53 protein-coding genes and 4 pseudogenes (2 of these 57 running past the window's edge) are annotated in these 57,671 nt (G+C 38.7%); 35 read left to right on the forward strand and 22 right to left on the reverse strand.

Annotated elements, in window-relative coordinates:
• Positions 1 to 95 carry the start of a hypothetical protein gene (locus NST97_RS14410; RefSeq protein WP_341343377.1) on the reverse strand. Its footprint begins 181 nt before the window's first position, so the window shows 95 of its 276 coding nt (coding positions 1-95); its start codon is at positions 93 to 95; its stop codon lies beyond the left edge, outside the window.
• A 163-nt stretch (positions 96 to 258) separates the two neighbouring features.
• Between NST97_RS14410 and NST97_RS14415 the strand changes: the two genes are divergently transcribed.
• Both NST97_RS14415 and NST97_RS14420 read left to right on the forward strand, forming a co-directional pair.
• Complete coding sequence (locus NST97_RS14415) at positions 259 to 756, forward strand: 2,4'-dihydroxyacetophenone dioxygenase family protein (protein WP_201108562.1); 498 nt, start codon at positions 259 to 261, stop codon at positions 754 to 756.
• A gap of 177 nt (positions 757 to 933) precedes the next feature.
• Positions 934 to 1,362: an SRPBCC family protein gene (locus tag NST97_RS14420; RefSeq protein ID WP_341343378.1), complete on the forward strand. Its 429-nt coding sequence runs from the start codon at positions 934 to 936 to the stop codon at positions 1,360 to 1,362.
• Between the two features lie 172 nt (positions 1,363 to 1,534).
• Here NST97_RS14420 and NST97_RS14425 read toward each other — a convergent pair whose 3' ends face one another.
• The 3 genes from NST97_RS14425 to NST97_RS14435 are packed head-to-tail and all read right to left on the reverse strand — an operon-like array spanning position 1,535 to position 4,864.
• Positions 1,535 to 2,626 (reverse strand): glycosyl transferase, encoded by a 1,092-nt coding sequence (locus NST97_RS14425; RefSeq protein ID WP_094244956.1) that lies wholly within the window; start codon positions 2,624 to 2,626, stop codon positions 1,535 to 1,537.
• Entirely contained in the window at positions 2,607 to 3,824 is a 1,218-nt protein-coding gene (locus NST97_RS14430; protein ID WP_339210828.1) for a glycosyltransferase family 4 protein, read from the reverse strand. The genes NST97_RS14425 and NST97_RS14430 overlap by 20 nt, the downstream gene beginning before the upstream one ends.
• Positions 3,821 to 4,864, reverse strand: coding sequence for an NDP-sugar synthase (locus NST97_RS14435; RefSeq protein ID WP_341343379.1), 1,044 nt, complete (start codon positions 4,862 to 4,864; stop codon positions 3,821 to 3,823). Before NST97_RS14435 ends, NST97_RS14430 begins: the two co-directional genes overlap by 4 nt.
• A 372-nt stretch (positions 4,865 to 5,236) precedes the next feature.
• Between NST97_RS14435 and NST97_RS14440 the strand changes: the two genes are divergently transcribed.
• The 24 genes and pseudogenes from NST97_RS14440 (at position 5,237) to NST97_RS14555 (ending at position 33,890) form a co-directional block, all read left to right on the forward strand.
• A complete protein-coding gene (locus tag NST97_RS14440; protein WP_341343380.1) occupies positions 5,237 to 6,637 on the forward strand; it encodes a zinc ribbon domain-containing protein in 1,401 nt (466 codons plus the stop codon).
• Positions 6,634 to 7,947: a beta-N-acetylhexosaminidase gene (nagZ, locus tag NST97_RS14445; RefSeq protein ID WP_117017021.1), complete on the forward strand. Its 1,314-nt coding sequence runs from the start codon at positions 6,634 to 6,636 to the stop codon at positions 7,945 to 7,947. Before NST97_RS14440 ends, nagZ begins: the two co-directional genes overlap by 4 nt.
• A 103-nt stretch (positions 7,948 to 8,050) precedes the next feature.
• Positions 8,051 to 8,890: a zinc ribbon domain-containing protein gene (locus NST97_RS14450; RefSeq protein ID WP_341343381.1), complete on the forward strand. Its 840-nt coding sequence runs from the start codon at positions 8,051 to 8,053 to the stop codon at positions 8,888 to 8,890.
• Between the two features lie 362 nt (positions 8,891 to 9,252).
• A complete protein-coding gene (locus NST97_RS14455; protein ID WP_341343382.1) occupies positions 9,253 to 9,729 on the forward strand; it encodes a flavin reductase family protein in 477 nt (158 codons plus the stop codon).
• A 321-nt stretch (positions 9,730 to 10,050) separates the two neighbouring features.
• Positions 10,051 to 11,406, forward strand: a complete 1,356-nt coding sequence (brnQ, locus tag NST97_RS14460; RefSeq protein ID WP_341343383.1) for a branched-chain amino acid transport system II carrier protein — start codon at positions 10,051 to 10,053, stop codon at positions 11,404 to 11,406.
• Positions 11,407 to 11,879: 473 nt separating this feature from the next.
• Positions 11,880 to 12,353 (forward strand): PCYCGC motif-containing (lipo)protein, encoded by a 474-nt coding sequence (locus NST97_RS14465; RefSeq protein WP_063386536.1) that lies wholly within the window; start codon positions 11,880 to 11,882, stop codon positions 12,351 to 12,353.
• Positions 12,354 to 12,852: 499 nt separating this feature from the next.
• Entirely contained in the window at positions 12,853 to 13,929 is a 1,077-nt protein-coding gene (sfnG, locus tag NST97_RS14470) for a dimethylsulfone monooxygenase SfnG (RefSeq protein ID WP_341343384.1), read from the forward strand.
• Positions 13,930 to 14,197: 268 nt separating this feature from the next.
• Positions 14,198 to 14,530, forward strand: coding sequence for a hypothetical protein (locus tag NST97_RS14475; RefSeq protein WP_341343385.1), 333 nt, complete (start codon positions 14,198 to 14,200; stop codon positions 14,528 to 14,530).
• A 70-nt stretch (positions 14,531 to 14,600) separates the two neighbouring features.
• Positions 14,601 to 15,782 (forward strand): acyl-CoA dehydrogenase family protein, encoded by a 1,182-nt coding sequence (locus tag NST97_RS14480; protein ID WP_117017026.1) that lies wholly within the window; start codon positions 14,601 to 14,603, stop codon positions 15,780 to 15,782.
• A gap of 42 nt (positions 15,783 to 15,824) precedes the next feature.
• Complete coding sequence (locus NST97_RS14485; RefSeq protein WP_341343386.1) at positions 15,825 to 16,076, forward strand: NAD(P)H-dependent oxidoreductase; 252 nt, start codon at positions 15,825 to 15,827, stop codon at positions 16,074 to 16,076.
• Positions 16,077 to 16,191: 115 nt separating this feature from the next.
• Positions 16,192 to 17,442: an IS4 family transposase gene (locus NST97_RS14490; RefSeq protein ID WP_339192832.1), complete on the forward strand. Its 1,251-nt coding sequence runs from the start codon at positions 16,192 to 16,194 to the stop codon at positions 17,440 to 17,442.
• Positions 17,443 to 17,612: 170 nt separating this feature from the next.
• Positions 17,613 to 17,921, forward strand: a pseudogene (locus NST97_RS14495) (NAD(P)H-dependent oxidoreductase); the annotation flags it as partial.
• A gap of 443 nt (positions 17,922 to 18,364) precedes the next feature.
• Entirely contained in the window at positions 18,365 to 19,753 is a 1,389-nt protein-coding gene (locus NST97_RS14500) for an LLM class flavin-dependent oxidoreductase (RefSeq protein WP_063386540.1), read from the forward strand.
• A gap of 214 nt (positions 19,754 to 19,967) precedes the next feature.
• Entirely contained in the window at positions 19,968 to 21,344 is a 1,377-nt protein-coding gene (locus tag NST97_RS14505; protein ID WP_063386541.1) for an LLM class flavin-dependent oxidoreductase, read from the forward strand.
• 106 nt (positions 21,345 to 21,450) lie between these two features.
• Positions 21,451 to 22,683, forward strand: coding sequence for an acyl-CoA dehydrogenase family protein (locus NST97_RS14510; protein WP_063386542.1), 1,233 nt, complete (start codon positions 21,451 to 21,453; stop codon positions 22,681 to 22,683).
• 22 nt (positions 22,684 to 22,705) lie between these two features.
• On the forward strand, positions 22,706 to 23,914 hold the full coding sequence (locus tag NST97_RS14515) for an acyl-CoA dehydrogenase family protein (RefSeq protein WP_063386543.1): 1,209 nt from the start codon (positions 22,706 to 22,708) through the stop codon (positions 23,912 to 23,914).
• A 342-nt stretch (positions 23,915 to 24,256) separates the two neighbouring features.
• A complete protein-coding gene (locus tag NST97_RS14520; protein ID WP_117017027.1) occupies positions 24,257 to 25,282 on the forward strand; it encodes a methionine ABC transporter ATP-binding protein in 1,026 nt (341 codons plus the stop codon).
• On the forward strand, positions 25,272 to 25,934 hold the full coding sequence (locus NST97_RS14525; RefSeq protein WP_063386545.1) for a methionine ABC transporter permease: 663 nt from the start codon (positions 25,272 to 25,274) through the stop codon (positions 25,932 to 25,934). Before NST97_RS14520 ends, NST97_RS14525 begins: the two co-directional genes overlap by 11 nt.
• Positions 25,935 to 25,965: 31 nt before the next feature.
• Positions 25,966 to 26,856 (forward strand): MetQ/NlpA family ABC transporter substrate-binding protein, encoded by an 891-nt coding sequence (locus NST97_RS14530; protein WP_117017028.1) that lies wholly within the window; start codon positions 25,966 to 25,968, stop codon positions 26,854 to 26,856.
• 108 nt (positions 26,857 to 26,964) lie between these two features.
• Positions 26,965 to 28,335: an LLM class flavin-dependent oxidoreductase gene (locus tag NST97_RS14535; protein ID WP_341343387.1), complete on the forward strand. Its 1,371-nt coding sequence runs from the start codon at positions 26,965 to 26,967 to the stop codon at positions 28,333 to 28,335.
• 48 nt (positions 28,336 to 28,383) lie between these two features.
• On the forward strand, positions 28,384 to 29,376 hold the full coding sequence (locus tag NST97_RS14540; protein WP_117017030.1) for an aldo/keto reductase: 993 nt from the start codon (positions 28,384 to 28,386) through the stop codon (positions 29,374 to 29,376).
• A gap of 359 nt (positions 29,377 to 29,735) precedes the next feature.
• Entirely contained in the window at positions 29,736 to 30,995 is a 1,260-nt protein-coding gene (locus NST97_RS14545) for an acyl-CoA dehydrogenase family protein (RefSeq protein ID WP_082830215.1), read from the forward strand.
• A gap of 42 nt (positions 30,996 to 31,037) precedes the next feature.
• Positions 31,038 to 32,252, forward strand: a complete 1,215-nt coding sequence (locus tag NST97_RS14550; RefSeq protein ID WP_063388388.1) for an acyl-CoA dehydrogenase family protein — start codon at positions 31,038 to 31,040, stop codon at positions 32,250 to 32,252.
• Positions 32,253 to 32,867: 615 nt separating this feature from the next.
• Positions 32,868 to 33,890: an LLM class flavin-dependent oxidoreductase gene (locus tag NST97_RS14555; protein ID WP_063388387.1), complete on the forward strand. Its 1,023-nt coding sequence runs from the start codon at positions 32,868 to 32,870 to the stop codon at positions 33,888 to 33,890.
• 718 nt (positions 33,891 to 34,608) lie between these two features.
• Here NST97_RS14555 and NST97_RS14560 read toward each other — a convergent pair.
• The 9 genes and pseudogenes from NST97_RS14560 to NST97_RS14600 all read right to left on the reverse strand — a co-directional run bounded on the left by NST97_RS14560 (position 34,609) and on the right by NST97_RS14600 (position 42,470).
• On the reverse strand, positions 34,609 to 35,442 hold the full coding sequence (locus tag NST97_RS14560; RefSeq protein ID WP_094244966.1) for a DODA-type extradiol aromatic ring-opening family dioxygenase: 834 nt from the start codon (positions 35,440 to 35,442) through the stop codon (positions 34,609 to 34,611).
• Positions 35,443 to 35,464: 22 nt separating this feature from the next.
• Complete coding sequence (locus NST97_RS14565; protein ID WP_257790172.1) at positions 35,465 to 35,698, reverse strand: 4-oxalocrotonate tautomerase; 234 nt, start codon at positions 35,696 to 35,698, stop codon at positions 35,465 to 35,467.
• Positions 35,699 to 36,484, reverse strand: coding sequence for a 2-keto-4-pentenoate hydratase (locus NST97_RS14570; RefSeq protein ID WP_130157905.1), 786 nt, complete (start codon positions 36,482 to 36,484; stop codon positions 35,699 to 35,701).
• 14 nt (positions 36,485 to 36,498) lie between these two features.
• Positions 36,499 to 37,545: a 4-hydroxy-2-oxovalerate aldolase gene (gene dmpG, locus NST97_RS14575; protein WP_445684601.1), complete on the reverse strand. Its 1,047-nt coding sequence runs from the start codon at positions 37,543 to 37,545 to the stop codon at positions 36,499 to 36,501.
• Positions 37,538 to 38,422 (reverse strand): acetaldehyde dehydrogenase (acetylating), encoded by an 885-nt coding sequence (locus NST97_RS14580; RefSeq protein WP_339210850.1) that lies wholly within the window; start codon positions 38,420 to 38,422, stop codon positions 37,538 to 37,540. The genes dmpG and NST97_RS14580 overlap by 8 nt, the downstream gene beginning before the upstream one ends.
• 20 nt (positions 38,423 to 38,442) lie before the next feature.
• Positions 38,443 to 38,694: pseudogene (locus NST97_RS14585) on the reverse strand (fumarylacetoacetate hydrolase family protein); the annotation flags it as partial.
• Between the two features lie 215 nt (positions 38,695 to 38,909).
• Positions 38,910 to 40,268 carry a transposase family protein gene (locus tag NST97_RS14590; RefSeq protein ID WP_341343141.1) on the reverse strand — a complete coding sequence of 453 codons (1,359 nt, stop codon included), beginning with the start codon at positions 40,266 to 40,268 and terminating at the stop codon, positions 38,910 to 38,912.
• An 80-nt stretch (positions 40,269 to 40,348) separates the two neighbouring features.
• Positions 40,349 to 40,924 (reverse strand): 2-keto-4-pentenoate hydratase, encoded by a 576-nt coding sequence (locus NST97_RS14595; protein ID WP_445684602.1) that lies wholly within the window; start codon positions 40,922 to 40,924, stop codon positions 40,349 to 40,351.
• Between the two features lie 85 nt (positions 40,925 to 41,009).
• A complete protein-coding gene (locus NST97_RS14600) occupies positions 41,010 to 42,470 on the reverse strand; it encodes an aldehyde dehydrogenase (RefSeq protein WP_063388380.1) in 1,461 nt (486 codons plus the stop codon).
• Between the two features lie 211 nt (positions 42,471 to 42,681).
• On the opposite strand from NST97_RS14600, the gene NST97_RS14605 reads away from it, so the two are divergent.
• Both NST97_RS14605 and NST97_RS14610 read left to right on the forward strand, forming a co-directional pair.
• On the forward strand, positions 42,682 to 43,461 hold the full coding sequence (locus NST97_RS14605; RefSeq protein WP_311066782.1) for an IclR family transcriptional regulator: 780 nt from the start codon (positions 42,682 to 42,684) through the stop codon (positions 43,459 to 43,461).
• A gap of 20 nt (positions 43,462 to 43,481) precedes the next feature.
• On the forward strand, positions 43,482 to 44,420 hold the full coding sequence (locus NST97_RS14610) for an amidohydrolase family protein (protein ID WP_117017460.1): 939 nt from the start codon (positions 43,482 to 43,484) through the stop codon (positions 44,418 to 44,420).
• A gap of 190 nt (positions 44,421 to 44,610) precedes the next feature.
• Here the strand turns inward: NST97_RS14610 and NST97_RS14615 are convergent, their stop codons facing one another.
• Positions 44,611 to 45,378 carry an inositol monophosphatase family protein gene (locus tag NST97_RS14615; protein ID WP_066247136.1) on the reverse strand — a complete coding sequence of 256 codons (768 nt, stop codon included), beginning with the start codon at positions 45,376 to 45,378 and terminating at the stop codon, positions 44,611 to 44,613.
• 316 nt (positions 45,379 to 45,694) lie between these two features.
• Here NST97_RS14615 and NST97_RS14620 point away from each other — a divergent pair, with 316 nt between their 5' ends.
• From NST97_RS14620 to NST97_RS14635, 4 genes are all read left to right on the forward strand, one after another.
• Complete coding sequence (locus tag NST97_RS14620; protein ID WP_063388391.1) at positions 45,695 to 46,411, forward strand: FadR/GntR family transcriptional regulator; 717 nt, start codon at positions 45,695 to 45,697, stop codon at positions 46,409 to 46,411.
• A 19-nt stretch (positions 46,412 to 46,430) separates the two neighbouring features.
• The gene (locus tag NST97_RS14625) at positions 46,431 to 47,639 is read left to right on the forward strand and encodes a CaiB/BaiF CoA transferase family protein (RefSeq protein ID WP_066247132.1); all 1,209 of its coding nucleotides are present in this window, start codon (positions 46,431 to 46,433) and stop codon (positions 47,637 to 47,639) included.
• Positions 47,640 to 48,590, forward strand: a complete 951-nt coding sequence (locus tag NST97_RS14630) for a hydroxymethylglutaryl-CoA lyase (RefSeq protein WP_339198425.1) — start codon at positions 47,640 to 47,642, stop codon at positions 48,588 to 48,590. It begins immediately after the preceding gene.
• Positions 48,591 to 48,747: 157 nt separating this feature from the next.
• Positions 48,748 to 49,134, forward strand: a complete 387-nt coding sequence (locus NST97_RS14635) for a hypothetical protein (protein WP_339198428.1) — start codon at positions 48,748 to 48,750, stop codon at positions 49,132 to 49,134.
• Between the two features lie 182 nt (positions 49,135 to 49,316).
• On the opposite strand, the gene NST97_RS14640 is transcribed toward NST97_RS14635, so the two are convergent.
• The 7 genes and pseudogenes from NST97_RS14640 to NST97_RS19325 form a co-directional block, all read right to left on the reverse strand.
• Positions 49,317 to 50,252, reverse strand: coding sequence for a response regulator (locus NST97_RS14640; protein ID WP_066247125.1), 936 nt, complete (start codon positions 50,250 to 50,252; stop codon positions 49,317 to 49,319).
• A 31-nt stretch (positions 50,253 to 50,283) separates the two neighbouring features.
• A complete protein-coding gene (locus NST97_RS14645) occupies positions 50,284 to 51,549 on the reverse strand; it encodes a sensor histidine kinase (RefSeq protein ID WP_339198430.1) in 1,266 nt (421 codons plus the stop codon).
• A 61-nt stretch (positions 51,550 to 51,610) separates the two neighbouring features.
• Entirely contained in the window at positions 51,611 to 52,261 is a 651-nt protein-coding gene (locus NST97_RS14650) for an amino acid ABC transporter permease (RefSeq protein WP_339198432.1), read from the reverse strand.
• Positions 52,262 to 52,383: 122 nt separating this feature from the next.
• Positions 52,384 to 53,037 (reverse strand): amino acid ABC transporter permease, encoded by a 654-nt coding sequence (locus NST97_RS14655; RefSeq protein WP_339198434.1) that lies wholly within the window; start codon positions 53,035 to 53,037, stop codon positions 52,384 to 52,386.
• A gap of 63 nt (positions 53,038 to 53,100) precedes the next feature.
• Positions 53,101 to 53,967: a glutamate ABC transporter substrate-binding protein gene (locus NST97_RS14660; protein WP_066247116.1), complete on the reverse strand. Its 867-nt coding sequence runs from the start codon at positions 53,965 to 53,967 to the stop codon at positions 53,101 to 53,103.
• Positions 53,968 to 53,988: 21 nt separating this feature from the next.
• Positions 53,989 to 54,717 (reverse strand): amino acid ABC transporter ATP-binding protein, encoded by a 729-nt coding sequence (locus NST97_RS14665; protein ID WP_066247113.1) that lies wholly within the window; start codon positions 54,715 to 54,717, stop codon positions 53,989 to 53,991.
• A gap of 349 nt (positions 54,718 to 55,066) precedes the next feature.
• Positions 55,067 to 55,302, reverse strand: a pseudogene (locus NST97_RS19325) (IS256 family transposase); the annotation flags it as partial.
• 120 nt (positions 55,303 to 55,422) lie between these two features.
• Here NST97_RS19325 and NST97_RS19330 point away from each other — a divergent pair.
• Positions 55,423 to 55,864, forward strand: a pseudogene (locus NST97_RS19330) (transposase); the annotation flags it as partial.
• Between the two features lie 657 nt (positions 55,865 to 56,521).
• Here NST97_RS19330 and NST97_RS14670 read toward each other — a convergent pair.
• On the reverse strand, positions 56,522 to 56,701 hold the full coding sequence (locus tag NST97_RS14670; protein WP_063388738.1) for an SE1832 family protein: 180 nt from the start codon (positions 56,699 to 56,701) through the stop codon (positions 56,522 to 56,524).
• Between the two features lie 222 nt (positions 56,702 to 56,923).
• On the opposite strand from NST97_RS14670, the gene NST97_RS14675 reads away from it, so the two are divergent.
• Positions 56,924 to 57,127 carry a hypothetical protein gene (locus NST97_RS14675; protein WP_063388739.1) on the forward strand — a complete coding sequence of 68 codons (204 nt, stop codon included), beginning with the start codon at positions 56,924 to 56,926 and terminating at the stop codon, positions 57,125 to 57,127.
• 93 nt (positions 57,128 to 57,220) lie between these two features.
• Positions 57,221 to 57,671, forward strand: partial view of a fructosamine kinase family protein gene (locus tag NST97_RS14680; RefSeq protein WP_339194019.1) — the 5' portion only. 410 nt of this gene lie beyond the right edge of the window; the window shows 451 of its 861 coding nt (coding positions 1-451); the start codon lies at positions 57,221 to 57,223; its stop codon lies off the right edge, out of view.

Here is a 57,671-nt window from a genome sequence, read left to right on the forward strand (position 1 = left end):
TCACCTCTGTTTTGATCTTTATTTTTGCATATGCCCATAAAGCAGGGGAGAAAATGAACTAAATGAAATGATAAAGATGAATAATTTTTATTCATATTAGATTATAACCAAATATGTTAATTATTGTAAATTTTAGCAGTACCTTTCCTTCTTCTAGACTAAAAAGAATTTGTCATATTTGGATGAAGAAATCATATACATTTAGTGAATTTTTTCACCTTGTTTTAAAAGAAAAATAAAAAGGTGCGGGGGGATATTGTGGATCATTATGTACAGGTGGAAAAAAGAATAGATGTGAGACGAGACCAATTTGCGCTTTCTGAAGGTTATATCCATTCTTCTTTAGAAACTTCGCCATGGGTCCCGTTTGTAGAAAACGTCTGGATACGCCATTTGTCTTTTGATATTCGCAGCAATACTTCCGTCAATGTTCTTCGGGTTGGATCTGGCGGCACGCTTGGCAGGCATCGCCACCGCGGTCCTGTCACTGGTTATGTGATTAAAGGAAGCTGGTATTACAAAGAATACGACTGGATCGCAAAACCGGGAGATTTTATTCGCGAAAGTCCGGGCAGGACACATACACTCGTTTCCGACGAAGGGATGGAAACTGTGTTTCATTTAAACGGACCGCTTGAATTTCTCGATGATCAAGACCGTATCATTGAAACGGTAGATGTATTTTGGTTTATCGATCATTACTTAACTTATTGCGAGAAAAATAATTTGCCCATTAATAAAGATTTGTTTTTATGATCCTTTGAAACTGATGTAAAAAATGACAGCGTTTACAAAGGTACAGAACCGTTCTAGTTCGGAACGGTTTTTTTCATTTATATCTAAGAATTTCTATTTCATGAGTCAGTGCATTTGACATAATACCTTGTGGTTTCATATAATTTGAAACTAAATGATGTAAAAAGGAGCAAGACTATGGAAAAAAATCATCAAAATCCATTACAAGACATTCATCAATCAATTGTATTAGAAGCCTTAATTGAAAAAGTTTGGGAGACGGCGGCTACGTCAGAGGGGATTGCGTCATGGTTCATGCCAAATGATTTTCAGCCAAAGCTGGGACATGAATTCCATCTGCAATCTCCTTTCGGGCCGTCTCCATGTAAAGTGGTAGAACTTGAACCGCCTTACCGCCTCTCTTTCACATGGGATACAGAAGGCTGGGTTGTTTCTTTTATTTTGAAGGATTTAGGGGATAAAACTGAATTTACTCTTATTCACAGCGGATGGAAGCATCCTGACGATGTGCTGCCTAAAGTAAATGAAAAAAGCTCTGTTGTTCGTGAACGGATGAATCATGGCTGGATGAACATTTTAAAAAAATTGCAAAAGGTTGTGGAATAACAAAAAATTCATTTACGTTTTCAGATCCAGCTCGAGGAAATAACTTGGAGGAAAAGAAAACAGCAAAAAAATTAGGGAGATGATGATCTCCCCAATGCAATCGCCATATCGTCCGAAGAATAGAGGAAAAGGCGGATGCACTTTTTTGAACAACTGAAAAAAAGATTTTTTATTAAATCTTTTCGAATACTTCCAATTTTAGCGGATGTGCTAAAGCTTCAGTCATTAAATAGGAAAGTGTTGATTCCGCGCCCCGATTTTGGTTAGGACCATCGGAGTTCAAACCGTCACAGCAGCTGCCATCGCTAGGATCGACTAAAGGAATGTGATGGTCATTCCCACCATAAAACCAGTCTCGGCAGCGCAGTACAACTTGTAAGTAAGCAGAATCATCCAAAATATGATAAGCTTCGTTTGCAGCTAAAGCTAGTTTCATAACATCGATGGGCTGCTGATCCCAGTCGGCGCGATTGTGGCGGCTGCACCAACCCCGGTTGCCGATTGGACGAATGGAGGAGCTGTTGAATCCGCCCATCTTTTCGATGAGAAAATCAAGACTCTCTTTGGCAATTCGCAATGTTTCATTGCGACGGTTGTATCGATAGGATAAAAATAATCCCCAAGGCAAAATTCCATTGGCATATGTCATTTGTTTTTCGAACCAATGCCAATCTTCCGTTCGGTGCTCTTTGTATGCTGTTAATAAACTATGTTCGCATGTCTCTGCCAATTGTTTAAGTTCATCTTCTGCTATTCCAAGAGAGGAAATGCTGTTTTTCTTTTCCATGAGCAGTTTGCTGCAACTGGCCAGCACCCATGCTTGGCTGCGGGCAAAACGAAGCTTGCGGCATGCAGAAAGGGCATTGCGCAAAATTTCTGCTGCCACATAGCGGCGGGCATTGTCATTAAGTTTTAAATAGGCCATTGTCACTGCCCAAACTGATCGACCAAGACAATCTTCAGAACGAGTTTCCGATTCAGGTGTTCGGTCATAATAAAAGTTATTATGAAACCATCCATCATCCCTTTGAGCCCAAAGCAAAAAGGCTAAATACCGATCAAGCATTCCGTAGAGTCTCTTCAATTCAGACGGTTCATCTTGAAGAAGCTCTATCCATTCAATACATAGCCAAAGGGCGCGCGCATTGTCGTCTGTTGAATATCCTTCTTTACGGCGCGGAATCCGGCCGAGGCAATGCTCGATCAACCCTGTATCGTCAGTTAAACGTTCCAAATGATCAAAATTAATATTTGGTTGGTGCAACGTGTTTCACCACGCTTTCGTTCGGCTCTTTCACACCCTTCTCATCCAAGTCCATTTCGCCGATTTTGGCAAACAGCTTCAAATATTGCATCCCGACAGTTGGCCAATGGGTTGCCTTTCCAATCTGCCGAATTCGATTTTCCCATTGGTGCAATGCATTGTCATCCATTAATAGCTCTTTTAATCGCTGTTCCCATGCTTTGATGTCGCCATACGGAAGAAGCAGTTCTTCACAGCCTTTTAATAAATCTTGTGCATGTTCGTATGGCGTGGAGAGAATTGGACGGCCTATTCCGACGGCATAAGCCAGCGTTCCGCTTGTGATTTGCTGCATGCCCGGATAAGGAGTTACATATAGATCACACGCTGTTAAGTAGGAGACGAGCTCCTCTTCATTAAAGTAACGGTCAATCATTCGGACATTCTCTTCTAATCCGAGCTGACGAATCATGTTTTGCAGCTCTTCACGGTATGATTCTCCTTCCCGCTTTTTCACTTCAGGATGCGTTTGTCCCGCGATAATATATAACGTTTCCGGTACTTCATGGACAACTTCTGGGAGGGCTGAAATTAGAGACTCGATTCCTTTGCCGCGATTCAGTAATCCAAATGTAAGCAATACTTTTCTGCCTTCAAATCCCAGCTGGCGGCGAAGCTGAACCCGCTCGTTATCTCGAGGTTTAGGCGATCCATGTGGAATGTAGACAATTTTATTTTCGGGCAAATTATACGCTCGGACTAAATAAGAGACAGCCTTGCGATTCATGACGACTATAGCGTCGCTTAAATCGGCAATTTCCTGCTGGACTTGCCGATATGGCGGCTTAGGATCAGAGAAAATCGTGTGAAACGTCGTGACGAGCGGTTTATTTAATGCGCGTACAAAGTCGACTATGTACTCTCCCGCTTCACCGCCGAAAATGCCGAATTCATGTTGCAAAACTACAACAGAAATATCGCTTCGATTGACCCTTTTGGCCATCTTCACATAAGCTGAACGATCTTGCATTGGCAAAGGCCAAAATCTCGGATTATTTTCATATACATTTCTGTCATCATTTTCATTATAAAGTACAATGATTGGGTCACGATTACCGCGTTTGCCAGCAGCGCTTACGTTTGTAAATACATGTTCAGTGAAGGTAGCAATACCGCAACGGCGCGGAGGATATGTGCTGACATATGCAATTCGACTCATGCTTGCATCACCCTCTCATATTGGTTCAAGATCAAGTTATCGTACACTTTACCTTCATTTAAGAATGTCTTGTAAGCCATAATACTGTTGTTGACACGAATATTATCGCTTATGCTTGATTGATCCCAAAGAATAGAGTTTGAAAAATGCACTTTGGAGCCAATGCGGCAATGATCACCAATCACTGCAAACGGACCAATTACTGACTGATCGCCTACCTCGACATTATCCCCGATTAAAACAGGAGGGATAAAGCGGACGGCAGATCCGATTTTGGTGTCTTTTCCTAACCAAACGCTCGGTTGAACTTGATTTCCGCGAGTAGGCAACGGGTTCCGATTTTCAAGAACGTCCCAATGAATTTTCCGGTAACGTTCTGGTGTTCCCATATCAAACCAGTAACCGCTGCTTATTTTTCCGTATACACTTTTGCTTTTTTGAATAAGGGTGGGAAATGTTTCACGTTCGATAGAAACTTCACGTCCTGCTGGAATGTAGCGCATTACTTCTGGTTCAAGAATGTACAAACCAGCATTGATCAAATTTGATGGTGCTTCTTCACGACGAGGCTTTTCAACAAAACGCAAAATCCGGCTGGAATCGTCCAGTTGAACGACACCGTAAGAAGAAGGGTCATCTACTTCCGTCAGTGCAATTGTGGCGATCCCGCCGCTTTGTTCATGAAATTCAAGAAGAGGAATCAAGTTTGGCAAGTGAACAATGTCGGCATTTACAACAAGAAATCTTTCCTTCAAAAATCTTTCAGCATTTTTGATAGCTCCTGCTGTTCCCATTTGATGTGTTTCATCAGAGTACTCAATGTCTACACCGAAACGTTTGCCGTCTCCGAAGTAATTTTTTATGACATCTGAACAGTGATGTGAGGCTATTACGAATTGGTTGATTCCTTGATCGCGAAGATAAGTGATGAGGTGTTCGAGCCATGGCCGGTTAGCAATGGGTGCCATCGGTTTCGGCAAATTTTCAGTTAATGGGCGTAAACGTGTTCCTAAACCACCAGCTAACAGTAATGTTTTCATTTGTCATCCCTCCATTAGTCTATGATTATGAAGTTCACAACAGATGGATGAATGAAAAATGAAAGTGGCGTATATTGTTAGCACTCAAACCTACTGGTTGCTAATAAATATTATAACAAAATTTCTTATATAAGTAAAATGTATGAATTTCAACTCAGTCGGGGGTTTTCCTATACTTAATGAAAAAAGGGACAAATATAACACCCTTTTGTTTAAAGTCTCTACTCCGATTGATAGAAGCTTAAAAAATGTTTGAAAAACCTCTAAGAAGAGTGCTGTTTGTTTTAATGTCTAATTATTCAGAAAATCTATCAAAAGCCTTATGAAATGATATAATCTCCTTGAAATCTATGAAGAAAGCAGGTGATATGATTGAACTATTGTCAACAATGCGGACACCAATTAGAAGAAAATCAAACATTTTGTACGAATTGCGGCGCGAAAGTCGTAGAATCACAAAACGCCGTACAATCACAAAATGTAATGACGGCAGGGGAGGGATCAAGATCAAGAAGACCGGTGCTGGCAACGAAAAAATCTAAGATTTTTGCAAGTATTGGAGTTCTATTAATTTTAGTAATTGCAAGTTCATTTTTTATTGTAAAATCGGTCTATAAACCGACAAAACTGGCGGAAAATTTTATTCTAGCTGTCAACAATCATGATGCAAAAAAAGTGGCTCATTTACTAAACTCGAAGCAATCGGATATAAAAATAGATGAAAAAGTGGCCAAACAATTAATTGACTATTATCAAATGAACCCATCGGAATTTTCTGAACTGAAAAATAGCTTGCATGAAGAAGCCGTTATTTATGAAAAAGGGGCATTTCCTGAGCATACTGATGCAGATATTTCGATCAATAAATTAGGGAAAAAATGGTTATTTTTTGACTATTATGCACTCATACCTAAAAATTTATATATTGTCGTAACGGCAAATCATGATAGCCATATTTACATAGATGGGAAAAAATATGAACCTATAAAAAAAGACGAAGAACGGACTTACGGGCCGTTTTTGCCAATCAATCATAAAGTGCAAGCAGTATACAAAGGAGAATACGCAGACGTAAAGCAAGTGGAAGAAGTTTCACCAAGTGATGCAGAAGATAATAAAGTGTACATAAATTTTGATTTAACTGGAGATTATGTATATTTATATTCAAATATTGAAGATGCCACTTTATTCGTCAATGGAAAGAGCACAGGTTTAAAAATTTCGGATGTAGAAGAGTTTGGACCAGTTGCAACAGACGGTTCGATGACGCTTCATGCCGAAATAAAAACTGCTGATGGTACGTTGAAAAGCAATAAAAAGACAATTAAAGAAGCCGGGGAAACGATTGATCTATTATTTGAACAAGAAATTCCAATGGAAGATTTCGAAGATGTTGGAGATTCATTAAAAGACTATCATGATGAACAATCGGAGATCGAAAATGTGATTATGAGCCATTATACTAGTATCTCAAGCGGTGACTACGAAACTGCATATGCAATGTTTTCCTCAAGCCGTCGCAGTAAAATTAGCTATGAAAAATGGTCTAAAGGGCTAAAAAACAATTTTAAAAATGAAGTTACGAATGTAAGTGTGGAAAGTATAGAAAATGATCAAGCGACAGTGAGTTTTCAATTAACTTCTTATGACAAACAGGACGACGGCTCCACATTAGTACAAGAATGGGGAGGGAAATGGTATTTAGTGAAGGAATCAGACGGCTGGAAATTAGCAACGCCTGAAATTAAAAAGCTAAATACTAGAACGGAATGAAATGGAAATCTTTGCTTCTCATTTTCGCCATATTTATTTTGAGTATTTTTGCCATTATATCAATCCCGAAATTGCCGCTCTTTCAGGAAAATCAAAAAACAAAGATTCAAGACCAGCATGAAGAACCGGAAGTAAAAGAAGCGGGTAATGTTGCAGCTTTGCAAGAAGAAAAAAACGATAAGAAAGAAGAAACGGTCGAAGAAAAAGCAGCTAGAATAGTGGATGATATGTCTTTGGGCGAGAAGGTCGGCCAGCTTTTGATGGTGGGCTTTAAAAGCACGGAAAAAGACGAGGAAATAACCGATTTAATCGTAAACAAACATATCGGTTCTGTCATTTTGTTTGACCGCAACATGGAGACTCCGGAACAAGTTGCGCAATTAAATAATTCTTTGCAAAGGCTCGCGCTGAAAAAGCGGTTTGGAGTGCCGCTTATGATCGGAGTGGACCAAGAAGGGGGAGACATTTTGCGGATGAGAGAAAAAGTGTCTCCCATCCCATCCCAACAGAAGCTAGGGCAAGCTGCAAATGAAAAAGCGGTGTACGATATTGCTCTTCTGAACGGAAGGGAATTGGCTGCCATGGGATTTCATCTAAATTTTGCACCCGTTTTGGATTTGTCAGAGACTGACAGCCGATCTTTTGGTACAAATCCGGAAGCGGTCTATACGTATGGTGCAAAAGTGGTTCAAGGATTGCATGAAGCGAAGATTACAGCAACGCTCAAGCATTTTCCCGGCAACGGAAGAAGCAGCGTTGATCCGCATATTGACACTTCTTCTGTAAAAGCGGACAAATTGGATTTGGAGAATTCCGATATTTATCCATTTAAAAAGCTCATTGAAAATACAGATCACAATCAATTTTTCATTATGATGACTCACATTAAATATCCAAGTTATGATCCTAGCAAACCAGCAAGTTTATCTTCTGTTATGATTCAAAAGCTGCTTCGGGAAAAGCTGGGGTATAAAGGAATTGTTGTCACGGATGATCTTGAAATGGGCGCAGTAAATAAATATTATTCATATGAAGATATGGCAATCGAAGCGATTAATGCCGGAGCGGATTTGCTGCTCGTTTGCCATGAATATGAGCATCAAGTGGAGGTTTATAATGGCTTAGTGAAAGCAGTGAAAGACGGAAAAATTCAAGAAAAGCGCATCAACGAAGCGGTGACAAGAGTGCTAATGCATAAATTATCCACTATTCAAAATCCAATCGTTGATCCGCAATATGCGAAAGAAACAGTTGGAAGCAAGGAGCATAAAACACTGATCGAAAATTGGATGAATACAAAGGAACAGTGATTCAATTAAATTCGTAGAAGACCTTCATTCAATGTTTGGGCAAGCCGATTGTAGGCGGCTGCCCATGTTATACCAATCAATAGAGGAGGAACAATAGAGGAAAATGATTTGTCATCAATGTGGAAATGAACAAGAAAAAGGAAATTTTTGTGGGAAATGCGGGGCAAAATTGAATAATGATCCAAATCTACAAGAAACAGCGGGAGGCGGCGGGGATCAGGTTTCAATTAACAGAAATCCCCAACCGTCTTATGGCCAAGCAGCTTCCACACAAATGAATGAACATGTAGAAAAGGTTAAAAAGCAGTCGAAAGTGTATGGAAGTTATTTTGTTCATTTTTTGAAACATCCGTCATCCATTTTTGGCAAAGAAAAAAATGAATGGGTGAATGGCTTTATCAGCATTATTTTATTTGTGTTCATTGTCACACTAACGGTTAGCGTTTTTGTCCGCAATCTATTTAAATCGGCAATTCATGGTACTCAAGGACTGATAAATGAGTTTTATGATGGACCTTCGTATATTTCGGTATTTTTTCATGTTTTTATATTTGTTTTTCTTATTGTTACGCTCGTGTTATTGTGTATGTTCATTGTTAATAAATTGTTTGGATCAAGTGCATCTTTTCAAGAGGTAACAGCTATATATGGAGCACATCTTACCACCGCGATCACTGTTTCGCTTATCGCGTTATTACTAGTTTTGTTAAAATCCCATATTTATGGAAACATTGTGCTGATCATTTCACTTTTGCTTGCGATCGTTTTAATTCCATATTATTTGATAAGTGTACTGCTAACGAAATATTCAAAAGGAATAGATCCTTTATACTCATTTTTTATCTATGTTGCTATATTTTCCCTCCTGTTTGCGGTTTTTATCGGTATATTGGCTGATTCGGCAATGGGAAGAATTGTTGATCAATGGAGATATTTTTGGTGATGGAGTGACATTAAACATTTTGAACGAATCTAAGTATTAGCTGCTTTAATTTTCATACAATATAGACTTACACAATGAGTACCGTTAAGCCTTAAAAGCATCAGATCACCTTCTGCGCTGGTATGCCCGCCGCATACCAGCGTTTCATATGTTAATAGGCTGATTTTCATTCTATTGTATGATATGACGTTTTAAGTTGAGGTCATTATGAGAGAATTGGAAGCAGTATGGAACAATTGGCCGATATTCTAGGCAAACGACAAGCAAAAACTGGACATATTTTAATCGTTTGCCTAAAATGAAGCTAAAGGGAATACCAAAACAATCCAAAAAATTGTTTTCAAAGGAAGGTGATGCTCAACATGGATGCAAAGGCGAAAAAAACGGCTTTACGTGGAATTACATATGGCTTGTACATTGTCGGAACGAAAGATGAAAACGGTGCCAATGGATTTGCTGGAAATTGGTTGACTCAAACCTCTTTTGAACCGCCTTTAGTTGCAGTTGCCGCAAAAGCGGGTACACGTTCACAACAACAAATTGCCAAAAGCGGGGTATTTAGCGTCAATATTTTGGAGACGGGGCAGAAGGAAATGGTTACTGCTTTTTTCCGATCCATTGAACCGGAAGGAAACAAGCTGGCTGGATACGAATTTTATACGGAAGAAACAGGATGCCCGATTTTTAAAGATGCGTTGAGCTTTTTTGAGTGTAAAGTGGTGGAAAAAATAGAAAAAGGTGACCACTATATTTACGTCGGTGAAGTGATCAATGCCGGCGTGCATCGGGAAGGCGATCCGCTAACATTGAAAGAAACCGGTTTTTATTATGGAGGCTAAACTTTTTATAAGAAAAATGTTCCGGTTAAAAAGACCTGCAAATTTTATTATTTGAGACAAAAAATAAGAAAATAGTTTTGTTCGGCAAAAGGTTGAAGCAAGATTTTAAAGAATAAGCGATGATGACTTACGATTATTTGAAGCAGGCGTTCATTTCCGTCTGCTTCTAGCATATTTATCCAAATGAATGTTCATAATATAAGTATGAATTCGTTGAAATTTTTGTAAAAAAATAGTATAATATAATTTATTGTATGAATCGTGTGAATTGTTTTCATAAATCGATTTAAAAAAATTACATCATGGTGGGATCGGAAAATTATGGATCAAAAGCTATCATTTTCTTCGCTTGCTGTCATTGGAGTTATGTTGTTTGCTCTATTTTTTGGGGCAGGGAATCTAATATTTCCGGCTCAGCTTGGACAAAATGCCGGGGAAAATCTTTGGTTTGCTGTGACTGGATTTATCATTACTGGAGTTGGATTGCCGTTTCTCGGGATTATAGCGATGAGTTTTTCCGGAAGCAGTGATTTGCAAGAGCTTTCTAGTAGAGTTCATCCGACTTATGCCGTCTTTCTTACATCATTGCTCTATTTAACAATTGGTCCTTTTTTTGCAGCACCGCGGACTGGAACTGTTGCGTATGAAGTCGGTATTACGCCGTTTGTTGCTGAGGAATTTCATCAAGTTGGATTGTTTATTTATACGCTGCTATTTTTTGCTGTGACTTTTTGGTTTTCTTTATACCCGTCTAAGATTGTCGATAATGTTGGAAAACTTTTAGCACCTGGAATTGTGATTCTTCTTGCCATACTTTTATTTATGGTAGTTGTGAATCCTATTGGGGATATTGGTTCAGCGCAAGGCGTGTATAAAATTCATGCGTTTTCCCAAGGTTTTATAGATGGCTATAGTACAATGGACGCCCTTGCATCACTTGTATTTGGCATTATTGTGATCAATGCCATACGCAAATTAGGTGTAACATCAAAAAAAGACATTCTGAAAGCTACAGCAAAATCAGGAACTGTTGCCATTTCACTGCTTGCACTGATTTATATTGGAATTGCTTATTTAGGAGCAACAAGTATAGAAGCTTTCGGAATTTTTAAAACAGGCGGACCAGTTCTCAGCAATGCGGCTTCACATTATTTTGGCACATTCGGTTTAATTATGCTGGCTATTATTATCATCCTTGCATGTTTAACGACTGCCATTGGTTTAATAACGGCGAATGCTGAATATTTTCATAAATTGATTCCGAAAATCGGCTATAAAACGTGGGTTGTCTTCTTTAGCTTACTTACTTTTGTAATAGCAAACTTTGGATTAACAAACATTATTTCATTTTCTATCCCTGTCTTAATGTTCATCTATCCTCTAGCGATTGTTTTGATTTTGTTAACGTTCTTGTCGCCGCTTTTCCATCACGCACGCATTGTATATGTTTCAGCGACTGGAGTTACATTTTTAATCAGTATTTTTGACGGTTTGAAATCATTATGTGATTCACTTGGAATTGATTATTTCGGATGGATGGTACCAATTGTTTCGTTTTATGAACAGATATTACCATTTTATAAACAAGGACTCGGCTGGTTTATTCCAGCGATCATTGTCATTATTATTACAGGTATTGTCGGAAGGGTTCAGGCCAAATCAACTGTTAGAGCGTAAAATGTTCTATTATAATAATAGAAAGAATAGTTTGAATTTTTGTAAGCTATAAAAAAGGAACTTTCTTAAGGAAGGTTCCTTTTTTTGATCAAACTTGACCATTGACAATTTTTTAAAACTAAAGGAAGATTCTTTTTATTATTTAGTGATTATGGTATTTTTCTTGTAGAGGTTAAAGTCTATCCACCCTTCGCAAGTTCGGATTTAAAAATAAAGGATATTTAGCAGCTGCTAGAAGTACCCCCTTTACAATATAATGGAATGATATCAGAAGCTTTGAAGATGTATGCCGTTCATTAGACTTTATTAATTGAGAGAAAAACTTTAAGGAAGGGAAATAGGAATATATATTGTAAGGGTAACATCGGCCGCCAGATGGTTCTATGTTCGGCAGCTGAATGCAATTTGTGAATTTTCGTTGATGAACAGAAAAGAAGGATTTCATTACACTTTATAAAAGGAAGTGTGACGTTGTGAAAGCCAAACAATTATTGGTATTACTATTTATTACAATAATCATTTCTGCTTGCAGTTCAAATAAAGAACAATCAACCATGGAGCACGCGCCGAATGGCGACTTGTGGGAAACAACTGCTTCAAGGGATGAACTGCCGACCTTTTTAAATGAATATAGCGAAAACATTCAAATCATCTATCAAGCAGCCGGAAAATCAATGGAGCTGCTGCAATGGATTCCTTGTTATTGTGGCTGCGGCGACCATGCCGGACATCGGAGCAGTCTAAATTGTTTTGTTAAGCAAGTAAATCAAAATGGTTCTGTTGTATGGGATGACCATGGAACACGCTGCAACGTCTGCTTAGAAATTGCAGCAGAAGCAATCAAAATGAAGCAAGATGGAAAAACGGTAAAAGAAATTCGCCAATATATAGATGAAAAATACAAAGAAGGCTATGCGAACCCGACAGACACACCAATGCCGTTATAAAGAAAAGGATGAGACCAATTATTGGTTTCATCTTTTCTATGTTTTATGCTTTGTCGAAACTGTTTTTGTCCTCAGGACTTGATCATGATGGAAAAAGGCTTGTGATTAGACATTTAATCTTGAATATCCATCAATACTGTTTTTTGTTATTTTTACATAATAAAATTGTCGGAGAAAGCTCCTTCGGCTTTTTTTTGACCGATCCTCCACGCTTTCCAACAAAGAATTATTTATAATCATATTCCCTTTCGCTCCATGACCCATTTTCCATTCTGCCTTTCCCTCATGTCTAATTCTAAGGACTGATCTAATAAAACTAGCAAGAAAAGTCGAAATTTTTAAAAACATACTTGACAAATAGGAATAATGGAATTAATATCATACTTAAATCTTTTACTTTTATCCGGTTGCCCACTGGACCGCCAGAGGCTCATATCAGTTCCTAATATTAGGGATCTGATATGAGCCTTTTTTATTAAAATTTAAGGAGGGAAAATCAATGGGTTTACAATTTGCTTATTGGGCGCCAAACGTTAGTGGAGGGCTTGTGATCTCTAATCTGCCACAGAAAACAGGCTGGTCATTTGAGGATAACAAACGTTATGCACAAATAGCTGAAGAAAATGGTTTTGATTACGTCCTGCTGCAAACAAGATTTTTCGCCAGCTACGGAGCTGAAAAACAATTAGAAGCCGCTGCGCTTGCTTCTGCACTTGCCGCTAGTACCAAAAAATTAAACATTATTACAGCTGTGCTGCCCGGTCTTTGGCATCCAGGTGTCATAGCAAAAATTATTTCAACGATTGATCATATCAGTAATGGTCGTGCTTCAATTAATATTGTCAGCGGATGGTTTAAAAATGAATTTATCGGTTATGGGGAACCGTGGTTAGACCATGATGAACGTTATCGACGGTCTGAAGAATTTATACAGGTTCTACGAGATTTGTGGACAAAGGAAACCACTACTTTTAAAGGAGATTTTTATCGTATAAATGAAGCGCCATTAAAGCCTAAACCTATTAATATCCCAAAAATTTTCCAAGGCGGAAACTCGAAAGCAGCAAGAGAAATGGCTGGACGAGTTTCAGATGTTTATTTCATGAATGGAAACTCGCTGGAAAATCTGAAAAAGCAAATTGATCATGTGAAATCATTGGCTAAATCGAACGGAAGAAACATCCAATTCGGTGTTAATGGCTTCGTGATTGTTCGTGATACAGAAGAAGAAGCAAAACAAGTTTTAAAAGATATTGTTTTACATGCAGATAAAGAAGCTGTGGAAGGCTTTGAAAGTCAAGTGAAATTCGCAGGGAAAGCCTCTCCTGAAGGTGAAGGAATGTGGGCAGAATCCACCTTCGAAGATCTTGTGCAATATAATGACGGTTTCAAAACAGGTTTGATTGGGACGGCAGAACAAGTGGCGGATCGCATCATTGAGCTGAAAAAAATAGGAGTCGATATTGTTTTGACAGGATTTTTACATTACGATGAAGACTTAAAAGCCTTTGGTGAAAAAGTCATTCCGCTCGTAAGAGAAAAAGAAGCAAAATTGGAGGGAATCCTAGCCAACTAATATAAAGAAGCATAAGACTCGAAATGAGTAAGCTTTCGGAACAACTAACAAATGAATATGAATGATGTTGAGCATTCAACATCAAGAAATGAGGAGTCTCTTTCTTTAAATAATACTTGACATATAGGAATAATATGTATTAATTTAGTAATAAACAAAATAGTTTGATGAATGCTGACTGGACAACTAGAGGCTCTCAATTCAAGATCATGTTTCTTGAAATGAGAGTCTCTTTCCTTTTTTACAAACATGGAAAGGTGGATTAGCGGTGGCAAATAGTTATGTGAACATATTGGATTATAAAACGGAAAAACAAAAATCTTTGCGAGAAAATGAATATTTGAATTTGCCGGATTTACAATTTTTCCTTTGGTGCCAAAAGAATTATCGGATAAATAAAGGTGTTTTCAATACGATTGACAATTGGTTTTATATAAATGGAGTCGTTTCTATTATTCATCGTCGAATTTATATTTTAGCTTTTCTGGAATTTGTCAAAAGAGAAGATGCAGATTTTAAAAAACGCAAATATATCCGTTTTGGAAACGGAGGTCTTTCAAAGAAGCTTCATCAATTTATGAATGAAATAATGGAACAATAGAACGATTATGTCAGTAAACTATTAATCACAAACATTATTTAGATAAAGAAGACAAAGGGGTAACTAATGAATGAGTGTTGCAGAAGGAACAGGTCATTACCTTGACACAGCTTTGCAGTTAGCAAAGGAGTTTGCTAAAACTGCAATTGAAAGGGATGAACGAGGAGGAACAGCAAAAGCAGAACGTGATCTGCTTAGAAAAAGCGGATTACTTTCACTTATCATCCCGAAGTCTTTAGGCGGACTGGGGAAGGATTGGAAAGCTGTGCTGCAAATTACACGTGAGCTGGCAAAAGTAGACGGGTCATTGGCTCACTTATTCGGCTATCATTTCTTATGCTTGACATCCGTACATCTATTCGGTTCCCCTCAGCAGAAAGAGAAGTATTATAAGGAAACGGCTGAAAATAATTTGTTTTGGGGAAATACCTATAATCCTCTTGATGAAAGCTTGCTCGTAAAGCGAGAAGGGGATCAGTTAAAGCTAATTGGGAAAAAAAGCTTTTGCTCGGGTGCTAAAGATTCAGACCGGCTGCTTATATCAGCTAAAAGTCCAAATCAAGATCGCCCTGTTATTGCCGTTATTCCTACTAATCGGACAGGAATAATCATTAATGATGATTGGGATAGCTTCGGCCAACGGCAAACGGACAGCGGCACTGTTGTTTTTCAAGATGTACTGCTGAAGGAAGAAGAGATATTAAATTTCTATGAACAAGAACCTGAAAGCTTTTTCCCTACTATAAGGACGCATACTGCTCAAACCATTTTAGTTCATGTTCTTCTTGGAATTGCGGAGGGAGCATTTGAAGAAGCGAAAAACTATACGAAAAATATCACTCGTCCTTGGCTGACCTCTAAAGTAGATCAGGCGACGAGCGATCCATATACGATTCGCCAGTATGGAGATTTATATGTGCAGTTAAAAGCTGCAGCTGCATTGGCCCAAGACGCTTCAAATGCTCTGCAAGAAGCATGGGATAAAGAAAGGGCATTAACAGAACAGGAACGTGGAGAGTGTGGAATTATCATTGCGACTGCAAAGGTTGCAACAGCAAAAGCAGCTTTAGAGGTTACCAGCCGTATGTTTGAAGTAATGGGGGCAAGGGCAACTTTAGGAAAATATCGGTTTGACCGCTTTTGGCGAAATGTAAGGACTCACACGTTGCATGATCCCATTGAATATAAAATCCGTGATATCGGAGAATGGGCTCTTAACGGTAAATTACCTGAGATTACACCGTATTCTTAATGTAAAAACGATCGAATTTAATTGAAGAAAGGTGATGACATTATGTCAAATATCGTGATTATTTCCGGAAGTCCATCTAAACCATCAAGAAGCTTAGCTATCTCAGCTTATTTAGAAAAAAGGATCAAGGCTGAAGGGCTGAATGCGTCTACCATTTCAGTTCGTGACCTGCCGGCAGAAGATCTTTTATTTGCCAACTTCAACAGCCCAAAAATTCAAGAGGTTTTAGCACAGATTGAACAAGCACAGGCAGTTATTATTGTAAGTCCTGTCAGTAGCATTGCATTAAGTTAATTTTAATTTGTCAAGCCCAATTTTATGTTAAATTTCATCTTTTTGGATAAAAAAAAACTCCTTATAATTAGGATTGGCAGTCCTATCCAAATCCTAAGAATAAGGAGAAACCATTATGGATAAGAATACCACAGAATCCACAATAAATGAACTATTTAAAGAGATCGATCCAATAACTTTTTCAAAACTAATTAATGTGATTGACGTTGACAAATACATTAAAAAATTAACGGCGTATAAGTTTTTACAACTTTGTATCATCGCTCAGTTAAACGAATTGGAAAGCTTAACAAAATTGGCCAAACATTTGAAAGACAAGGAAGAGTTGCAGACATATCTGGAATTTGATGCAATTAGTACTTCGCAACTTTCTCGCAAATTAGGCCAATTATCCCCTCAACTGTTTGAAAAAGTATTTAAATATCTGGTCTTAAAGATCCAAGGGCAAATGAAAAATGCCCCGATCATCCGAAACATTGGTCGTCTTCTGGTCATTGATTCTACCACGATGAGCATGAGTTTGAGCCAATATCCATGGGCAACTTTTCGTAAGACAAAGGCTGGTGTTCGACTCCATTTAAAGGTTGTTGTAACGAAGGATATCACTGTTCCGGATCAAGGGATTATCTTACCCGCGAAACATGCCGATCGCACACAGATGGACGAACTCATTGAAATCGATCCAAATGCGATTTACTTGTTTGATCGAGGGTATGTCGATTACAAACAGTTCGACCGCTTATGCCGAGAAGGGGTGCGATTCATTACCCGGCTTAAAAAGAACGCAGAGATTGAAGTTTTATCGGAACGGATTCCCAATCCAGAACGTTTGATTTATAGGGATCAGATTGTCATTTTAGGAAATGACCGTAATCATACCAAAATGACTCATCCTCTCCGATTGATCGAAACGGTCGACAGCGAAGGGAATCCCGTGATCATCATAACCAATTGCTTTGATCTTTCTGCGGAAGAGATTGCAGATTTATACCGATATCGCTGGAAGATAGAGACCTTCTTTAAATGGATGAAACAGCACCTTAAGATAAAAAGATTTTATGGAAAAAGTCAAAATGCCGTTTACAATCAAATTTGGATCGCCCTAATCACCTATTGCTTACAGGCCATGCTCCAATTAAAAGTGAATCACGATGGTCCTTTATTAGAGATCAAGCGAACTTTACAGAATCTGCTTTTTAAAGGTTTTGACTGTTTTGTTCGCTCCCTTTTTAAAAAGCCAATTCGAACGTCCAACGGTCGGAAAAAATACCATTGGGAAAAAGATTTTGAAACCATCGTGTACCAATTTGAAGAAGGGGAGGTGGAACACCTAGACGATTTAGTTTATGATCCAATGTTTCTGTAATATATTACCAAATTGTGGAAATGGACTGCCGATTAAGACGTCATTGTCCTTTTAAGCTTGCTTAGAAAGATTGTATGTCTGAATATTCAGTTACATGAAATAACTGGAATTTTTATTGAGCTTGACAAACATTAAATTTTTTTATGCAACGCTACTGAAGTCCTGTATATAAAGCAAGCTATCCAGGGGTGTTAAAAGCCCTGTTAGATTTCATTCCTGAAAAAGGATTCGTTGATAAAGTTGTTCTCCCAGTGGTTACCGGCGGAACAGCAGCTCATCTTTTAACATTGGAATATGCTATTAAGCCGATTGCTTCTGTGTTAGGCAGCCAGGAGATTTTAAAAGGAGTGTATTTCGTAGATTCTCAAATTGGCTATCACGAAGATCAGGTTACTTTTATTGATGCGGAAATAGAATCGAGATTACAAACATCATTGAATGATCTATTAAGCCGGTTAAAAGTTGAACAATTAAAATAGTGATTTATATATTGTTTGCACCGAACAGAAAGGATGTTTCATCCTGCTTACGGAGATGAAACATAATGGTGACAGAACTGTCACCAATAAATTGCTTAAGCTGCCGTTGATTCCAACCCAAAAATTCTTACCTTTGTATAGGGAAATATATTACTTTAGCAAAAATTTCATATGATCAAATGTATCATGTTGACTGGACGACCAGAGACATATCATCGCAAGTTTCGTACTTGCAAAGATAGTCTCTGTTTTTTTTCGTTATAAACCTTTAAATAAAATGAAGAAAAAGATGTAACAACAAGTATTTGAGAAAGAGACACGTACCTTTCAAAAATGATCCCACTCCATTTCAGTTTCGATATATAGAATCACAGACATTATCGGTCCATGGAATGATAACTAAACGACAATGTCAAATTTACGGTTAGTCGGGAGGAAATCATATGAAGAAAAAGCGAATTTATTTAAACGCTTTTGATATGAATTGTGTGGCGCATCAATCTCCGGGATTATGGGTGCATCCTGAAGATCAGTCATACCGATATAAAGATATTGAATATTGGGTTGAGCTGGCGCAATTACTGGAAAAAGGGCGGTTCGATGGATTATTTATTGCAGATGTAATCGGCATTTATGATGTGTATGGAAATGATAAAACAACAGCAGTACGTGAAGCAACCCAAGTTCCAGTCAATGACCCTATTTTACTTGTTTCTGCAATGGCGCATGCAACGGAGCATTTAGGCTTTGGGATCACATGCTCTACAACATTTGAGCATCCATATACATTTGCACGCAGAATGTCGACTTTAGACCATTTAACAAAGGGCCGAGTAGGCTGGAATATTGTTACTTCCTATTTGGAAAGCGGAACGAAAAACATCGATATTGGCGATCGGTTCCTCCATTCAGAACGATATAATATTGCGGAAGAATATTTGGAAGTTTGCTATAAATTATGGGAAGGCAGCTGGGAAGACGATGCTGTTATAAAAGATAGAGATAGAAAAATTTTCACAGACCCAGCGAAAGTTCATGAAATAAATCATCACGGCAAATATTTTAATGTGCCAGGCATTCATTTGTGCGAGCCGTCGCCGCAAAGAACACCTGTTTTATATCAAGCAGGCGCTTCAGCGAGAGGGCGTCAATTTGCAGCAAAACATGCTGAGTGCACATTTGTTTCGATGCCAGGAAAAGAGCCTATCGCTTCATATGTTAAAAATTTAAGAGCCCAGGCTGCTGAATTTGGCAGGGATCCGCAAAGCATAAAAATATTCGCTTTGTTCACACCGATTGTTGGGCGGACGGAGGAGGAAGCGTGGGCGAAATATGAAGAATTATCGCAATATATCAGCTATGAAGGGGCCCTTTCTTTATTAGGCGGCTGGTCAGGTGTTGATTTTTCAAAATATGATCCTGATCAAGAAATTGAATACATTGATACTAACGCCATCAAATCAGTGCTCGAATCATTAACGAAAGCAAGTCCAAATAAAAAATGGACTGTCCGCGAGCTGGCGAATTTTGCTGGAATAGGCGGAATGGGTCCTGTAGTAGTCGGAACACCAAAGCAAATAGCTGATACGTTTGAGGAATGGATTGAAGATACGGATATCGATGGATTTAATCTCGCCTATGCAATAACGCCGGGAACTTTTAAAGATTTTGTTGATCTTGTCATTCCGGAGCTTCAACAACGTGGAGTCGTGAAAAAAGAATATGAAGAAGGAACTTTGCGGGAAAAATTGTTTGGCAAAGGCCAGTCCCGTTTACCGGAAGACCATATTGGAGCTAAATATAGAAATTTAAGCTATCAACTGCAGGATTAACCTCACTTTTTTGTATCAAAAGAAGCTTTGAACTTCGTATGATCAGCCTTGAAAAAAAGGAAAATGTAGGTTAGTCGTTAGTCAGTATTACTTTTGCATCATCTTTATTTGACTTGTTGCCAATTTTGCTGCGGATTCATAAGTCCTTTAAGTCGTTTATGAAATGAATTCGTTTTTTGGCTAAACAAATTTGATAAATGGAGATATGGGGAATATGACAAAGCCATTATCATTTTCTGCTTTTGTTATGAATACACCTTCTCACATTCTTCACGGGATGTGGCGTGATCAAGAAGGTCATCAGCTTAACTTTAATGACGTAAATCTTTGGGTTTCTTTAGCGAAACGGCTGGATGAGGGAGGTTTTGACGTCATCTTTTTCGCCGACGTCGTCGGGCTGTACAATGACTTTCGAGGAGGATGGGATTTCCATATTGAAAATGGCTTGCAAGTACCTAGTAATGACCCAATGGTACTGCTTTCAGCACTTGCAGTAAATACAAAACATTTGGGCTTAGCTTTTACGGCGGCTCCGGTTCAAGAACCTCCCTTTAACTTTGCACGCCGTGTATCAACATTAGATCACATCACCAAAGGACGAATTGCCTGGAACATGGTTACCAGCTACTCAGCAAATGCCTTTCGCAACTTTGGCTATGACGGCTTAGTTCCGCATGATGAACGATATGAGTGGCTGGATGAATATGTTGATGTTTTATATAAGCTTTGGGAAGGTTCATGGGATGAAGGAGCGCTTTTGCAGGACCGTGAAAGCGGAATTCATGCGGATCCGGCGAAAGTCCATAAAATTCATCATGTCGGCAAGCGCTACAAGGTGGAAGGACCGCACTTAGTGGCTCCATCACCGCAGCGCACACCGTTGCTTTTTCAAGCTGGTTCGTCCCCTACTGGCAGAGATTTTTCGGCTCGCAATGCTGAAGCGATCTTCATTGGAGCACCTGATCCTGAAAATGCCCGCAAGCTGATCGATGAAACACGAAGGTTGGCGGTTGAAAATGGCAGAAAGAGTGAGGATATCCACTTTTATCAGGGATTGTACTTTGTGATCGGAAAGACGGAGGAAGAAGCTCGGCAAAAAGAATATGAACTTGAAAATAAGATTGATTTCGATATGATGATCGCTCATTCCGCTGGGGGGATGGGAATTGATTTAGGGAATGCTACTTTAGATACTCCATTGGAAGATATCAAAACTGAAGGGATCAGAAGCACATATGAATGGCTAAAGCAAAGCACGCCGGGAAGGACTCCTACAGTTAGAGATCTTGCTAGGCTCAGGAGCAAAACAAACCGTATTGTCGGCACTCCTGAAATGATTGCAGACCAGCTTGAGCTTTGGAGGGATGCAGGTGTTGACGGCATCAATGTCATCAATGCGACGATTCCCGGTTCCTATGAAGAATTTATTGATCAAGTCATGCCTGTGCTTCGAAAGCGCGGTTTAGCGCGCAATGGATATGGAAAGCCAGGAACATTGCGGCGCAAATTGTTTGGGACAGATCGTCTCAATGAGCGTCATCCTGCTGCAAAATACCGAGGTGCATTTGCAGCGAAAAGCCCTGTAAATTGATCTGAGGTGCTAGTAATTGCTGTTTGGCTCTTTTTTTTACAAATAAATATTACTAAAAAGATGTGAATAGTGAAATTTAAAATACGATTAAAGGAGTGCATAAAAGATGTCAATTCAAAATCAATTAAATGAAGCAAGCTCTTTGACTTTTAACGGTCCGGTAAAAGTTGATTCGCCTGAATTAGATCAATTGATTGATGTAATTGCCAAAGAAGCTGAGGAACGAAGAAATGCCGGCAGTGAAGAACTGCCTTATCACGCCTTCGATTTAATTCGGCAATCTCGATTGGGTGCTTTACGTCTGCCTGTTGAACTAGGCGGTGGAGGAGCTAGTATTCGTGATCTTTTCTATGTCCTAATCCGTTTAGCTGAAGCCGATCCGGATGTGGCGCACAGCCTTCGTGCCCATTATTGGCAAGTAGAAGAAATACTTCGAAATCCGGATAAAGAACGACGTGAGCAATTGTTGGGAATCGTGGCAAAAGGAGATATTATTGGGAATGCCTTTACGGAAATTTCATCAAAAAATGTTGGTCATTTGATTTTTGAAACAACTTTGACTCAAGATGGCGAAGGATACCGATTAAACGGTACGAAATATTTTAGCACCGGTACCATATATTCCGACTGGGTAATCGTTATGGCATCAACCCCTGAAGGAAAACCTGTTTCCGCGTTTATTCCGACAAATCGTGATGGCGTCATCATTGAAGATGACTGGGATGGTATCGGACAAAAATTAACAGGAAGCGGTACAACACGCTTAAACAATGTATATGTCAATCGAGAAGAAGTAACATTTATTGATGAGACGAAGACGCCTTTCAATTCATTTTTACAGCTCTATCTGCAAGGAGTGATAGCGGGTATTTTGCGGAATGTGGTGACAGACGCTAAAGCTTTAGTTCATGGAAGATCCAGAACCTTTACTTTTGCATCGGCAGATACGCCAGCGGCTGATCCGCTGCTTCAGCAAATTATTGGGCAGCTTTCAAGCAGCGCGTTTGCCGCAGAAGCACTTGTGCTGGCTGCCGCAGATGCATTAGACATAGCAGTGAATGAGGCGGTTAATGGAGAAATAGACTTTGATTTAAGTCATGAGGCTTCCCTGCGAGCTGCTCAGGCGAAAGTTATTATCGATCACCTTGCATTACAAGCAGCTACACTTCTCTTTGAGGTTGGCGGCGCTTCAGCTACGAGACAATCCAAGCATTTTGACCGCCACTGGCGCAATATTCGCACACTTGCTTCCCATAATCCGATAGCCTACAAAGCAAGAGCTATTGGCGATTATGTTGTGAATGGTACGAAGCTTCCGATAAGAGAGGTTTACTTCTAAGGATTTTATTGGAGGATGCACAATGGATTTTAACGCAAGCAATCAGACGATTCGAAATGAACGAGATGCAAGGCTCGTAGAATATGCGGAGCGCATTGCAGAGAAAATTCGACAGACAGCTGATAAATATGATGAAACAGGAGAATTTCCGTTTGAGCATATCGAAATCCTGAAAAAAGAGGGTTATCATAAGCTAACAATCCCTAAAGAATTTGGAGGTGAAGAACTTTCATTATATGAAATTTTGCTTGTACAAGAACGATTAGCGAAAGCCTGTGGTTCTACGGCACTGGCGATAGGATGGCACTTAATGGCATTCTTTAGCCTTAGGGATTTCCGGCCTTGGAAAGAAGAAATTTTTGCGAAAATATGCAGAGAGGCCGTTGAGGAAGGTTCATTATTAAATGTTTTTGTCACGGAGCGGACATCAGGCAATATTGTAAGAGGCGGAACCCCATCAACAATTGCGAGAAAAACGAAAGACGGATATATCATTTCAGGAAGAAAGGCACTTGCAACATTGGCGCCAATTGTGTCGCATTTTACGATTTTGGCATATGTCGAAGAAGAAGATAAAACGGCCGAATTTTTAATTAAAAAAAATGATTCGGTACAATTGATAGATACATGGAATGTTTTGGGAATGAGAGCAACAGGCAGCCATGATATCGAACTGCATGATGTGTTTGTGCCGGAAGAGGCGTTATTGTCTTACATTGACAAGGGGAAGAACAACCGCTTTAAGGGCAACAGCAGTGCCTACACGCTGCAGTTGCCAGCCATTTATTTAGGGATTGCGATTGCAGCCAGAGATTTTATTTTAAAGTATGCGGCTGAGAAATTTTCACCAAGTCTAGGAGATGTTATTCTAGAGGCGCCGCATGTTCAGGATAAAATTGGAGAAATCGAAATTTTAATCGCTGTATCAAGATACCTGTTATACGGTTTAGCTGAAAAATGGGACCGAAATTTACATGTTCGAGATAAGTTAAGCAATGAAGTCTCTATTACAAAATATACAGTATGTAATAATGCGATCAAAATAGTAGAGCTGGCTATGAGAATCGCAGGCGGTCATTCGTTATCGAAAGATTTGCCATTAGAAAGATATTTTAGGGATGTTCAGTGTGGTTTATATAATCCTCCTTTAAATGACATGGTCGTGAGTCAAGTTTCGAAATCCGTGATTGAAGAATATCGAAATAGCTTGAAAGAAGTGCAATTTAAATAGGAGGATGCTGGAGACTGTGGGAGCATTTTCTGCTGCTGAGCAGAAAAGTGCATAATATTTGCTGACTGGAACACCAGAGGCCTTAATTTCATGAAAAATGAAATTAAGGCCTTTCTTTTTCACAATATGACAAGGAAAAAAATTTTTTGCATTGCACAAATGTGTCAAAGTATTATGGTTCATCGCCATTTTTCCAAGTTAAACAAATTAAATTAAACATAAAGAGTTAAGATGGGAGAAGCACCATCCCCAAACACTCGAGTAGTTCCCGCATTAAACGTTTTGAACAAAGGGGATATTGTATATAGATCTAGATAAATTTTCGGTTGGTGGAGGAAATTGATGATTAGGCTAGAGAGAGTTAGTAAAATATACGAGTCTGGTGGGAAAAAAGTAGAAGCTGTAAAAGATGTTTCGCTTCACATTAAAAAAGGCGACATTTTTGGAATCATCGGCTTTAGCGGAGCCGGAAAAAGTACACTGCTTAGGTTAGTGAATTTACTCGAACGTCCGACAAAAGGAAATATTATAGTCGATAATTATGATTTGAATTCCATATCTTCGAAAGATCTGCGGCAATTAAGAAGAAAAATTGGAATGATTTTTCAAACATTTAATCTATTTAATTCTCGCACGGTATATGGCAATATTGCTTACCCTTTAAAATTGGAGAAAAAATCGAAGGAGGAAATCCACCAACGAGTTACAGAGCTATTACAATTTGTTGGTCTTGAAGACAAAGCTGACAAATTTCCAGAACAGTTGTCTGGAGGTCAAAAACAAAGAGTAGGGATTGCACGAGCGCTTGCAACTTCACCAGACATTCTGTTATGTGATGAGGCTACCTCGGCTTTAGATCCAGAAACCACTAATGAAATATTAAATCTATTGAAAAAAGTGAATGAAGAATTCAATATTACGATTTTATTAATAACACATGAAATGAACGTGATTCGAAAAATTTGCAATCGCGTAGCGGTTATGGAAAACGGGAGAATCATTGAAGAGGGTGAGGTTTTTAATATATTTTCAAATCCTCAAGAAAAAACGACGAAAAATTTTATCAGTTCGGTTGTAAATGAAAAATTATCTTCGAGCTTGCTTGAAAAGTTAAGGAAGGATCATGAAAGAAAGCTTTATCGAATTGTATTTTCAGGAGACACTGCGAGTCAACCTATATTATCGACATTAACAGCTAAACATAATATTCACTTTAATATCATTTACGGAAGCATCAATGAACTACAAAATCAATTGTTTGGCAATTTAATCGTGGAATTCATTGGAGCTGATTCTCAAATTGAAGAATTATTAAAAGAGTTGACAGAGATAGTTGAAGTAAGGGAGGTCACAAACGGTGAAAGTTGATTGGACGACGTTTTGGCCTAGAATACTTCAAGCAACAGGTGAAACGATTACAATGGTCATTTTCACATTGATTTTTGCTAGTATTTTAGGAATTATCATGGGACTACTGCTATTTGTCACCCGTAAAGGCAATATTTTAGAAAATAGATTCATCTTTTCATTTTTGAATTTATTAATCAATATTATTCGACCTATACCGTTCATCATATTTTTAGTTGCCATCAGCCCGCTTACGCGATTCGTTGTGGGAACTACAATTGGAACGGCAGCGGCTATTTTTCCGATGACCATTGCTGCAGCTTTTGCCATTGCCAGGGTGGTAGAAAATAATTTAGTCTCAATTGATCCAGGTATTATCGAGGCTGCAAAGGCGATGGGGGCATCACCTATTCAAATAATATTTGGGGTACTAATCCCCGAAGCATTAGGGCCTTTAATTTTAGGAATTACATTTATCACCGTAGGACTTATTGATTTTTCCGCCATGGCTGGAACGGTCGGCGGAGGGGGCCTTGGGGATCTTGCGATGACATATGGTTATCAGCGGTTTGATACATCCGTCATGATTGTTACGGTTGTCATATTAATTATTCTTGTTCAAATTGCCCAATTTATTGGCAACATGCTTTCACGTTTCTTTTTACGCAGATAGATCAATCATATATTAGGGGGATTATTATTTTATGAAAATCAAACTATTCCATTTACTAGTTACAATTTTGGTGATTGGCCTCCTGGCGGGCTGCAACAGCGATTCAGCATCTGGTGATAAAAAAGAAAAAGTCGTTACTGTTAAGGTGGGGATTACCGGATCAGATGGACAGTATTGGGACATCATTAAGAAAAAAGCGTTAGAAAAAAATATTAAGGTAGAATATGTCGAATTTTCCGATTATGTGCTGCCAAATACTGCACTTGTCAATGGCGAGGTAGATGTGAACGCCTTCCAGCATCTTGCATTTTTAAGTCAATTTATCGCGGAAAATAATGTGAATATTGTGCCGATTGGCTCAACTGTTGTTGCTCCTTTAGGATTGTATTCGGAAAAATATAAAGATGTATCCGAGATCCCAAATGGTTCAAAAATTGCGGTTCCAAATGATCCGGCTAATTTAGGCAGAGGGCTAAAGGTTCTGCAGCAAGCTGGATTAATTGAGTTAAGGGAAGATGTCGGTCTTTATCCAACAGTAAAAGATATCGTTAAAAATCCAAAAAATATTGAAATAGTAGAAGTCGTTGCCCAACAGACTCCTAGAGTACTGCCTGATGTAGCCGCATCAATTATTAATGGCGGAATAGCTGGTCAAGTCGGCTATACTTTAGCAGATGCCATTTTTCATGATGATCCAAACAGCAAAGATACACTGCCGTATGTTAACGTTTTTGCCACTTTAGAAAAGAATAAAGACAATGAGGCATATAAGACCATTGCGGAAATTTATCAGACAGAAGAAGTAGCTAAAGCAGTAGAAGAAGATACGAAGGGTGCAAGCATTGTCACAAAGGTGCCAGTATCAGAACTGCAAAAAGAATTAGATCGCTTAGTTGAAAATATAAAACAAGGCAAAGAATAACATAAGGAAGGAATTGTTTATTTGCGAGCAAGGCTGCATTTGAATTTGATGACAATCGACTGATAGAATCGGAATTTGTACTTTTGAAAAGATGCTGGAGTGAGAAATATGGCAAAGCAGATAATATTAAATCTTTTTGATATGGCAGGAGCTATGCATAATTCTCACGGATTATGGAAGCATCCTCAAAATAAACGTCATCTTTATTATAATGATCTACATTATTGGATTGAGTTAGGAAAATTGTTGGAAAAAGGGAAGTTTGACACCATTTTTTATGCAGATGTAGCCGGAGTGTATGATGTCTATCAAAATAGTAAAGATGCTGCGATTCGAGACGGCGTTCAAGTTCCGCTAAATGATCCGGCCTTTATTGTACCAGCGGTGGCAGCTGTTACAGAGCATTTGTCATTTGTAGTAACGGTCAGCACAACGTATGAACATCCGTTTTCAAATGCACGTCGTTTCTCCACATTAGATCACTTTACAAACGGCAGAATTGGCTGGAATGTTGTCACCTCATATTTGCCAAATGCTGCGCAAAACTACGGCCATAAAGAAATTGTTAAACATGACGAGCGTTATGATATTGCCGATGAATTTATGGAGGTTTCCTATAAGCTTTGGGAAGGTAGCTGGGAGGAGCATGCGTTTGTTGGCGATGCGGAAAATGAAATTTTATTTGATCCCGAAAAGGTTCATGAAATAAACCATAATGGGCGATATTTCAGCGTAAAAGGCCCGCATTTAACATATCCTTCTGCACAGCGGACACCTGTTATTTTTCAGGCAGGTTCTTCTGAACGCGGCAGAGATTTCGCCGCCAAGCATGCAGAGTGTGTGTTTGTTGGCGGGTCGACGCCCGAAAAATTAAGATTTTATATTCAAGATATTAAAGAACGGGCTGAAAAATACGGACGGAATCCTGAAAATATTAAAGCATTTACGTTTTTAAATGTCATTGTGGCAGAAACGACAGAAGAAGCTGAATTAAAATATGAGGAATACAATCGATTGTGGAGTGCTGAAGCGGCAAAAGCTCAATATGGCGGTTCAACAGGCTATGATTTATCTAAATATGAAGATAAAGACGCCTTTTTTGAATATAAGCATACGGAACATGGTCAGTCTCGAGCTGCTTCATTAACGAAAGATGCGCCAAGAAAATTAACTGTTCGAGAAGTGTTAAACAAGTTTGAAACGATCGGAAGGAATAATGTATTAGTCGGCAATCCCGTTGAAATAGCTGACAGCATTCAATTCCAGATCGAACAAACTGGAATCGACGGGTATAATCTTGCACATCTTATAACGCCTGGAAGCATTGAAGAGTTCATTCATTTCGTTGTTCCGGAGCTGCAAAAACGTGGAATCTATAAAAAAGAATACGAGAAAGGAACACTGAGGGAGAAGCTGTTTGGTACAGGGAAAAAGCTGCTGCCAGATGATCATACAGGCGCAAAATATCGGAATTTTTAACAATTTTAAAGTTTGCTTCTCCTTCAGCTCATAATGTTGGAGGTAATAATGGAATTTCGTACAGTTGGAAGGACAGGCATTCATGTTTCAAATTTATGCTTTGGAACAATGTCATTCGGCGGCATTGCAGATGAAGAAACTTCCATTATGATGTATAAGCAATGTCGAGAAGCCGGGATAAACTTTTTTGATACAGCGAATGTTTATAATGATGGACGTGCTGAAGAAATTCTTGGAAAGTGTATTGCCGGTCATCGAGATGAGATTGTTTTAACCTCTAAAGCAGGCTTGCCTACAGGCAAAGATTTAAATAGCGGCGGTTTATCGAGAAGAAATCTTTTTTTATCAGTTGAACAAAGTTTAAAAAGATTGGGCACTGATCGGATTGAATTTTATTTTGTTCATCTGTTTGACGAGTATACAGATATTGAAGAAATCGTTAGAGCTTTAGATGATTTACAAAAACAAGGGAAGATTTTATTTCCCGCTGTAAGTAACTGGGCTGCCTGGCAAATTGCAAAAGCTCTAGGAATATCTGAAAGAAAACAGCTAGCACGATTTGAGTTAATTCAACCGATGTATAATCTCGTAAAACGGCAAGCGGAGGTAGAAATTTTTCCGTTAGCTCAATCAGAGCAATTAGGTGCCATAACTTACAGTCCGCTCGGCGGAGGTTTATTAACCGGAAAATATAGCAGTACAAACAAGCCGGAGCAAGGAAGATTAGTAGAACAAAAGAATTATGAGAAAAGATATAGTCATCAGTATTATTTTACTGTTGCACATCAATTTACGGAGCTGGCGAAACAATTTGGATATCATCCTGCTTCTTTAGCAGTTTCATGGGTATTACATCATCCTGCTGTAACTGCTCCAATTATAGGAGCACGTAATCCGGAACAACTGGCCCTATCGATTGCTGGGGCAGAAATCCCTTTAACTGCCAGTGAAAGAGAACAGATATCCGCATTGTCAGATGCGCCTCCATTACCAACGGATCATAGTCCAGATGAGGATTTATTTAGCAAATATAGAAAGTAATCCAGAGGAAACGGTGCTAGTGTTTTAAAAATCTAGCATAAGAATTATTTCACCCTTTGACAAATTTGAAATCAGAGAATGGTTATGCTGTCTTTTCCTTTAATGGCAATTTGTGAAAAGCTGTTGGAGCAATCTTTTCTTACGGGATGGTGGACTTAAGTATTCTAATGATGAACATCAGAGCTTGGTAAATGGACATCCATTTCCTGAATCAAAACAATCGTGGTGTAAGCTGCGGTGTAAAAAAAACGGATTGATGAAACAGTTGAACGTTTGAACTTTCACATTATTTTTTGCGGTAATACAGCGAAAAAGATGTGGTTGGTAAATTTAAAAAACAAAACAGGAGTGTTTGATGAATGTCAAGCCAAAAACCATTAAATCAAAGGATTAACTTCAAAAATAAAGATGAATCAAATTCTCTAACTTTTACCAGCCCAGTAAAAGTTGATTCACCAGAATTAGAATACTTAATTGCTGCAATTGCAGAAGATGCTGAAAAACGCAGAAGTACTGGGAGTAAAGATCATCCATATTATGCCTTTGATTTAATCCGAAAATCTCGATTGGGTGCATTGCGATTACCTGTTGAACTTGGCGGCAGCGGTGCAAGTATTCGTGATCTTTTTCAAATTTTAATACGTTTAGCGGAAGCTGATCCAGATGTCGCACACAGCCTTCGTTCACACTTTTCCCAAGTGGAGAAATTTTTGCTGCTTACGGATGAAAAACTCCGTGAAAAGTGGCTGCAAAGAGTAGCCAATGGAGAAATCATCGGCAATGCTTCTGCTGAAATTTCATCCAATAATGCTGGAAATTTGGTTTTTGAAACAACTTTATCACCGGATGGTGAAGGCTTCCTATTGAATGGCAAAAAATACTTTAGTACCGGCACACTGTATGCAGACTGGGTAGTTGTTACGGCATCAACTCATGAAGGAAGGCCTGCATCGGTAATAATTCCGACAAATCGTGAAGGTGTCATCATTGAAGATGACTGGGACGGCATCGGACAAAAATGGACAGGAAGCGGTACTACACGTCTTCACAATGTGTATGTCAATCAAGATGAAATAACATATATTGATGGCTCCAAAACGCCTTTCAACTCTTTTCTGCAGCTCTATTTGCATGGAGTGATAGCGGGCATCTTGCGGAATGTGGTGACAGACGCTAAAGCTTTAGTTCATGGAAGATCACGGACATTCAGTTTTGCTGCTGCGGATACACCTCGACAAGATCCGCAACTGCAGCATGTCATTGGACAGCTCTCAAGCAGCGCGTTTACCGCAGAAACTATTGTCCTAGCTGCCGCAGATGCAATTGATGCTGCTCTGAATTCAGCAGTTAATGGAGTGATCGATTATTCTCTGAGCCATGAAGCTTCCCTGCGAGCTGCACAGGCCAAGGTTATTATAGATCAACTTGCCTTACAGGCCTCGACGCTTCTTTTCGAGGTTGGAGGGGCATCCGCAACGAGACAATCAAAACATCTTGACCGTCACTGGCGTAATATTCGCACTCTTGCTTCACATAATCCAACAGTTTACAAAGCTAGAGCTATTGGCGACTACGTCGTGAACAGTACAGATCTTCCAATAAGAGAGGTTTACTTTTAAGGATGTTTTAAAAATTTTATATATAAAAAGGAGTGTTTAAAAATGAGTAACTATGAAACAATTAACAAAAAGTATTCAAGAGCATTTATTGAGGAAATTAGGGAGAAAGTTAAGCCAATTATTGAAGAAGTCATTAAACCAAGCGCTGAACGAATTGACAAGAGTGGGGAGTTCCCGCGTGAAAGTTTGTTAGCCCTTGCGAAAGAAGGATGGAATTCAGTAACATTTTCTGAAAAATGGGGAGGATTAGATTTAGGATATTTAGGATTTTCCATCGTGGCTGAAGAAATCGGGAAAGTTGATGCGTCAACAGCTTTAGTATATGCTATGCATGTTGGAGCAGCACAAGTAATTGTTTTATATGGAAACGATGATCAAAAGAAACGGTGGCTGCTCCCTATCAGAGATGGTGCGATCGGAACCTTTGCTGTTAGTGAAAAAGCTACAAGAGGTCATGTATGGTTTAGCTTAAGCCAGGCTGAGCGCGATGGCAGCGATTATATCATTAATGCTGAAAAATCCTTTACGACAAGCGGAGGCCAAGCAGATTTTTATATTTTGCAAACGAGAACACCTGATTCTGACGACCCTAGTAACATTAGCTTCTTTATCGTTGACGGCCATAATGACGGTATAGTTGCAAAGCCATGGAATGCATTAGGTGTAAGAGGAAGCCACAGTGGTCCAATTACGTTTAACAATATAAAAGTAAGCGGCCGCGATCTAGTGGGATACGAAGGGTTAGGAAGAGAAATCATGGATGAAGGCGCAAACCCTATTTATATACTGGGTATTGCATCTGTTTGGCTCGGTGTTGCCCAAGGTGCACTAGAACTGGCTGTTAAACATGTTAAGAATGCAGTTAACAAAGGATTTAATAATAGTTTGGCTGACCATCAAGTCATTCGTGAAAAATTGGCAGAAGTGAAAATAAGAATTGCAGGTTTAAAAGCATGGCAGATAGATTTAGCAAGACATTATGATGAATTGCTGGCAGAAGGGCAACCTATAAGCTCATTGGCATCCGAAGTCATAGAATTTAAAGTGAAAGCATCCGAAACAGCAGATTTTGCTGCACGAATTGCGATGGATGTAGCGGGCGGTTATGGCTATATTGAAGGACCTTTTGAACGGCTTTACCGCGATGCCCGGGCAGGAATCCCGATGGCTCCATCTAATAATATCGCCCGCGACCAAGTGGCAAAAATTTTATTAGAATTGCCGTTGAATCTTTGGAATGAGAATGAAAGAAAATAAACCAAACCAGCAATGCATTTTTATTTGGAGTCTGAAATCTGTAAGAACTTTACTGCCTATTTAGGATAATGATGAATGGATGAATCGGTAGGTCAATTGTCTGTAACGCTGTTAGAATAATTATGAATTAATGAATAAATGACCAATTGCTCAAAAAATCTGTTGTTTTTTACAATGTTTTAAAGACTTATTTTGCCAAACTTTAAAAACTCTAGATATAACCATTTCGATGAACTATATGAATAAGCCTCACACTTCTTTTTTATAGTAGGTGTGAGGTTTTATTTTGTGAAAAATAGAGGACATTCGCAATTTTAAGTGGCTGATCATTTACAAGGGAAGTAGACGAGAGTTTTGCCTGTCAGGGAAGCGTATAACAAACAACATTTCAACTTTAAAACAGAAGAAGCATTGGAAAACTGAAAGCGCGAGACTTAAAAGTGTTTTTTCAACGTTTATGGGAAAAGACAGATTTTCACGTTAGACTTCAATGAACCAAAAAAAATCACAAAGCATTTTTCACCGTGAGAAGTTGTGCGGCAGGCAAATTCCTTGTAATACCATTGAACAGTTTTTTACAATCCTTATAAGGAGAGTTTAAAAGGAGTTGAAAAAATGACGAATTCTCAGAAAAAAAGACTGGAAGAGATTGAATTCTCAGTTTTGGATTTGGCTCCTGTTTTATTAGGGAAAACGCCGGCTGACACATTCAAAAACAGTTTAGACCTTGCGCAAAATGTTGAACGATTTGGATATAAACGTTATTGGCTTGCAGAGCACCATAATATGGAGGGCATCGCAAGCTCAGCTACTTCTGTATTAATAGGTTATATTGCAGGAGGTACGAAAACGATTCGTGTAGGATCTGGAGGCGTCATGCTTCCGAACCATGCTCCTCTTGTGATTGCTGAACAATTCGGGACATTAGAGTCGTTGTATCCAGGTCGAATTGATTTAGGGATAGGACGTGCTCCTGGAACAGATCAGGTGACATCCATGGCATTGCGAAGAAATTTACATGGGTCAGTATCAGAATTTCCAAACGACGTCCAAGAACTCATCAATTATTTTGCTCCGAAAGAGAAGCGGAAAGGATATGTACGCGCAGTTCCTGGTGAGGGATTAAATGTTCCTGTTTGGCTGCTTGGATCAAGTACGTATAGCGCTCAGCTTGCAGCAAAGCTTGGACTTCCTTTTGGGTTTGCAAGCCATTTTGCACCGAATCACTTATATGAAGCACTGAAAATATATCGTGACCAGTTCCAGCCGTCAGAACATTTGAAGGAGCCGTATGCGTTGGCGTGTGTGAATGTCGTGGCAGCAGATACCGATGAAGAGGCGAAGTATCTTGCAACCAGCTTGTATCAAATGTTTTTGGGCGTGATCCGAGGAACTTCTAGATTGTTGCAGCCTCCTGTTGAAAGCATGGATGGAGAATGGAATGAATTTGAAAAAGAAGCGGTACGCCATCAGCTTTATTTTTCGTTTGTTGGATCTAAGCAAACAATAAAAGAGAAGCTTCAAAAATTTTTGGATGACACTCAGGTAGACGAAATAATGGTTGTTTCATATATATACGACCATTCGGCTCGCGTGCATTCGTACCGTATTTTATCTGAGATAAAGAATGAAATGTAGTTCTTTTATTTTAAATATGTTATTTTCGGCAACTATCAATACTGTTTAACTTTTTCAGTTCGGGAAGAGATCTGAGAGCGGCAGACTCCTTTTTCAGAAATGTTATTTATGCTGTCATAAAAGCAACGATGTTTATGAATTGCGGATTCTCGAAACAGGCTATCAGCTTTGCTGACAGCTTGCTATTATTTCTCTGATAGCAGATATTTGATGTAGTTATAACTTTTCTGAAATGGGCTGCCCGATGAGTTCCTAAAATGAAGGATTTTGGAGCAATACTACTGTGAAGGACAAAAAAATCCTGTCCTTCATAGAGGCATGAAGTCAACTAGAAGCAATTGTATGTGCTGAATGTCTGTCATAAAACTTTTGAAGAACGAATTCAGAAAGAGAGCATAAGAAAAGTCCTTCATAGACTTCTGAAGGATATAAACAAGATAGAAAAAATGACCTGTCCGATAAGTTCCTAAAATGAAGGGGCTCCAAAAAGTCAGTTAATCCTGACTTTTTGGACAGCCCCGCAACATTTTTTATATGATGCGATTTTAAGAGAATTGCTGAAACTAGGCAAAAAAAGATGCCATTTCAGGGAATATTCCAATTCTAATAGCCTTATAAAATAACAGTAAACGCTTACAAAACAGGAGGTTCAAAATATTTTTTTCAAAACGTTGTTGTTTTTTAAACGACGGCATGTTTCTTTATTATTGATTGAATGTTAGTTCTTAACTTTTGGGGCTGCCGGCTGACTTACTTTCTCAAATGTGATCAGTGCGTTCCAGCTGCCGGAAGATTGGCCGTCTGCCCAATATTTCGGTTGGTCATCGTCTTCAAGCATGCTTAATAGCATGGCGAGATGTCTTCCTCCTGATTCTACCTTTGCCAGACGGGCGTATTGAGGAAGCATTTGATAGGCTGCATCATATTCTTTGTTTAATATATAACTAATGAATTGTTTATCTAGTGCATGTTCTGAAGCGGTCGGTTTATTGTGTCTGCCGCGGACTAAATTGTGGGAAAGTGCGCCGCTTGAAACAAATACAATTTTCTTTTCGCTTTCTTTTAATACTTTTGCAATCAGCTGTCCCCATTTATACGTTTCATCTAAAGTGGCAGCCATCGTCACGGACAAATTCACAACAGGTATGTCTTCATTCGGCACAAGGTATCTAAGAGGCACAACCGTTCCGTAATCCCAAACATAGTAAGGGTCGTCTATTCCTACAACTTGCAGTCCAGCATCTTGACCGATTTTTACTAGTTCATCACCAAGCTGTTTATCTCCGGGATATTCATATGGAACATCACGAATTAAATCAGGACATTCAAAAGCGGTTAAAATGCCCTTATGGACAGGAGTGCAATCAACATAATGGAAAAAAGTCGACGGCCAATGGCAGGAAACAAGAACGATGGCATCCGGTTTTAAATCATAAATTGTCTTTGACATCTTTTGCATTTCAATGGCCATATTCTTTTGAAAGTCGGGGACTTGGTCAAAATGGCACATGCTTGGCACATGAGGCGCTAACATAGCCAGCTCAATCGTCATCGCTACTTCTCCTCCTTTAAAATTATTTTCTTACTTCAGATGCGGGTTTGCCCGCAATTCCCCAATGGGTTTTTGGCACCTCTGTCACTAAAACGCGGATGTTTTCTTTTGGTGAATCGAGCGTTTCCGATACAGTATTTGTTACATTTTGAATTAACTCCTTTATTTTCTCTGGCGGCCTGCCCTCCATGATTTGAATAGTAACAAAAGGCATGTCATCCCTCCTATCAGGTAAGAAATTTTTTTCTTTCGCTATTTAAACAACATGGAAGCTTACTTCGCCCAATCCGTCAAATTTTCCTGTGACATAGTCGCCTTTGTTTATCAAGACGGCGCTCGTGATTCCTCCTGTTAGAATGACATCACCTGCACGCAGCTTTTGTCCTTTTCGTGATAACATATTGGCAAGCAGAGCGACGGAATGGGCAGGATGGCCAAGCACAGCGGCTCCGGCTCCTAACTCTTTTATTTCGCCGTTTATGGAAAGAGTCGATCCAACTAAATCAAGTTCTAATCCTTCCGGCTTTTTCAAAGACGTTCCGAATACAACCCGGGATGTTGACGCATTGTCAGCGATTACATCAGGAAGCGTAAAATCAAAATTTTCATATCGGCTGTCGATGATCTCAAGAGCCGGCATCACGTATTCTGTTTTCGCAAGCACCTGTGCACCATTGACACCAGGTCCTTCAATATCTTCTTTTAATACAAAAGCGATTTCCGCCTCCACTTTTGGGTGGATTAAGTCATGAAAAGGCAATGCTCCGCCGTTATTGATCACCATATAATCGAATACATAGCCGTAAATAGGCTCATTGACCTTCATTTGCTTCATCTTAGCAAAACTTGTCAAACCCATTTTTGGACCGATGATACGGTGACCTTCATTTATTTTCATATTGACAATCTCTTGTTGAATGGCGTAGGCTTCTTCGACGGACAAATCCGGTTTTAATGAGGCCGTTACCTTTTTTACTTCACGTTTTTCCTTTTCCGCTGTTACTAAGTAGTCAGCAATTTTTTTTATATCTGCGCCAGCCATTTGCTGCATCCTCCTTAAGTATGTGCCGTTTGTTTTTGTTTTGAAATTTCAGCAGCTACATCAATAATCATATCCTCTTGACCGCCAACAACCTTTCTTTTGCCAAGCTCAACTAATATGTCGCGCGAATCAATTCCGAATTTTTTGCCGGCAGCTTGTGCATGCAACAGGAAGCTTGAATATACTCCAGCATATCCGAGTATTAGTCCATCTTTTGTAATTTCTTGCGGCTTTTCCAAAATGGGGGCTACTATGTTTTCGGCTACGTCCATAATTTTGTATAAATCGATTCCGGTGTTGATTCCTAAACGGTTGAGCACCGCGATTAATACTTCCGTTTGAGTGTTGCCTGCACCGGCGCCTAAGCAGCGGATGCTTCCGTCAATCCGCGTCGCTCCTTCTTCAATGGCTGCTAATGTATTGGCCATTGCTAGGGAAAGATTGTTATGGCCATGGAATCCGATTTCAATTGACAAGCTGTTTTTTAAAGCTTGAATCCTTTCTTTTACTTCATGCGGCAGAAAAGCGCCAGCTGAATCGACAACGTATACAACATCAGCTCCATAGCTCTCCATAAGCTTTGCTTGCTCAACCAGTTTTTCTGTTGGAACCATATGGGCCATCATCAAAAAACCGACAGTTTCCAATCCTAATTCTTTTGCGAAAGCAATATGCTGTGCTGAAATATCCGCTTCTGTTACATGAGTGGCGATTCTCGCCATTTTTACCCCCAGCTGTGCAGCTTGTTTTAATTCTTTCATTGTCCCGATTCCCGGCAAAAGCAAAACAGCAATTTTGGCATTCGTGACAGTAGATACAGCGGCTTCGATCAATTCCATTTCATTTGTTAAAGAAAGTCCGTATTGCAGAGATGAGCCACCTAAACCGTCTCCGTGCGAAACTTCAATATAAGGTACATTGGCATCATCCAACCCTTTTGCGACGGCTACGACTTGATCCACAGTATATTGATGTCGAATCGCGTGGCTGCCGTCTCTTAAAGCGACTTCAGTAATCAGTATGTTACGTTCTCCCACGATATTCACTCCTTCCTTAAACATTCACTTTAGAAGTAATATTTTTCGCCCATTCCTCCGCCACTTTCACTGCTGCGGCTGTCATGATATCCAAATTGCCTGAATAAGTCGGCAAATAGTCTCCAGCGCCTTCCACTTCAATAAAAACTGTTATTTTATTTCCGTCAAAGAGAGGTTCTTGTCTTAAGCGATAGCCCGGTACATAAGATTGGACTACTTCCACCATATCTTTGACGGATTGAGTAATCTTTTTTTGATCGACAAAATCATTTTCTACAAGGCAATATATCGTATCTCTCATCATAATCGGCGGTTCAGCAGGGTTTAAAATAATGATAGCCTTCCCTTTTTTAGCGCCGCCGATTTCCTCGATTCCGCGCGCTGTCGTTTCGGTAAACTCGTCAATATTTGCTCTAGTTCCGGCACCGGCGCTTTTGCTTGAAATCGTTGCCACAATTTCTGCATATTTGACAGGCTGAACTTTGTTGATGGCATGAACGATCGGAATCGTCGCTTGGCCTCCGCATGTAATTAAATTAATGTTGTCGGCATCCAAATGTTTATCAATATTTACAGGAGGTATGACAGACGGACCGACGGCAGCAGGTGTTAAGTCAAGAACTTTTTTCCCTGCTTGCTTCAGCAATTTTGCATGGCGTATATGAGCTTTTGCGGAGGTGGCATCAAATAGAATATCCGCTAGATCGGGATTTTCTAAAAAACCTTTAATGCCGGTATCAATCGTGTAATATCCGAAATCTTTTGCTTTTTTTAATCCGTCCGATGAGGGGTCAATTCCGATGACCGTTGTAAGCTCCAACACATCTGATCGACGGATTTTGTACATTAAATCTGTTCCGATGTTGCCGGACCCTAAAATTCCAACCTTTACTTTATTCATAAAATTCTCCTTTCAATCTATTATTCTGTAAATGATACAGTTACATGCCCGAGATGAGCGAACCGCGCCGTAAAGACGTCTCCAGCTTGTGCATCAGCGGCTCTGGATAGAGCGCCTGATAAAATGATTTCTCCGGGACGTAAAGAAATATCAAAATCAGCCAGCCTGTTGGCGAGCCATGCGACACAGTTTGCCGGATTGCCTAATGCTGCTGCGCCGACACCGGTATTGACTAGTTCCCCGTTTTTTGTCAAGCTCATTCCAATTAATTCAGCTATGAAGAGTAAATTTATCAATTTCTGGTAGTATTGTGGAAATACGACTTATTCACAATTGGTAAAATTTTCCAGTTAAATTTATTTACAAAAAGGGTCAAAAAGAACCAATTTTGCTTATTTTTTTAAAAAATGTGGATAACTTATTTTTGTTTGTTGTGGATAACTTTTTTTCTTTGCCAAACATCACATCCTTTGGTACAATTAATTCGCTAGGTAAACCTAATTTGCATAGGTTTTCCCAGTTGTGCGATATCCTCGTCTGTTAGTGTTTGCCCACGGAAGGCTTCTAACAATCGCGAGGATATTTCTTTTATCGTTTTCTTCATGCTTCTCAATATTTTTGACCCATGCTCATGTAACACCATGATAATCTCTGTAATTTGGGTTAATAGGTAGTGATTTTTCATGGCATTGTAATCTTGGCTGCTTGCGTGTTCAATGTGGTAGCGCAGGTTTTTTTGTCTGTTAAACCCCTCATTCTCTATTCTCCAGCGGCTTCTGCCAGCGTTCATCAGTTTCTTTGCATTGTTTTTTGTGATTTTTATATCTGTGATAAAGGTAAATTTTTGTTTTCTTTTTTCATCTTCTAATTCGCATTCGAAAACATTCACCCCAAAGCCTCTGTAATCAATATCGTTCACCCAGGTGATTTCCCCTCGCTGTTCGCTTTCACGTATCTTTACCACATTGGCTTTCTTGCCTTCCTCCTCTTCCATATTTTTTAACGCTTGAAACTCATCGGTGATGCTTTTAATACGATCTTCCTTAAAACGGAATAAGTAGTTCCAATTATTCGCCTTGCATTGTTTAAATACATTTTCGCAGGCATAAAGACTATCGGCAATCAGACAGATAGGCAGTTTTTTAAAGGTGTCTTTCAGTCTAGCAGTCAGTCGATAAAAAGCATTCAACTCACAATCTTGCTTTTCCACGTCCTCTGATTCATTTTCAATAAACTCGGAGGCCACACTTAGTACCATATTTCCCACAATTAACTTGGCTTCCAAGACATGATGCATGTAGATGGTCTTTATTTTTTCTTCACCCGTTTCCTTGTCTATGTATTTGCGCTCCCGTTTCAGGCAGTGTTCACAATGTTTTTTGTCAAAAGTAAAAATACCGGTCCCATCTATGGCAATACCCCAGTATTTCCCGTTGATACGATAGGATTCAAAACACCTCTTTTTGAATAATTTCTTGATCATATCGATTCGGATCCTTTCAAGTTCTGCCGGGTTCACTCGTGCCAAAAAATCATTGATTGTGTCATAATGGGGCAGTTCTTCCAAATCTTCATTCCCCAACAATTTCCCCAAATTTTTAATGCACTCTTCCTTATTAAATTCGTTTGTCATTTCGCGCATACTTTTTAAGTTGCATGCATTTTTCAAAATAACCATCATCAAAAGGACTTCCGTGTCATAGGTGATATAGCTTTGGTGCCTTGGATCATCAACATCTTTAAGTAATTTGTTCAAATTTTTAAAAAAGTGATTTTGCGTTTTTAGCAACTCGAATAAATAATTTACCTCTTTTTCCATTTCACGCTTTTCTTTCCTCGTTACCATAAAAAAATCCCCCCAAATGCCAATATATTAGGTTTTTTATATACCCTTATTATCACATATTTGGCAAAGTTTGGGTGGAATTATCTCGAAGAATTTTTACTCTTCAGGGCTGCAATTAATTCGAGATCAACATTTTCTATTTTTTCCGGTTTTCCTCCCAATAAGAAATATCCGGATGAAGCGTTGTCGGCAATGGTGTCAGCCAGCTTGATTTTCCAATCTTTAATGCGGCTGTCGACAATTTCTAATGCCGGAACAATATAGTCAGTTGCTAAGATCACGTCTAAAGCGGTTACGTTTGGACCTTTAAGCTCCTTTTTTAAAATGAAGGCAATTTCAGCTTCTACTCGCGGCTGCAAAACTTTTTTCATGGAAATGCTTCCGCCGTTTTCAACGACCATGTAATCTAATAAATGTCCATAGTCCGGTTCATCGACTCCAAGCAGCTTTTGCATTGCTAAAGATGTTAAACCGATTTTTTTTCCGACAATTTTTTGACCTTGATCGACCTTTCTTTTTATATTTTCCAGTTGTATAAGATAAGCTTCTTCGGCAGTCAGATTCGGATCAACGGAAGTAAGAGGATCTGTCGCCCTGTTTAAAGCTTCAGCTTCCTGCAGTTGATTGGCAAAGTTGGCAATTTTCGTTGTTAACATTTTTTCCTTCCTTTCTCATTCAGACAGAATGATTTGGTAAGCAGGCTATTTTAACATACTCCTTATGTTTCAACGGCACCTTAAATTATAGCTTTATCGTTATGTTTGAAAGCTCTGTATAAAAATCTAAGCTGTGCATGCCGCCCGTTCTGCCAATTCCGCTGTGCTTCATTCCTCCAAACGGCGTTCGTAAATCACGCAGGAACCAGGTGTTGACCCAAATGATGCCTGCTTCAATTTGATGTGCCACCCTGTGTGCACGCCGTAAATTATTTGTCCAAATAGTTGCGCTTAATCCGTAATGTGTATCATTGGCTTGGGCTATAACTTCCTCCTCCATGTCAAACGGAGAGACAGTTACAACTGGGCCGAATATTTCTTCCCGTACGCAGCGGGAATTTCGATCCAAACCAGTTATGATTGTAGGTTCGAGATAATAACCCTTATCTAATCCGTCTGGACGCTTTCCGCCTGTTAAAATTTCTGCCCCATCTTGCTTGGCTATGTCGATGTAGCTGTTGACGCGTTCGTAATGTTCCTTGCTTACGAGTGCGCCGACATCTGTGCCATTTTCAAATGGATCGCCAATCTTTAATTCTTTTGTTTTCTTTACAAATTTTTCTAAAAACTCTTCATAAGCTGGGCGCTCTACATAAATTCTTGAACCGCAAAGACAAACTTCGCCTTGGTTAATAAAGCTTGATTTGATGGTAGTTTCAATGACTTCATCTAAATCTGAATCGGCAAAAATAATGTTTGGATTCTTGCCGCCCAATTCATATGAAAGTTTTTTCAAGGAATTAGATGCTGCTTTCATAATGGCTGCTCCTGTACCCGGTTCACCGATAAAGGAAATGGCGTCAATGTCAGGATGTTCGGCAATTGCTGCCCCAGCGGAGTTTGGACCGAAGCCATGAACAAGGTTGACAACTCCGTCCGGAACACCGGCCTCTTTGCAAATTTCCATTAATGCAGTAGCGGTTAAAGGAGTCCACTCTGCAGGTTTAATAACAGCTGTGTTGCCCATTCCTAAACATGGAGCCAGCTTCCAAGTCAATAATAAAAGAGGTAAATTCCAAGGCTTGATAATTCCCACTACTCCGACTGGGCGCCTGTGTGCATAATGAATGGCCTGATCATCTTGCTGATAAGCTTCATTCGTAATCGAAATGATGTAGTCAGCGAAGAAGTGGAAGTTATAGGCAGCACGGGGAATGTCAATTTTTTTTGCAAGAGATAGCGGTTTTCCTGTATCCAATGATTCCAATCGTGCCAGCTCATCCTGTCTTTCTTGGATTAAATCGCCAATGCGCCGCAAAATTTTTGAACGCTCCGTTAATGTTATGTTTTTCCAAGGGCCGTTCAAAGCCCTTTTGGCAGCGGAAACGGCATAGTCGACTTCTTTTTTTCCTCCTTCAGCGACTGTTCCGATTACTTCCTCAGTTGCAGGATTAATATTGTCAAAGGTCCTTTTGTTATCGGATTCAACAAATTGTCCGTTAATAAAATGCAAGCAGTTAATCGTTCCGTTTGAGTTGATTGGCATGATTCACCCTCCCGAATATCATCATAAATTTCAACTGTGACTTTAATGGTAGTTTCCCTATGTTGCACTTTCAACTTCTAAATTGCTATATATGCAACAAATATAAAAATTTTTAAAAATATCGAAATATTTAATTTTTTACTTTTCAGTTGTTCATATATTTGATATATTCTCGTATAAAGAAAATTGATGTAGAGGGGGAGGGTGTACATTGAATGGAAAAGACGAGAAAAATCAGCTTTCTTCCATCAAAAATGCGCTGAAAATATTGAAAAGCTTTACAATGGAAGAGCCAGAAAAAAAAATAAGCGATTTATCCAATTCTCTAGGATTAAATAAAAGCACAGTCAGCAGGACAATGAAGACGTTGGCAAGTGAAGGATTTGTTTATAAAGATTCAGAAACGAAGAAATACAGATTGGGATTATCCATTTTATCTTTAAGCGGCGTGCTATTCAGCAATATGGATATTTACAGAGAATCGCAGCCTGTACTAAATAAACTGGTCGAAGCAACCGGTGAAACTGCCCATATTTCTGTATTGGACAATTTAGAAGTTGTTTATTTGCAAAAAGTAGAGTGCAATCACCCCGTAAGATTTTTAACCCATATCGGGAGACGCAATCCGCCTTATTGCACGAGCTCTGGAAAAGTTTTAATTGCATTTTCGGAAAATGAAACGGTCGAAAAAATTATATCTAAAGGGTTAAAGCGTTTTGCTAAAAATACGATTACGGATCCTGAGAAGCTGAGAGATCATTTAAAAAAAGTAAGGGAGAATGGGTATGCCGTTAGCATTGAAGAATTGTCCGAGGGAGTTAATTCCATTGCCGCCCCGATTTATGATTATACCGGAAAGGTTATTGCAGCACTTTCTGTAGTCGGTCCAAAACAACGAATCAATTCTTACAAGCTTAAAGCGATGGCGAAACAAGTGATCGCAGCCAGCAAGGAAATTTCTGAAAGAATGGGGTATTTGAATTTTTCTTAATTTGGTGGGAGAGTGGAGAGATGTATGATTTTCATACACATTTCATCCCTGAAGGCGTGATGGAATGGGTAAAAGAACATAAAGAAACTATTCATGCTGAATGGGTGAAAAAAGAAAAGGATAAGGAAGAGTTTTTGATTGTTAATCAAAAATGGGGATTTGAATTAAAAAAATCTTTTTTAGATTTAACCCTTTTTTTAAACGAACAATTGAAAGCGGGAGTTCATCATTCCGTCATTTCACCGATACCGCAGCTTTTTATGTACGAGTTTCCGGAAGAAATCACTGCTGAACTATCCGGCGTGTATAATGATTCATTAGCGCGGCTTGTGCAATCGTTCCCGGAAAAATTGTCTGCGCTGGCAACGGTTCCGTTAAATAACCCGGATAAAGCTGCACAAATCTTGACAGATGCGATGGGAAAAGGGTTAAAAGGAGCCATTATCGGTCCTGGGGCAGCTAATCATATGCTGTCAGATGAATTTTTTATCCCATTTTTTGAAGAAGCCGATCGGTTGAAAGCGATTGTTTTCATTCATCCGTTATTGAGCGAAGATCCTCGCTTGAAAAGAAGAATGATGCCAAATTTAATCGGTGTTCCGTGGGAAACAACGATTTGTGCTACAGATCTTTTATTAAGCGGATTGATTGATCGATTTCCAAATGTGAAAATATTATTTGCCCATGGCGGAGGATTTTTGCCTTACCAAATCGGCAGAATAGAAAAAGGATACGAAGAATGGGAAGCGGTTTCAAAAAATTTAACATCCTCTCCGAAAGAATACTTAAAGCGTTTTTGGTATGACAATGTTTTGTGGGAGCAAGCAAGCATTGACTATTTAGTGCGAATAGTGGGAGAAGATCGAGTAGTGCCTGGCTCCGATTTTCCGTTCGACCTTTCTGTCTGGCCTCCAAATGAAAAGCATTGCAAAGGGGCAAGTTCATTAATAGATTTTTAAAAGCTTTTCGTCTTTTAAGCCAGCAGGCTGGACAATCAATCGCTAAATGATTTATCTTTTGAATCATCGTTCCGGTTTTTGTTAGCAAAACGTTATTTCACGAACGGGCCCAGCATCATGAAAACGGAAATGTCGTTGTATTATATGGCAGCAGAAAAGCATAAAAGCAGTCTAGACTTGCGGACTGCTTTTATGCCGTTGTGTGCTGAACAGGCAGTAAAGGTGCTATCTCGTCTATTATTTTTTGATCAGCAATGACAGTATAATTTCCGATCGTTTGTATAGCTCCGCCCGCTTCGCACACAAGCAGCTGTCCAGCAGCAATATCATAAAAATTAGGCTTATAGTAGACTGCGATATCAAGTTTGCCGCAAGCAATGTAGGCTAAAGTGACAGCAGCTGTTCCGATCATTCTGACTCGGTAAACGTCGTTTACAATGTTTTCAAGCAATGAAATGCGCTCTTTATTCGTTTGTTTATTGGCGTCCTTTGCAAAATCGCCAATGGAAATAAAAGCTTCCGCCAGGCTGGCATTTCGAATGTTTATAGCATTTCCATTTAAATAGGCTCCTTCTCCCTTTGCTGCCCAATACGTTTCCCCAAAAGCAGGCAATGATATAGCAGAGACGACTGGATCATTTTGATAGGTTAGGGCGATGGAAACTCCGTAAAGCGGAACGCCGAAGCTGTAGTTGATGGTCCCGTCAATAGGGTCAATCACCCATTCAAATTCATCCTTTCCCCCAATGCTGCCGGCTTCCTCACTGAATATGCGGTGATCAGGATATGTCTCCTGAATGCGATCAATGATCAGCTTTTCAGCTTTCAAATCCATTTCAGTCACAAAATCTTTTGCTGACTTTAATGTTTGCTGCCCAGCTTTTCCTGCATACGGCCGAATCAATTCACCGGCCTCTTTAGCTAACTTTATCGCAAAAGGCAAATATTGCTTATACATTGCGTTCCTCCTTCGGAAAAATGAATCACGGATTGATTGCTATTAATTAATCATAATATATTTCAAGAAATTTAGGAATAGATGGAATGTTAACACACACTTGCTTTAGAAGTGTAATGAAACGTTTCCACATGAGAAATGAAATGCCTTGGATAAGAAAAATCATCTTACATCTTGCATTGAACGCTTTTCTCTTCATATCTTACGGTGTTTTACATGTTCGATGGTGCAGCAGCTTGACGATTTAATGACAGAATATTATAATTTTAATAAAATTGGACTGCCCAACAGCCCAAAAAATGAAAGGAACATGTTTATGAAATCCAATATATTTAATGAGCTCACCAATACGAGAGTTTACGAAAAAATTGTTGATCAAATTAAGCAACTGATAGAAGAAGGAAAACTAAAACCAAATGACCGCCTGCCTCCGGAGCGTGAATTGGCGAAAATTCTCGGGTGCAGCAGGACTTCTTTGCGGGAAGCATGCAGAGTTTTAGAATCGGAAGGAATCATTATTTCAAAACCAGGCGGCGGACGGTTCGTTCAAAAAGTCGATCAAAGCTTGATTCTGAAATATCAGATCAACCCTATTGATGTACTCGAAAAAACAACAGTGATTCAATTTTTGGAGGCCCGGGAAGCATTGGAGCCAAAAATTGCTGAAATAGCATGCGAAAGGGCAACGAAAGAAGATATAGAAAAGATGGAAAAGGCATTGAAATTAATGGAAGAAAAGTTAAAAAATCCGGAAGAGGAAATAGATGCAGACAGCAACTTTCATTTATCTCTCGCCCAAGCGACACATAATTTTGTGTTCATCTCATTTATGGATACGAATTTGAATTTATACCGCCAAGTGCGAAAGCAAACGTTGCAGTCGCAAGCGCGTTATTCTGAATCTTTTTTTGAACATGAAGCGATTTTGGAAGCCGTGAAACAGAAAGATAAAGCAAAAGCATCGGAAGCGATGAAAGTCCATTTAAGCAATTTGCGAAGCAATGTATTAGGCATGCTGCCAGAGAAAAATTAATGTTTTGGAGGGGGATACGATGGAAAAAGGAAAATATGGTCCGTTAACAGGAGTAAATATTTTGGATATATCGACTATGATCGCTGCTCCTTTTGGGGCAACACTGTTAGCTGACCTTGGCGCCGAAGTGACGAAAATTGAATTGCCCAATAAAGGTGATACTTTGCGGACTGTAGGCCCTTGGAAGGGGAATGAGCCGCTCAGATGGCCAGGGCTTGCCCGCAACAAAAAATCAGTTACTTTAGATATACGGAAAGAAGAAGGAAAAGAAATTTTAAAAAAACTTATAAAAAATACGGATATTTTAATTGAAAACTTTCGCCCCGGTACTCTTGAAAAGTGGGGGCTAGGGTATGAAGAATTGAAAAAAGCAAATCCTAAATTGATTATGGTTCGAATCTCCGGCTACGGTCAAACAGGACCGTATCGCGAAAAAGCCGGGTTCGGAACTCCGTGCACCGCTTTCAGCGGCCATACTTATATCCAAGGGTATCCGGACAGACCGCCTGTCAGTCCATCTTATTCATTGCTTGATTATATCACTGGTGTATATACTGCATTTGCTGCGGTCAGTGCATTATATTACCGTGATAAAACTGATGATCCAGAAGGGCAAGTAGTCGAAATGGGATTATATGAATCGATTTTCCGAATGCTCGAATTTTTAGTAGCTGAATATGACCAAAACGGTATAGTAAGAGAAAGAACACCCGGGTTGGCCGGACATTCAAGTCCAGCAGGAACATATGAAACGAAGGATGGAAAATATGTTGTTCTTGTTTGCAGTACTGATTCAACTTTTAATCGGCTTGCAGAAGCAATGGAACGAACAGATATGCTTGAGGATGAACGTTATTATACAAATTCACAACGTTTAAAACATGACGATGAAGTACAAAAGATTGTCTCTGACTGGATACGCCAGTTTACGCTGAAGGAGCTGCAGGAAAAATTGGATTTGTACGGTGTGCCTGTCAGTCCGATTTTAAGTATTAAAGATATTTTTGAAAATGAACATTATCAAGCTAGGAAAAACATAGTAGAAGTTGAGCATCCTCGGCTTGGAAAAGTAAAAGTGCCGGGCGTCGTTCCTAATTTTTCAAAAACTCCTGGAACCATTCGTTACCGCGCTCCTGAGCTTGGAGAGCATAATGAAGAAATATTAGGCGGAAAATTAGGGTTATCAAAACAGGAGCTTGCCGAGTTAAAAGAGAAAGGAGTCATTTAAATGAGTGATGTCATGTTTCCTGCAAGGGTCATCATTTGCGAAGTTGCGCCGCGCGACGGGTTTCAATCAGAGGATCAATGGATTCCGACTGAACAAAAAATAAAAATTATCCGTGCGCTTGCGAACACAGGAGTTCAATCGATAGAAGTGACATCGTTCGTTCATCCAAAAGCAATTCCGCAGTTGAAAGACGCCGAGGAAGTTGTGAAAGGGATAGAAGATTTAACGCATATTAAATTTCGGGCTTTAGTGCCAAATGTAAAAGGGGCCCAAAGAGCAATTGCGGCTGGAATAAAGAAATTGAAGCTTATGCTCTCGGCAACAGATTCGCATAGTTTATCAAATGCAAACTGCCTTGTGGAAGAAGCGCAAAGAGGATTTGAACCTATTGTCGATTTGGCGCAAAAACATAATGTTGAAGTAGGAGGATCAATTTCCGTTGCATTTGGATGTCCATACGAAGGAAAAGTGCCTTTAGAAAAAATAGTAACAATTGTAGATCGATATAAGAAAATGGGGATAACTGAAGTTTCGCTTGCTGACACGACAGGAATGGCTAATCCAAAACAAGTCTATCAATATCTTGGCGTATTAAAAAAGGAATTTCCTCACATGACTTTCTCCATGCACTTCCATAATACGCGCGGAATGGCGTTGGCGAATGTGGTTGCCGCTTTGCTGCAAGGTGTCATCCATTTTGACAGTTCTGTCGCAGGTCTCGGCGGATGCCCATATGCACCAGGAGCAACGGGTAACATTGCAACAGAGGATTTAGTTCATTCACTAGAAGAGATGGGGATTGAGACTGGAATTCATTTAGATCGCATAATTGACGTTGCAAAAGATGTAAGAAACATGCTCGGTCATGATGGAGGAAGCTACATGCTTCAGGCAGGACCTTGTTCGAAATTGAGTCCAAAACCAACTGCTCAGGAAAAATTAGAAAAGTAAAATGATTGGTATGGAAAACATGTTTTTAGATCGATCTAATAAGATCGATCAATTTTTTGCCGTCAAAAAAAGAGCCAGTTGAAATGCGTAAACCCAATCTGTTAGGCATGAATAAAGAGTCGTAGCAGGGCAGAAAAGTGACAGGAGCTAAAGGTGGTTGTTGAAAACGAAAGAGCAAGAAACTCGAATGGTGAATTGGAAAACTCTGGCGATGACTCATTCGCTGTATCAAGGAGAACGTGGAATTCTGGGCAAGATCCCTGCCGCAACGTTCCTTGACAACATGATCATTTGTCCGGGAAGACGACCGACAGGAAGACTTGCCGGATTTACCTGCCACGTCAAGCCATCAGATCCATGTTTCTATCAAAGAGGGAAATTTACAAAAAAATTTGGACTTAACCGATTGTTACATTACCGATTGTTACATTATATGTTATCGAAGGCTTTCCACATAAAAATCCCTTCCATGAGCTTTCTTTTTTCGGTCAACTATAAAGGGTATCATATCATTCGTGCGGTGGTTCAGTTTTTTATTGTGTAGTAGACATAGTATGATGATCATTGCTTTCTTACAACTTTATATTCGGCGGATCATTTCCCTTATAAAAGAAAGGATTAAGATATAACATGTGTCAACAGATTGCCGGGAATAGATTCCAATTCATCGGTGGAGGTGGACAAGAGATGCTGATGAAAAATAATTTTTACTATATATGTAAGAAACTAGTGAAAATTCATTTCTTCTTTTGTCTCTAAATAAAGTGCAGTTATAAATTTTTTTATGCTCAATCGGCATTTTGTTGTCTTTTCTCCATTTTTTAGTTCCTCCATTCGTTGGCGGATTTCTTCAAAATCAAATAAACGAGGGGCGTAATGTTCGAAATTAGGATTTGTATAATCAGTTAATCCAATTGAAGCTAAATTGGTGAATGTTTGTAAAACTATTCGGCGAATACGCTGTTCCATGGCACGCAATTCCTTTTGTAGAGATTCTTCATCAAAATGATTGCCAGATTGCAGCAAAATTTGTTTGTATAAGTCTTTTAATTGAGGAAGGTCGTGTATATTTTTTCCATTCTGTTCTCGAGCCTCTAGCCATTTTATTACTGCTAATATGTCAGAAGTTCCCGTCTCGCCAGCAATGCCTAAAGTGAGAAGGAGATGGCAAGCTTTTTCCTCAATCGAATGCTTTGCAGAATATGTAGAAGCTTTTAAAAATGTTTGCTGATCTTTATCTTTATCATCCATTACTTCTAATAAATTGCGAATAGATATAAGTGAAGAAGATAAGGCAAGATGGTTGGCAACTCGTTTTAAAACGGAAACAACTTCGTATTTGTTAATAGGTTTTTGAATGTATGTGTCGACACCCTGCAAGTATGCTTCACCGACCATTTCTTTATTTTCAACTTGAGAAATCATAATAAAGGGACCGGTGAATCCTTCGCTTCTCAATTTTTTCATTGTTTGAATGCCGTCTAGTCGAGGCATCAATAGATCAATTAGAATAACATCCACATTTTTGAGTTGATCGATTGAAACATTAATCCCATCATCTGCTTGTCCGATAACTTTTCCAAGCCCGCTGTCTGTTATTATTTTTTCCAACATTCTTCTAACAACAGGATCGTCTTCAATTAGGAAGAAGCGAAGGTACATCATGTTCCCCCCTTTCTTTATTATGGAATACCTATGTAAGCGTTTTAAACAGCTGATCTTTTGGTATCGTTACTATAAATTGAGTAGGTGGTCCTTTTTCATTTGATAATTGTATTGAACCATTTAAATTTTGTACAATTTTTTGGGCGTGTGTCAAACCGATTCCTGTTGATGGATTCCCGTTTTTGTCAAATTTTGTTGTAAATCCGGGTTCAAAAATCCAGTCTTGATCTTCCTCGGATATACCAATACCGGAGTCGGTTACGAAAAATTTTATGTTATGATTATCTTCCACTACACGCAGTTCAACCCAACCTGAATGATGTATTGCTTCGACTGCGTTTGAAACAAGGTTGTTTAATACAGATAGAAGAGCATATACATGGTTAGTACATGAGTCAATATCACATTTTTTTTGGAATTGAATTGGCTTTTCTAAAGCTTCTGCATATTTTTGATTAGTTTTAATAACTAAATCGCAAATATCTGTAATGGAAATATGAAGGTTTAGTTGCTCTTGACTCATTAGTTTAGATAATCCTGCCAAAATCTTTTGTGAATCTTTTTTCACTTCATGAACATGTTCAGCAATATAAAGGGCTGTACTTGCCTCTTTATTTTCTAATTCCATTAAACGCATATATAGTTGATAGCTTTTTCTAGTAATATCTTCTAGATGGCTCATTGATTTCCGCAAAAAAAATGTTTCTTCATAAAGGCTTGTATTGATCATAACGAGACGTTCGAGTTCATGTTGTCGCGCTTCGCTTATGGCTTTTAATTGAGAAAAATTTAAAATATTGTAAAGCCCTACTGCGCAAAAACTTCTTAAAATCCCAAATAAAAGTAGCATCCAAATAGTTTCTAACGTGAGGGTAAATTGTTCTTGTATTAGTATGCGAAAAGATAATTCCACCATATTAGATGAAAAATCAATGCATGCTCCAATGATTCCTACACGAATGGGAGTTTTTAAATATTTTTGAATTTTTGTAACATAAACGAGTAAAGTAAAATTAAAATAGTAAAAGGCAGCGGGTAAATGGATAAAGAAACTGTCGATCCAAAAGACTCGCCCTAATATAAGATCGATCATCATCCGAAACAGCAAAACAAAAATGCCAGTACTAAATCCAGTTACAAGGATAGGAGCAGATCGAAAAGATAGTAATCCAAAGAAGAAAATTGCACTTCCTAATGAAAATCGAAAAAAATTATCAAAAGGATTGATTTTCATTTCTCCCAGAAGTGCAGTAGTGAAAACAAGGACAACAAGTGTCCAAAGGCGGTTATTCATCGCATTCTCCCTCATAGACAATTATAATACCATTATGGCCAGAAACCTACGAAACGTCTATTTAGATATATTTGTTTTCCAACCGTCTTGAAACTAATGATAATAAATAATTTACAGTAAAATACATGAGAGCAACTAAAATAAAGATCGGAATGACATAGTTGATATTTTTGCCATTAATGATTTGTGCATGATTCATTAATTCTGGTAAAGAGATCACGACAGCAAAAGAAGTATCCTTTAGTAGTGAAATGAATTGACTGACAATTGGCGGAACCATCCGGCGTAAAGCTTGCGGCAGTATAATATACCATAAAGTTTGCAAATAATTTAATCCAGAAGAACGAGCAGCTTCTATTTGACCTTTTTCAATGGAATTTAATCCACTTCGAACAATTTCTGACAACATAGTAGATTCAAAAACTACTAATGCTAAAATGGCAGCGGCCATTTTATCTAATTTTAACCCTATTTCTGGAAGAGCAAAAAACGTAAAGAAAATAATTAATAATAACGGTAAGTTTCGAATCGTTTCCACCCAAACGGCCAGTAGGTGACTAATGACCGGAACTTTTGTGTAACGCAATACACCGATCATGATGCCGAATATAAAACTAAGGGAAATGGATATAAAAGCAACAAGTAGGGTGACAGAAAATCCTTTCAAAAGAAATATGATATGACTGGGTGAATAAGCACCAATAAAATCCATTTTGTTTTCCCCTCCCTCTATAATTTCTCCCAATTCTTTAACACCTATAGATTCTTAACCTCATGTTAGTGGATACAAATTGAATTTATTCAATATATTTACATGGTAGAGGGCTATCCTCTTTATCTATTTTTTGCTAGTCTGCGTTCAAGAAAACTGACACTTAAGCTTAAAGGAATAGTTAACAGCAAGTAAAACATAGCAACAAAAATATATACATCAAATGTTACGAATGTTTCAGAAGATATTAAATCACCGAAATACATGAGATCTAAGCCAGCAATTACACCGAGTACAGACGAGTTTTTCACAAGATTAAGAAATTGATTTCCTAATGGAGGGATAACAATTTTAATTGCTTGTGGCAAAATAATATACCACATCGTTTGTACGTATGTTAAACCGGAAGAACGGGCAGCTTCCATTTGACCTTTCGGTACTGCTTGAATACCTGCACGTATCGACTCGGCGATAAATGCGGCTGTATAAGTTGTAAGACCTAGTGTTCCTGCCAAAAAAGAATTAATGCGTAACCCCAAAGCGGAAGGAGCGAAAAAGAATACAAATACTATTAACATCAACGGGATGTTTCGGATAAATTCCACGTACATCGTGCCAAGCCAATTGAGTGGTCGAAAGGGAGCTATACGGAAAATAGCGATAATTGTTCCTACAACTAAGCTTGCAATCATAGCGAATACACTAGCTTTTATTGTATAAAAAAAGCCTTCTATATACATATCCCAATGATCAATGAGTATGGAAAAATTCAACAAATATAATCACTCCTTTCAGGAAGAAACAGATGAGGGTGAAAAACCGCTCATCTGTTTATCAAATTATTTTTCATTTTTTGGTACGTCTCCGATCCATTTCTCATAAATTTTGTCATATTCACCGTTTTCTTTAATTTCTTTTAAATATTCATTAATTGTATTTACAAATTCTGTATCACCTTTGCGGACAGCAATTCCATAAGGTTCTTCTGTAAATGTTTCATCAACGACTCGGAAATTAGGATCTTGCTTTGCCATTCCTAGTAATAAAGCATTATCTGTTGTCAAAGCATCTCCTTGACCAGCTTTTAAAGCAGTAAAGGCTTCAGCATAATTTTCAAATTCTAATACAGTTGCTTCTGGTGCTTTTTCACGAATATTTTGAGCGGAAGTAGATCCTTTTGCCGTTAAAACGGTTACACCTTTTTTGACGTCAGAAATACCGTTGATTTTGCTGTCTTTCTTCACAAGTAAAGATTGTCCGGCCATAAAATAAACATCTGAAAAATCTACTTCTTTTTTGCGCTCTTCCGATATAGTCATTGTGGCAATGATACAGTCGATATCGCCATTGTTTAAAAGAGGAATTCGGGTTTTAGAAGTTACTTCTTTCAGTTCGATTTTATTTTCATCTCCTAATATTTTTTTAGCTAAACCTTTAGCAATATCGATATCAAACCCTTCCACCTTTCCGGTTTTAGGATCTTTAAGTCCGAAAAGATTTAAATCATATTTTACGCCGACAATCAATTTGTCCCTTTCTTTTATTTTTTCTAACGTATTTTGATTGTCGGAAGAATTTTCTGTTTTTTCTTGTTCTGCAGTAGTATTAGTAGTAGTTTTTCCGCCGCAGGCTGACAAAATAGATATACATAAAATAGAAATTAAAGAAATGGAAAGTATTTTCTTACAGAATGATCGAAAGCTCATATATAACATCCCCCTTCATATTTAATGATTTAATATTCTGTTTAGGAAATTTTTTGCTCTTTCTTCTTTTGGATTGGAGAAAAATTCTTCAGGTGTTGAAACCTCTAATATTTTCCCTTGATCAATAAACACAATTCGGTCTGCAACTTCTCGGGCAAAACCCATTTCGTGTGTTACAACCACCATGGTCATCCCTTCTTTCGCCAGCTTTTTCATGACGTCTAACACTTCTCCGATTGTTTCTGGATCCAGTGCAGAAGTTGGTTCATCAAACAACATGATTTTTGGTTTCATTGCAAGACCACGGGCAATTGCAACACGCTGTTGTTGTCCTCCGGATAGAGAGGATGGATAGGAATTTGCCTTATCAGGTATTCCTACTTTTTCTAAATAGTACATTGCAGTTCTTTCAGCCTCTTCTTTTGCAATTCCTAGCACTTTTATAGGAGCCAACGTAATGTTTTGTAGGACGGTTTTGTGAGGATAAAGATGAAAATGTTGAAATACCATCCCGATGTTGCGGCGTAATTTATTTATATCTGTTTTTTTGTCATGAACTTTTACATTATCTACTATTAATTCTCCACTAGAAATTGTTTCAAGCCTGTTAATACAACGAACGAGTGTACTTTTCCCGGATCCTGAAGGACCGATAATGACGACAACTTCCCCTTGTTTAATATGCAGATTGATATTTTGCAGAACATGGAATTTTCCGTAATGTTTATTTACTTCATGGAAAATGATCATTAATCAACCCCCTCCTTTCTATATGTAAATAATTTTTAAAATATTTAACAAATTTTAAATTAATATTAAATTAAATCTACGAAAATCTACAAAAAATTACAAAAACCAAATAAAAAACCTTGTCATATTTTTTTACAAAAGTAGAGAATGGTATAAATGGGTATACTGTTAAAAAATTTTATGTAATGCGGGGCAGATACAATATTTCTGAATGAGTTTGGAATTGATAGGGAACCGATTTCCTTTGCAGGAGACTGTCTAGAAAGTCAAATTCCAAAAATATTAACGTTTTAACCCATAAAAAAGAGGCATCAATAAGCAGTAAACACAATTAATCTGCCATATATGATTAATTGTTATGTTCTTCGAATTTTCGCTGGAGGGCTTCCTGCGCTTCTGCAAATCTTCGTAACTTTTCGTTCTGCTAAAAGTTTGAAAGGTCAAATATAATGCTTTTTCAGCGGATTCTTAACTGCTTAAACTGTTCATCGGCTTTAGACGTTTCCGAATCTCCTTGATCGCTCGTTGGATGGTATTTATCGTGTACATCACACTTCGATTACTGCTTAGGTTCATGAAGGCGAGACTCAAGATCGGGCTTCTCTTTTAAAATTTACTCAATTATTCCGATGCAAACTGCCGAAACAACTTCCATGCGTTTTCTTTACCCGGAGATCGATTAGACTGATGCCCTTTTGGTGCTAAGAACGAAACTCGGAATTTCAAACGCGAATTTCCCTTTTATAAACATTATACGGGCTCGCTTTAGGAAGCGATCATCAAGACACGGGAAATTAGCATGTGGATGGAAAGTCCCTATTCTCCTGACGATCAGTTGTATGACCAGAAAGAGAGGACATCAAAAATGGAGCAACCGTCCACTATCCAAGCGTTATGCTGTTTTATATTTGGACTACGACGGTTGAAAAAAGTCATTTATGTAGTGTTAGGAGTAAACGAAAAAGGATATCGCAAAATTTTGGATTTTTTCGTAGGTGGACAAAATTCTGTAAAACCTTTACACAAGAGGTGTCAAGAAGTGCTTTAAGCGTATTCGATGATTGCCAGGACTGGAGGAGCGCTTTATCCGAAAGGCGACGTACAGCGTTGTGTCGTTCACATTGTCTGTCATACTCTTAGCCGTGTAAATTAGAAATAAAAAAGGATCTGGAGATGAAAGTATATGGATTTCGTTACATATGGGATGTGTCCACCTGTTCGATTTGATCTCATCCAGCAATCAGTTCTAATTTTTTTTGATTTATCACATCATTGTGATTTAGAAAAAATGAAAGCATTTATGAAATCCTAAAAAAATGATCGCAACAAACATAAATGCTTTATCAATAATATGAAACCGATCGGCTTTTAGGACCACTTCTTCCCGTATAGATTTGGACGGCGCTTTTTAAGCAAATCGACTTGTGCTTTCTTCTTCTAAATTTTTAAATTGCATGTGTTTTCATACTTCCCGCCGATCGTAAAAACGCATCAAAAAGCCTCTACATTTTTTCATTTCTTAAATTTTGCGTATGCCGCTTAATTCCAAAGTGTTCATGAAGTTGCCGATAAGGGAGCCTCCTTTCATTTCAAACGAACGATTCACGCTTCAGATCTTCTGAATATGAGTTACATGTTTGATTTTTCACCATAAAAAAATCCCCTCTCCGGCAGACTCCTAAGAACACTTTTTTTACTTTCCACCTGGAGGGGATAAAACCACACAGAACCTTCTTTTTTCCCATCCAATGGATCAATGAAAATGATTATGAAAGGAAACGGACAGCGGAATTTGATCTTGGTGTTAACGCTGCTTGTTCAGTGCCGTTCTAAGATTGGCCAACTCGTTTTCAATTTCCGTAAGCTGCTGTTCCGCTTTTTCTATATTTCCTCCGACTGATTCAAGCTTTTCGATGTCCCCTTGAATGCGGATATAGTCAGATTTTAATTCGGCGATTCTTTGTTCAATTTCTTGTTTTGTCATCCAATATTCACTCCAATGTATCTGATTTCCTTTTTACCATTTTATCATGAATGTCGGAATGACACCTTACACGATATGAGTGATTCCAACTAAAAATGTATGAGAAGTAACTATTATTTATGAAAGAGTCGAAAATATAATTATTTTTTCCGAAATAAAATAAGGAGAATTTTTGCGCCGTCTCTTTTAAGGGGTTTTTGGAAAAGGAGTAGGAAAAGGAGAATGAAAAATGTTTTGGTGCTGATGGAAAAAAATTTTGACCGAATCTACAAAAACTTTAACGATTTGTGCACAATGTTTGAAGAAAATCATCATTTAGACTACCAATCTTTTGAAACATATCAACAATTACGGAGAAAATTAATAGAAGATGTAAAAGCTCTTGAATATTTTATTGTTGGAACAATGAAATCTAAAGAAAAATAACTTTTCAATTAATAAAGGCTGCTTTGTTGATTTCGTTGCAAAAGATATATGATTTATGAAAAGATAAGTAAAAAAAGAAAAAGAGGAGGCAGGATGAAAAAAATTATAGCGGAAGCATTAAGGGCTGCTGGAGATTTTGGAGTAATCGAAAACATTCGGAAAGTAAGCGGAGGTGATATTAACGAAAGCTATTTTGTACAGACAGAAAACCAAACGTATTTTTTAAAGTACAATTTAGAAGCTCCCGAAGATTTTTTCCGTCTGGAAGCGGAAGGGCTTCAACTGATTAGGGATACTAACACCGTGCGCGTACCGAAGGTGTTTGCTTACTCCGAGAATTCCAACGAGGGATTTTTGATCATGGAATGGGTGAACGGTAATAAAGATGATAATACAGAAAAGCTGTTAGGCCAAAAGCTGGCAGCTTTACACAAAAGCCATTTTGTATATCACGGATATTCGAAAAATACATATATTGGAACGCTGCCTCAAAGAAACCGCCTTATGTCATCTTGGCTTGAATACTATCGGGACTACCGTTTAA

Source organism: Aeribacillus sp. FSL K6-1305 (genome assembly GCF_038050115.1).
Classification (GTDB): Bacteria; Bacillota; Bacilli; order Bacillales; family Aeribacillaceae; genus Aeribacillus; species Aeribacillus composti.

Coding starts and splice junctions, on each gene's coding strand:
- NST97_RS14675 (WP_063388739.1), top strand. CDS start 56,924: ATGAAAAATGTTTTGGTGCTGATGGAAAAAAATTTTGACCGAATCTAC.
- NST97_RS14450 (WP_341343381.1), top strand. CDS start 8,051: ATGATTTGTCATCAATGTGGAAATGAACAAGAAAAAGGAAATTTTTGT.
- NST97_RS14650 (WP_339198432.1), bottom strand. CDS start 52,261: ATGGATTTTATTGGTGCTTATTCACCCAGTCATATCATATTTCTTTTG.
- NST97_RS14420 (WP_341343378.1), top strand. CDS start 934: ATGGAAAAAAATCATCAAAATCCATTACAAGACATTCATCAATCAATT.
- NST97_RS14665 (WP_066247113.1), bottom strand. CDS start 54,717: ATGATCATTTTCCATGAAGTAAATAAACATTACGGAAAATTCCATGTT.
- NST97_RS14630 (WP_339198425.1), top strand. CDS start 47,640: ATGAGTGATGTCATGTTTCCTGCAAGGGTCATCATTTGCGAAGTTGCG.
- sfnG (WP_341343384.1), top strand. CDS start 12,853: ATGGGTTTACAATTTGCTTATTGGGCGCCAAACGTTAGTGGAGGGCTT.
- NST97_RS14640 (WP_066247125.1), bottom strand. CDS start 50,252: ATGTACCTTCGCTTCTTCCTAATTGAAGACGATCCTGTTGTTAGAAGA.
- nagZ (WP_117017021.1), top strand. CDS start 6,634: ATGAAATGGAAATCTTTGCTTCTCATTTTCGCCATATTTATTTTGAGT.
- NST97_RS14480 (WP_117017026.1), top strand. CDS start 14,601: ATGAGTGTTGCAGAAGGAACAGGTCATTACCTTGACACAGCTTTGCAG.
- NST97_RS14670 (WP_063388738.1), bottom strand. CDS start 56,701: ATGACAAAACAAGAAATTGAACAAAGAATCGCCGAATTAAAATCTGAC.
- NST97_RS14490 (WP_339192832.1), top strand. CDS start 16,192: ATGGATAAGAATACCACAGAATCCACAATAAATGAACTATTTAAAGAG.
- NST97_RS14485 (WP_341343386.1), top strand. CDS start 15,825: ATGTCAAATATCGTGATTATTTCCGGAAGTCCATCTAAACCATCAAGA.
- NST97_RS14645 (WP_339198430.1), bottom strand. CDS start 51,549: ATGAATAACCGCCTTTGGACACTTGTTGTCCTTGTTTTCACTACTGCA.
- NST97_RS14505 (WP_063386541.1), top strand. CDS start 19,968: ATGACAAAGCCATTATCATTTTCTGCTTTTGTTATGAATACACCTTCT.
- NST97_RS14455 (WP_341343382.1), top strand. CDS start 9,253: ATGGATGCAAAGGCGAAAAAAACGGCTTTACGTGGAATTACATATGGC.
- NST97_RS14535 (WP_341343387.1), top strand. CDS start 26,965: ATGGCAAAGCAGATAATATTAAATCTTTTTGATATGGCAGGAGCTATG.
- NST97_RS14600 (WP_063388380.1), bottom strand. CDS start 42,470: ATGCCAATCAACTCAAACGGAACGATTAACTGCTTGCATTTTATTAAC.
- NST97_RS14560 (WP_094244966.1), bottom strand. CDS start 35,442: ATGACGATTGAGCTGGCTATGTTAGCGCCTCATGTGCCAAGCATGTGC.
- NST97_RS14610 (WP_117017460.1), top strand. CDS start 43,482: ATGTATGATTTTCATACACATTTCATCCCTGAAGGCGTGATGGAATGG.
- NST97_RS14660 (WP_066247116.1), bottom strand. CDS start 53,967: ATGAGCTTTCGATCATTCTGTAAGAAAATACTTTCCATTTCTTTAATT.
- NST97_RS14545 (WP_082830215.1), top strand. CDS start 29,736: ATGTCAAGCCAAAAACCATTAAATCAAAGGATTAACTTCAAAAATAAA.
- NST97_RS14540 (WP_117017030.1), top strand. CDS start 28,384: ATGGAATTTCGTACAGTTGGAAGGACAGGCATTCATGTTTCAAATTTA.
- NST97_RS14515 (WP_063386543.1), top strand. CDS start 22,706: ATGGATTTTAACGCAAGCAATCAGACGATTCGAAATGAACGAGATGCA.
- NST97_RS14550 (WP_063388388.1), top strand. CDS start 31,038: ATGAGTAACTATGAAACAATTAACAAAAAGTATTCAAGAGCATTTATT.
- NST97_RS14510 (WP_063386542.1), top strand. CDS start 21,451: ATGTCAATTCAAAATCAATTAAATGAAGCAAGCTCTTTGACTTTTAAC.
- NST97_RS14520 (WP_117017027.1), top strand. CDS start 24,257: ATGATTAGGCTAGAGAGAGTTAGTAAAATATACGAGTCTGGTGGGAAA.
- NST97_RS14590 (WP_341343141.1), bottom strand. CDS start 40,268: ATGGTAACGAGGAAAGAAAAGCGTGAAATGGAAAAAGAGGTAAATTAT.
- NST97_RS14570 (WP_130157905.1), bottom strand. CDS start 36,484: ATGGCTGGCGCAGATATAAAAAAAATTGCTGACTACTTAGTAACAGCG.
- brnQ (WP_341343383.1), top strand. CDS start 10,051: ATGGATCAAAAGCTATCATTTTCTTCGCTTGCTGTCATTGGAGTTATG.
- NST97_RS14625 (WP_066247132.1), top strand. CDS start 46,431: ATGGAAAAAGGAAAATATGGTCCGTTAACAGGAGTAAATATTTTGGAT.
- NST97_RS14620 (WP_063388391.1), top strand. CDS start 45,695: ATGAAATCCAATATATTTAATGAGCTCACCAATACGAGAGTTTACGAA.
- NST97_RS14435 (WP_341343379.1), bottom strand. CDS start 4,864: ATGAAAACATTACTGTTAGCTGGTGGTTTAGGAACACGTTTACGCCCA.
- NST97_RS14595 (WP_445684602.1), bottom strand. CDS start 40,924: ATGTTAACAACGAAAATTGCCAACTTTGCCAATCAACTGCAGGAAGCT.
- NST97_RS14555 (WP_063388387.1), top strand. CDS start 32,868: ATGACGAATTCTCAGAAAAAAAGACTGGAAGAGATTGAATTCTCAGTT.
- NST97_RS14580 (WP_339210850.1), bottom strand. CDS start 38,422: ATGAATAAAGTAAAGGTTGGAATTTTAGGGTCCGGCAACATCGGAACA.
- NST97_RS14615 (WP_066247136.1), bottom strand. CDS start 45,378: ATGTATAAGCAATATTTGCCTTTTGCGATAAAGTTAGCTAAAGAGGCC.
- NST97_RS14530 (WP_117017028.1), top strand. CDS start 25,966: ATGAAAATCAAACTATTCCATTTACTAGTTACAATTTTGGTGATTGGC.
- NST97_RS14500 (WP_063386540.1), top strand. CDS start 18,365: ATGAAGAAAAAGCGAATTTATTTAAACGCTTTTGATATGAATTGTGTG.
- dmpG (WP_445684601.1), bottom strand. CDS start 37,545: ATGTTTAAGGAAGGAGTGAATATCGTGGGAGAACGTAACATACTGATT.
- NST97_RS14430 (WP_339210828.1), bottom strand. CDS start 3,824: ATGAGTCGAATTGCATATGTCAGCACATATCCTCCGCGCCGTTGCGGT.